Below are 57,671 nucleotides of genomic sequence, written 5' to 3'. Positions count from 1 at the left end.
GCGGCACCAGGTCTGCCCCACACAGGACTTGACCGTCCGCAGCGCCTTCCCGTACGCGTGCCCCGACTCGAAGCCCGCGTCGACGAGACGCGTCCAGATCGCCGGGAGCTGGTCCACGCGGGCCCCGAACATGTCGATCCGTTGGCCGCCCGTGATCTTCGTGTAGAGGCCGAAGTCCCGTGCCACCTCGCCGATCACGATCAGCTTGTCGGGGGTGATCTCACCCCCGGGGATGCGCGGCACGATCGAGTACGAGCCGTTGCGCTGCAGGTTCGCGAGGAAGTGGTCGTTGGTGTCCTGCAGGGCGGCCTGCTCGCCCTCGAGGATGTAGCCGCCTCCGAGGGAGGCGAGGATCGAGGCGACGGTGGGCTTGCAGATCTCGCAGCCGTCGCCGCCGCGCGCCTCCTCGCGGCCGTGGGAGTCGAGCACGGCGGCGTACGAGGTCAGGCGCAGGGTGCGGACGATCTCGTACAGCTCGCTGCGGGTGTACGGGAAGCAGCCGCACAGGCCCTTGTCCGCGGACTGCGGCAGCAGCTGGCCGATGACCTTGAGACAACTGCCGCAGCCTGTGCCGGCCTTGGTGCACTTCTTCACCTCCGGGAGGGAGGTGTGCTCGCAGATCGCGCCCTTGGTGACGTTGTGGCAGGAGCAGATGACCGCCTCGTCGGGGAGCGCGGACGGGCCGAGCGCGACGGGCGCGCCGGCGCCGGCGGGCAGCACGAGCTGCTCGGGCGGGACCGGCGGCACGGAGCCGGTGAGCGGGCGGAGCATCCCGTAGGTGTCGGCGTCGCCGACCAGGACACCGCCGAGCAGGGTTCCCTCCGGGCTGACGACCAGCTTCTTGTAGATCCCGGAACGCGAGTCGGAGTAGACGACGTCCAGGCAGCCGTCGGCCGTGCCGTGCGCGTCGCCGAACGACGCCACGTCCACGCCGAGGAGCTTGAGCTTGGTGGACAGGTCGGCGCCCGTGAACCGGGACTCCTCGCCCACGATGGCGTCCGCGGCCGTCTTCGCCATCTCGTACCCGGGCGCGACCAGCCCGTACACCCGGCCGTCCGCCGCGAGCGCGCACTCGCCGATCGCGTACACGTCCGGGTCCGACGTGCGGCACCGCTCGTCGACGACGATGCCGCCGCGCTCGCCGACCGCGAGGCCCATGTCACGGGCGAGCTGGTCGCGGGGGCGTACACCGGCCGAGAAGACGACCAGGTCGGTGGCGAGGGACGAGCCGTCGGAGAGACTCATGCCGGTGACGACGGAGTCGGTGGTGACGATCTCCTGGGTGCCGACGCCAGTGTGCACGGTCAGGCCCATGCCCTCGATGGTGCGCAGCAGCGCGGCGCCGCCGCCGTCGTCGACCTGCACCGGCATCAGCCGGGGCGCGAACTCCACGATGTGCGTGTCCAGGCCGAGACCCTTGAGCGCGCCCGCCGCCTCCAGCCCGAGCAGCCCTCCGCCGACGACGGCACCGGTGCGGGAGGTCTTCGCGTACTCCTCGATCGCGAGGAGGTCCTCGATGGTCCGGTACACGAAGCAGCCCTCGGCGTCCCGGCCGGGCACGGGCGGCACGAACGGGTACGAGCCGGTGGCGAGCACGAGCGTGTCGTACGTGAACGTCCGCCCGGCGCGCGAGGTGACCGTGCGGGCGGCGCGGTCGATGTGCTCGGCCGGGTCGTCGAGACGGAGCTCGATGCCGTGCCGCGCCATGAAACCGTCCTCGACGAGGGACAGTTCGTCAGGGGTCCGGCCGGTGAAGTACGAGGTGAGCTGGACCCGGTCGTACGCCGGCCGCGGCTCCTCGCACAGCACGACGATCCGCGCGCGCTGCGTGACACCCCGCTCGGCGAGGGCCTCCAGGAAGTGCTGGCCGACCATCCCGTGGCCGACGAGCACGATCGTGGGGGTGGTCATCTCAGAGTCCTCCATCGGTGGTGAGCAGGTGGAGCAGCGGTGCGTCCGGAAGGGGGTCGTCGCCCTCCCAGGCCCGGGCGAGCTCGCCGACACTGGCGAGGTCCCCGAGCAGTACGCCGCCGACGAGGCGATCCCCGCGGACGACGACCTTGCGGTAAGCGCCCCGGGTGGCGTCGGCCAGTTGCACGACGTCGTCGCCGGGCCGCGGCGACGGGTCCCCGAACGCGGCGACGTCGAAGCTGCCGGCGCCGGAGAGGGTGAGGCGGGTGAGGGCGCGGGTGCCGGTGTAGCGGGGGGCCCGCGCGGTGCCGGACGCGAGTTCGGAGGCCAGGAGGCCCGCGAGCGCGTCCGCCTGTTCCATCGCAGCGGTGGCCAGGCCGTACACCGTGCCCGCGTGTTCGGCGCAGTCGCCGATGGCGTGGATGTGCGGGTCCGACGTGCGCAGCAGGTCGTCGACGACGATCCCCTGGCGGACCTCCAGGCCCGCGTCGGCGGCGAGCCCCGTGCGCGGGCGGACCCCGCACGCGAGGACCACGCACTCCGCATCGAGGACGAACCCGTCGGCCAGTTCCACGCCGCGGACGCGCGTCCCGTCGCTCTGCAGCCCTCGGGCGCGGCACTCCGTGTGGACCTCCACGCCCAGGTCCTCCAGATGGCGCCGCACCAGTGCGCCCGCCGCCGGGTCGAGGTGACGGTCCATCAGGGCAGTGCCCTGGTGGGCCAGCACCACGTCCGCGCCGCGCTCCGCCAGGGCCCGGGCCGCCGAGACCCCGAGCAGGCCGCCGCCGACGACCACGGCGCGGGTGCCGGGGCGGGCCTCTGCCGCGAGGGCCAGACAGTCGTCGAGGGTGCGGAACGGGTGGACGCCGTCCGGGAGCCGCCCGCCGACGCCGCGCAGAGGCGGCAGCACCGGGTTCGAACCGGTGGCCAGCACCAGCCGGTCGTATGCCGCCGACGTGCCGTCCGCACAGTGCACCACCCGCTGCACCCGGTCGATCGAGGCGGCCCGCACCCCGCGCCGCACCTCACCCCCGCCGCTCACGGGCGGCAGGGCGATCACCTCGGGCGCGTACCGCCCGGCGAGGACCTCGGCGAGCAGCACCCGGTTGTACGGGGCGTGCGGCTCGTCGCCGAGCAGCGTGACGTCGCACGCCGGGGTCTGGGCCAGTCGGCGTGCCAGCCGTGTGCCCGCCATCCCGGCGCCGATCACCACGATCCTCGAATCCATGTACGCAGCCTGTGGCGTGGGTGTTACCTGATGGCATCCCGGTTGTTTCCCGTGCGGAACACTGCCCTCAGCACGCGGCGGGCCCATGTGTGAGGGGTGCACCCGTCCGCCCGGCCCAACCCGTGATCAGGCCTTCCCCAAGGCCGCCCCAAGGATCGCTCGTACGCCGTTGACCAGCCCTTTTTCCTTCTCCGGCGGTTCTGCGTCGGCGCCACCGCCGGCACCGTGCTGCTCATCGCCGTCGGGGGCGCCTCGGCCCGGGCCGTACGCCGCCGGGTCCGGCACGAGACCTGGCGGGCCCTGCACCTGCTCACCCGTCTCGGCGCGGCCCTCGCCTACGCGCACCAGCCGGCCGGGCCCGACATCGCGGGCAGCGTTCTCGCGGTGTGGGTGTGGGCGATGCTGCACACCACCGTCGCCGTGCTGCTGCTCTGGTACCGGGCCGTCGTCCCCGTACGGCAGGCGTTGCGCCACGGCCTGCGCGTCGTGGAGGTGCGCCGGAGGGGCCGGACGTTCATGCGCCCGCGCCCGACCGGGTGTCCGTAGGCGGAACCTCAGACGTAGCTCAACTCTCCGGGGAACGATGGACGGCGCACGCATCTGATCCGTAGGGTCGCGGGCATGCCCGACATATCGCTGACCACCCTCGTCGTCCTGTGCATCGCCGCCGCGGCGGCCGGCTGGATCGATGCGGTGGTGGGCGGCGGAGGGCTGCTGCTCCTGCCCGCCCTGCTGCTCGGGATGCCGCAGGTGCCGGCCGCGCACATCCTCGGCACCAACAAGGCGGTCGCCATCGTCGGCACGACCGGCGCGGCGGTGACGTACGTCCGCAAGGCCCCGGTCCAGGTGAGCACGGCCGTACGGATCGGGCTCGCCGCCCTCGCCGGGTCCATGGGCGGCGCCTTCTTCGCGGCGGGCATCAGCAGCGAGGTGCTCCGCCCCGTGATCATGGTGGTGCTGCTGGGTGTCGCGGCGTTCGTGATGCTGCGCCCGTCCTTCGGCGCCGCCCAGGACCGGGGGCCGGTCACCCGCGCCCGGGTCGTCACGGCGATCGTCCTCGTCGGCGGCGGGATCGGCTTCTACGACGGGCTGTTCGGCCCCGGCACGGGCACGTTCCTGGTGCTCGCGCTCACGGCGGTGCTCCACCTGGACCTGGTCACGGCCTCGGCCACCGCCAAGATCGTCAACGTCTGCACGAATGCCGGGGCGCTCGTGATGTTCGCCTACCAGGGCAGCGTGCTGTGGCAGCTGGCCGCGCTGATGGCGGTGTTCAACCTTGCCGGCGGCATGGTCGGCGCGCGGATGGCCCTGAAGCAGGGATCGGAGTTCGTCCGCCGGGTGCTGCTCGTGGTCGTCTTCTCCCTGGTCGCGAAGCTCGCGTTCGACCAGTGGTCCGGGTAGGGGTCACTCCACGAACCGCATTCCGTCGGTTCCCCCTTGGCGGCCGGAGGCCGGGCGGGTCGTGGGGGAACCGCCGGTGCGGGCTATCCCGCCGCCCCCGCTGCCGATGCCTCCACGCGGACTGGACGTGGAGAACGGTGCCTCGTCCTGGAAGCAGGTCGCTCCCGGCGGCGGCAGGACCCCGTCGACGAAGTAGCGGCTCTCGTGCTCGTCCACACAGATGCTGAAATTGCTGAACGCGGCGTGCCCGTAGCCGTTGAGCGTGAGCAGACGGGCACCGGCCAGGCGGCGGGTCATCGCCTCGGCCTGCTGGTAGGGCGTGATCGGGTCGTACGTGGTGTTCACCACGAGGACGGGGTTGGCCGTGGCGCGGTTCCACGGGCCGGTGTAGGGCTGGGCCGCTCTGGCCGGCCATGTCGCGCAGGCCTCGGTGGCCCAGGTCAAGAGGCGTCCGACGTCCCCGGCACGGTCGTAGCTGAACTGCTCCAGCGACGGATAGCGCGGCACATCGGGCGGGTTGGGGCTCTCCGAGCACAGGATCGCGTCGGTCTGTCCGGGGCCGAGATACTCCGAAGGTCCTTCCGTCGACGTGGGCACCTCCGGCGTCCGGCGCTGCCACAGGTCCTGCAGGACGGTGGCCAGGTCGGTCCACTGCGGGATGACGGTGTAGAGCATGGTGTGCACGGCCGAGACGGTGGCGCCGTAGGTCCACTCGTCCTGCGGGGCCTGCTGCAGACGCTGCATGAGCCGGGTGAACTTGGTGCGGGTCGCCTCCGGGTCGCCGGCGGAGAAGGCGCAGCGGTCGGTGGTGGCCTGCCCGCACAGGGCGAGGAACTGCTGCAGGGTCGCCGCGGCGTCCACGTCGGAACCGATGCGAAGCCACGTACTCAGGAGCGCTTCGCTCTTCGAGCCGCCGTTCACCCAGGCATCGGGATCGATGTTGCCGTCCAGGACCATGGCGCGAACCTTGTCCGGAAACAGGTTGGCGTACGTGGCCCCCAGCACCGAGCCGTAGGAGATCCCGAGGAAGTTCATCTGCTCATCGCCGACCGCCTCGCGCAGCCGGTCCAGGTCGCGGGCGGTGTCGGCGGTGGAGATGTGCCGCAGCAGCTCGGGGTCGCGCTTCTCGCAGCGCCTGCCGAGGTCGGCGTACGCATCGACGTAGGTGGTTCTCTCCTCCTCGCCGACCGGGAAACCGGCGGGGACGGGCGTCGCCCACTCGATGGCCTCCTCCGTGCTGTCGAAGCACCGCACCGCTGTGCTCCGCCCCACTCCGCGCGGGTCCCAGCTGACGATGTCGAAACGCTTGCGCAGCTCGGCGGGGATCAGCTCGTACGCCTGCTGCACAGTGTCCGTTCCACCGACGCCGGGGCCGCCGGGGTTGATGAAGAGAGAGCCGATCCGCGACCCCGGTACGGTCGCTCTCTTCCTGGTGAGCGCCAGCTCGATGGAGCGCCCCCCGGGATTGCGGTGATCCAGCGGGACCTTCGCGACGGCGCAGTCGAACGTGCCGGCTTCGGGACACGGGCTCCACTCCAACGGCGCGGCGGGAACGGAGGGAGGCGCTCCGTCGGCCGGCGCCCGTCCCGGACCGGGGGGCAGCGTTGTGCAGATCACCGCAGCAAGAGCGGCCGCGGCGAAACCGCCGCGGCCGGCCATGGATCCGGGTATGTGCATGCTCATCCTTCCGCCGGGCCGGCAGGGTGTGGATTCGTCTGCCGCGTCACGGCATCCACTCCCGATACGACGTGAGCCCGATCGGACCCGCAACCGGCCACGGCCAAATGGCTGGCACACCAGCCGGGATCGCAGACTTCCGCCCGCGGAAGGCCAGGTCCGTGGCCATCACCCCTCCTTACTGACCAGCGCCGTCACGCGGGTCCGGCAGTTCGGGGGCAACTGTCGCCGAGGCCGCCGGCGAACGCGGGCGTGCCTGCGGATCCTGTGGCCGCGCGGCCGAGGGCCGACGCGACGGCCTGCTGCGGGGCGGTCCCGAGCGGCTCGTGCTCGGCCTACGCGTTGGGGAATCCCTGAGTTCCGCACCGCCCGGGCCGGCCGCGACGGTGACCGTCATCTGCTCCCACCCGTCCGCGGCCCTGGGCGACTTGGAGAACTTGGTGGAGGCGTACACAGGATCGAGATCCGCTCCCGGCAGCCCGAGGCCCGGGACGGGCGCCGCTGGAACGGGCCGTCGAGGCGATGACCAGGCGCGGGCCCGCCGCAGCCGCCCGGGAGCCGCACTAGTCCCGGGGCCGGGACTGCTCGCGTACGCCGATGAGGTGCGCGTACACCACCACGTTCCCCCGGTACCCGGACCGGCTGTCGAAGCCGCCGCCGCACGTGATCACGCGGAGTTCGGCGCGGTCCGCGGGGCCGTAGACCCTGGCGTCGGGGAAGTCCTCGTTCTCGTACACCTCGACGGCGTCGACCGTGAACACCGCCGTGCGGCCGTCCTTGCGGAGGACCTCGATCCGGTGGCCCTTCTGCAGAGTGCCCAGGCCGTAGAAGACCGCCGGGCCGCGCGCGTTGTCGACGTGCCCGGCCACGATCGCGGTGCCGCGCGAACCCGGGGGCGTGCCCTCCTCGTACCAGCCGGCCACATGGGATCTCCCCGCCGGCGGTACCTCGAGGCTGCTGTCGGGGGCGAGGCCGAGCCCCATGACCGGGGCGTCGACCCGTATGCGCGGGATGCGGAAGCGGACCGGGTCGGACGGCGGCAGCGGGTCGGCCGCCGCGTCCGTGTGCTGTCCGGCGGCGAAGGCCTGGGCGGCGGACGGCACGGGCGGGGTGATGATCGTCCTGGAGCCGTTCTGGACCAGCCACAGGCCGATGCACACGGCGATGACGATCAGCCAGCCGGTGCCCCGGCCCCTGGCCCGACCCGCGCTCCTGCCCTGCATCAGAAGCCCTTCGGACGTCGCATGCCGGATTCCCGAGTCCGACCCGGTGCGGATACCGATCCCGGTCCCGACCCCGGATCGGGATCAGGACCGGGAGATGGTTCCCCGCCCCCGTCAGCCGGACGCATGACGGGGGCGGGGACGGCGGTACGGAACGAGGACGGTGGAGGCCGAGCCCCGTCAGCTGCCCTGCGCGCCGCTCGCCCGACGGCGCAGGCGCCAGGTCCCGCCGGCGGCGGCTGCGGCCAGAACGGCCACCCCCGCCGCGATCTGGGTGGTGTCGGGCCCGACGCTGCCGCCGGTACCCGTCTTCACATGGCCGATCGGCCGCGCCCCGTGGGACCGGACGACCAGGTCCCCGGTGGCCTCGGTGCCGTTGTCGCACAGCACACCGATGCCGTAGTTGCCCGGCTTCGTGTCCTTCGGCACCTTGAACCGGCCGACCACGACATCTTTGTGCGTCCCCGGCGCCGCCTTGAATTCGCCCGCGCCGAGTGACTGTGCGTCACCCGTGCCGTGACCCTCCTTGCCGCAAGCGGCGCTGTTCACGGTCACGGTCCCGCCGGGGGCCACGGTCGACGGTGTGATCTCCAACGGTTCGAAGTCTCCCGCCGCGTATGCCGACGGGGCGGCGGCGAGCGCGCCGAACCAGACGGCGGCTGCCAGCACGGGGCCGGACAGGCCGGCCGGCGGGCGGGCAGTGGTGCGCATGTCGTCCTCCGGGGGGCGATGGCGTCCTCTTCATCTCCGAGGTAACGGCCAGTCCGCCGCCCACGCCTGCTGATGGGCGATCAGATTCGCCCCTGCCCGACCGCGTGTCGCCCTTGCCGCGGGGCGTCGTTGCAGGTCACGCGGGGCGCGCTGGGCCATTGGCTGCGCCGTACGGACGGGCGCGCCGAAAGGGTGACGGCCGCCGCACCGGGGCTGGCCGCACCCGGCCCCGGCAGGCCTGCCCGGCGTGTCGCCCGCGCGGCGTGCGGCGTGCCGTCACATCTCGTCCCGCAGGAATCCGCGGCTGACCGGACCGGCGTCACAGAGTTCCGGGAACCGGGTCAGTCCTCGATCAGGCGGCGCGGCCCCGGGCCGTGCGACGCCAGCTCGTCGCCCGGGTTGGACAGGACGCACCGGTCCAGGGAGAGGCAGCCGCAGCCGATGCAGTCGGTGAGGTTGTCCCTCAGCCGCTGGAGCGTACGGATCCGCAGATCCAGGTCGTCGCGCCAGCACTCCGAGATCCGCGCCCAGTCCTCCCGCGTCGGCGTGCGGTCCTGCGGCAGCAACGCGAGCACCTCGCGGATCGTGGCCAGCGGGATGCCGAGCCGCTGCGAGGTGCGGATGAACGCGACGCGGCGCAGGGTGTCCCGGCCGTAGCGACGCTGGTTGCCGGTCGTGCGGCGGCTCTTGACCAGCCCCTCGCGTTCGTAGAAACGCAGCGCGGAGGGGGCGACGCCGCTGCGCTCCGCCAGCTCACCGATGGTGGCTTCCTTGGCGTCCCAGGCGAGATGGGTCATGGACCCAGCGTAGCGCTTGACCTCAACCATGCTTTAAGTACGAACCTCGGGGCATGGACCTCACCACATCCGTGCAGACCGCGTCCCAGCCCACGCAGACGTCGCTGCCCACGAAGGCGACACCCCTCCGGCTGGCCGCCGTCATCGCCAGCAACCGCGAAGGCCGTTTCGGATCCGTCGTCGCCGACTGGTTCCTGTCCCGGGCCGCCGGCCGCGAGGACTTCACCGTCGAGGTGGTCGACCTCGCCGACGTCGATCTGCCCACGTCCCTGTCGTACAGCCCCGGCGAGCGCGTCAGGGCCGAGCTCGCGAAGGTCACGCCCCGGCTCGCCGACGCCGACGCCTTCATCGTCGTCACACCCGAGTACAACCACTCCTTCCCCGCAGCCCTCAAGAGTCTCGTCGACTGGCACTACACCGAGTGGCAGGCCAAGCCGATCGGCTTCGTCTCGTACGGCGGCATGTCCGGCGGACTGCGCGCCGTCGAACAACTGCGGCAGGTCTTCGCCGAGATGCACGCCGTCACCGTCCGCGACACCGTCTCCTTCCACCACGCCCACACCCACTTCGACGCCGACGGACGCCACAAGGACCCGACCGCCCCGGACGCCGCCGCGAAGACGATGCTCGACCAGCTCGCCTGGTGGGGCACCGCGCTCCGGGACGCCAAGGCCCGGCACCCGTACACGGGCTGACGGACGGAGCGGGGCGCGCTCCAGGCCCGGCGGACCGCCCGGAAACCTGTCCCGGCGGAGCCGGGAATGCCCTCATGACGGCCTTCGGAGGGTGTGCCGAAGGCCGTGCACCCCCATGCGCGGGGGCCGTGTCCACCGGCTCCCGCCCAGGCCCTCAGGTGCCTTCCGGTGCCCGCAGGTGCCGGCCCGGACACCCCCTCCGAGCTGGGCTTCCGTGTCCTGTCGACCTACGATCTCCCCATCTGGAGAGGGGACTTGTGTGGACCGGAACATACGCACGGTGGACGACGTACTGCGGCTCCTGGACGGCCTGTTCGCGCCGGAGGCCGACCGCTGGACCGCCGGCGCGGCGTCCTGGTGGGACGGCTTCTACGCGGACCGCGCCAAGCCGGTGCCGTTCTTCGTGGCGAAGCCGGACGAGAACCTGGCCTCGTACGCCGACCGCGGCCTGATCACCCCGGGCCGCGCCCTCGACCTGGGCTGCGGCCCGGGCCGCAACGCCCTCCACCTCGCCTCGCTCGGCTTCGACGTGGACGCCGTCGACCTCTCGCCGGCGGCCATCGCCTGGGCCGAGGACCGTGCGCGCGAGGCGGGGGCCGGCGGCGTCCGCTTCCACTGCGGCGACGCCTTCGCGACCGAACTCGGCGGCCCGTACGACCTGATCTACGACTCCGGCTGCTTCCACCATCTGCCGCCGCACCGCCGCGTCAGCTATCTCGCCCTCATCGACCAGGTCCTCGCGCCCGGCGGCCATTTCGCCCTCACGTGCTTCGCGTCCGGCGGTATGGGATCCGAGCTCCCCGACTCCGACTTCTACCGCGAGTCCCGCCTCCACGGCGGACTCGCCTACACGTCGGAGTCCCTGCGCTGGATCTTCTCCGACCTGACGGAGATCGAACTGCGCCGCATGCACGACGAACCGGCCCAGTCCCCGCACTTCGGCGAGGCCTTCCTCTGGACGGCCCTGTTCCGGCGGGCCGCGGCCGAGCCGGGGGCGGTCGCCTAGGTTGGGACCATGTGGATCCCCCGGACCGGTGGTTCCTGCGAGATCTGCAGTGAGATCCGCTGTGAAGTCCCTGTGCAAAGTCCCTGTGAGGAGTGCTCGTGACCCTGGTGACCCGGGCCCTGACGGTTTTGACCACCACCGACAGCGCCGCGAAGGCAGAGGAGCTGGCACGGGGCGCGGTGGAGGCGCGGCTGGCCGCCTGCGCGCAGATCTCCGCGCCCGTCACGTCTGTCTACCACTGGCGGAACGCCATCGAGACGAGCGAGGAGTGGCAGGTCCTCTTCAAGACGACGGAGGCCCGCTACGACGCGCTGGAGGCGTATCTGCACGCCCACCACGACTACGACACCCCGGAGATCATCGCCACGCCGGTCGTGCGGGGCAGTGCCGCGTACCTGGAGTGGGTCGAGGCCGGGACGACCGCACCGGAGAAGCCGTGACCGACCCCGCAGGGCGGGAGCTGCCGTTCTTCGTGTACGGCACGCTGCGCGCGGGCGAGCACAACCACGACCTCTTCCTGCGTGGCCGCACCTCCGCCGAGGAGCCCGCCACGCTGCGGGGCGCGCAGCTGTACGACGGTCCCGGCTATCCGTACGCCGTCGAAGTCGAAGTCGAAGTCGGAGACGGAGTCGGAGTCGACGTCGAAGGGGAGAGCACGGCGGGGAGCGAGGGCGAAGACGATGGCGAGGGCGAGGGCACGGTCACGGGTGAGCTCGTCACCGCGGCGCCGGGACACCACCGCGAGCTGACAGCGGTCCTGGACCACCTCGAGGAGTACTTCGGTCCCGGCGACCCGCGCAACCTGTACGTCCGGGTCGCCCGGGACGTGCACACGGCACGGGGGACCGTCGCGGCCTGGGTCTACGTGGCCGCGGAAGCCATGGCAGCGGAGCTGCGGGCCCGCGGGACGGTGATCCCGGGCGGCGACTGGTCGGCGGCCCGGTCACCGTGAGCCGCCCGGTGATCGAGGACGGGCACGCCGTCAGCCGCCATCCACGTGCTCCAGGTGCTCCACCCGCTCCAGGCGCACCGCGCACACCTTGAACTCCGGCATCCGCGACACCGGGTCGAGCGCCGGATTGGTCAGGGTGTTCGCCCGCCCGTCGCCCGCCCAGTGGAACGGCATGAACACCGTGTCCGGCCGGATCCCGTCCGTCACCCGCGCGGGCGCCACCGCCCGCCCCCGCCGCGACACCACCGCGACCGGCTCGCCGTCCGCCACCCCCACCCGCGCCGCGAGCTGCGGATGGAGTTCGACGAACGGCCCCGGCGCGGCGGCGTTCAGCTCGGCGACCCGGCGGGTCTGCGCCCCGGACTGGTACTGGGCCACGACCCGCCCGGTCGTCAGCACGACGGGGAACTCGGCGTCGGTCTCCTCCCCGGCCTCCCGGTGGACGACGGCCACGAACCGCGCCCGCCCGTCCGGCGTCGCGAACCGGTCCTGGAACAGCCGCGGGGTCCCCGGATGCGGCTCCCCGGCGGAACCGCCCGCCTCCGGGCACGGCCAGAAGACGCCGTTCTCCTCCTCCAACCGCCGGTAGCTGATGCCCGCGTAGTCGGCAGCACCGCCCGCCGAGGCCCGCCGCAGTTCCCCGAAGACCTCCTCCGGGTCCGTCGGGAACCCCTTCTCGTGCCCCAGCAGCCCGGCCAGCCCGTGCAGGACCTCCAGATCGCTCCGTACCTCCTCCGGGGGCGTGATCGCGCGCCGCCGCAGCAGCACACGGCCCTCCAGATTCGTCATGGTCCCCGTCTCCTCCGCCCACTGGGTCACGGGGAACACCACGTCCGCCAGCGCCGCCGTCTCCGACAGCACCACGTCCGCGACGGCGAGGAAGTCGAGCGCGCGGATCCGCTCCTCCACGTGCGCGGCGCGCGGCGCGGACACCACCGGGTTGGACCCCATCAGCAGCAGGGCCTTCACGTCCCGGCCCAGCGCGTCGAGGAGTTCGTAGGCGCTGCGCCCCGGTCCTGGCAGTGCGTCGGGGTCGACGCCCCACACCCCCGCCACATGCGCGCGCGCCGCGGGATCGTCGAGTCTGCGGTAGCCGGGCAGCTGGTCGGCCTTCTGGCCGTGCTCGCGCCCGCCCTGCCCGTTGCCCTGCCCGGTGAGACATCCGTAACCGGAGAGCGGCCTGCCCGCGTTCCCCGTCGCGAGGGCGAGGTTGATCCAGGCGCCGACCGTGTCCGTCCCCTTCGACTGCTGCTCGGGCCCGCGCGCCGTGAGCACCATCGCGGCCGGCACGTCGCAGAACATGCCCACCGCGGCGCGCAGTTGGGGCACCCCGACGCCGGTGATCCGCTCGACGAGCTCCGGCCAGTGGGCCATCGCGGCCGCCCTGGCCTCCTCCCAGCCCGTCGTGCGCGCCCGGATGAACTCCTCGTCCGTACGCCCCTGCGCCACCACCAGGTGCAGCAGCCCCAGCGCGAGCGCGAGATCGGTGCCGGGGCGCGGCGCGAGATGGAGATCGGCCTGCTCGGCCGTCTTCGTACGGCGCGGGTCGACGACGATCAGCCGGCCGCCGTTCTCCTTCAGCTCCGTGAGATAGCGCAGCGCCGGTGGCATCGTCTCGGCGAGATTGGAGCCGACGAGGATGACGCACCCCGTGCGTGGAATGTCCTCCAGCGGGAACGGCAGACCCCGGTCGAGACCGAAGGCCTTGTTGTGCGCGGCTGCCGCCGACGACATGCAGAACCGGCCGTTGTAGTCGATCTGCGAGGTGCCGAGCACGACGCGGGCGAACTTCCCGAGCGCGTAGGCCTTCTCGTTCGTCAGTCCGCCGCCGCCGAACACCCCGACGGCGTCCGCGCCGTGCGCCGCACGGGTTCCCCGGAGCCCGTCGGCGGTCGCGCGGAGGGCCTCCTCCCAGGTGGCCGGTTCGAGCCTGCCTGTGGCGGGGCGTCGGACCAGGGGCCCGGTCAGCCGTGCCTGGGAGGAGAGCACCGCGGGTGCCGTACGTCCCTTGCCGCACAGGGCGCCCCGGTTCACGGGGAAGTCGTCGCGCTCGACGACCTCGACCGTGGCCCCGGATCCACGCAGGTTCATGCCGCACTGCAGCGAGCAGTAGGGGCAGTGCGTGGGCACGAGCGCGGGGGTGGGGGCGGAGGCCGTTGCGTGGGACATGGCACTCAGCGTGCGTCGCCCGTGTTACGTCGGGGGGAGCGTCGCATTACGGCTCCGGTACGCGGCGCTCCGCCCGGCCCGGGCCCTACGGTGAGCTGTTTGCGGCGCTGCTCGCGGAGCCGGCCAGGACGCGGCGGCGGTCTGCACCGGCGTGGCGGCGGTCAGGGTGTGGAGGGGGCCAGGGTGTGGAGGGGGTTACGTCGCGGCCGAGGCCAGTGCCTCCGTGACGCCCTGCTCCTGCTGCCCCAGGAACCGCGGGTCCGGCTCGAACGCGACGTCCAGCGCCGCCTTGCCCGCCGCGAACATCTCCCGCGCCCCGCCGTAGTACCAGGTCGCGTCGTGCGGCTCGGCGACCCCGACACCGTACGACTCGACGCCTGCCTCGTCGCACAGCGCGATCGCCCGCTTGATGTGGAAGCCCTGCGTCACCAGCACCGCCCGGTCGACCCCGAAGATCTTCTTGGCGCGGACGCACGAGTCCCAGGTGTCGAAGCCCGCGTAGTCGCTGACGATCCGGCCGTCCGGGACGCCCCGCTCGGTGAGGTACGCGCGCATGGCGTCCGGCTCGTCGTACTCGACCCGGCTGTTGTCCCCGCTCACGAGCACGACCTTGACCTTGCCGGTCCGGTACAGCTCCGCGGCCGCGTCGAGCCGGTGCGCGAGGTACGGAGTCGGGCGGCCCTTCCACAGCCCGGCGCCGAAGACGACGGCGACGTCGCGCGCGGGCACGTCGGCGACCGTGCGGATACGGCTGTCGGCGACCGCGTGCATCCATGTCGCCGGTGCCAGGGCGAGCACGCACCCGAGCATCGCGGCCTGCACGGCGCGCCGCTGCCCGCGCCGGCTGCGCGGCAGGAGCGAAAACGTCCGCGGCTTCCGCACCGTCCGCGGCTTCCGCACCGTACGCAGCTTCCGCACGGTCGGCGGTATCCGCAGCTCCGGCCGCTTCGGCCGCTTGGGCTTGCGCAGCTTCCGCATCGATGAGACCCCCTGGTCCGCTGGTTGTGCCCCGACTCACCTGATCCGACGCTGCGGTGGGCGGAACGGTTCAGCACATCACGCGGATGTGATCAAGGGAACTGCTCCCGTCGATCCGGACGCGCTGCGTCCCTCTTCGAGGGGCAATGCCGTGGTGCGGGCACCTGCCGCGGACAGCCGGAATCCTCACTTGTCCGGACGGGACCGGTCTGTCGATGTGGTCCAACTCCGGCCGGGGGGTGGGGCATCATTGGCCCATGATCGCTGCGTCTGCACGGAACAATGCCGAATGGTGCGACGCCATGTGCCGCGCGCACGGGATCCCGGGGGTGTTCGGCGAACGGGCCTGGACCAGCGAGCAGCGCACCCCGCCGCTGTACCCGGACGCCGTGACCCTGTCACCGTACGCCACCGCCCGCGAGGTACTGGACGGGATCGATCGCACGGCGCCCGGCTGCTCCGTCAAGGACAGCTTCGGGCGCCTCGATCTGTCGGCCGACGGCTTCGATGTGCTCTTCGAGGCCCGCTGGATCCATCGCCCGGCCACCCTCGCGGCCCCCGTCACCCCGGACGACGTCACCTGGCGACCGGTCCGCACGGCAGGCAGCCTGGCCGCGTGGGAGGAGGCGTGGTCCGGCGGCGACGAGAGCCTGGCCGGCCTCTTCCGCGCCGAACTGCTCGCCGACCGTGCGACCACGGTCCTCGTCGGCACGGCGGACGGCGGAACGCGTACGGTCGCCGGGGCGGTCGTGAGCCGTAGCGACTCCGTCATCGGCGTCTCCAACGTCTTCAGCGTCGACGACGCCGACCTGGAGCGGGCCTGGTCCGGCTGCCTCGGGACCGTCGCCAGGTTCTGGCCGGGCATTCCCGTCGTCGGCTACGAGCACGGGGACTCGCTCGAAGCGGCGAGCAGACAGGGCTGTGTTCCGGGCCCGGCGCTGCGCGTCTGGCTGGCGAGCTGACACCGGGCCTGGACCCATCACGGTGCTCGAGGCCGGGGCCCGGCCCAGGGCCTGCCGTCCGCGGGCTGTCGGGAGGGGACCCGGCCGACGCGCGAGCCTGCGCTGCGCGGGCTTCTCCCCCTCCCGGCCCTCCCCTTCCCGGACCGGGGGCTCGCCCCGGACGCCGTTCGCGAGGGTGCCGCCCCTGAAGCCCCGCTCCTGCCCACTGCTCGACCGGGCCCACCGCTCGACCGGCCCACCGCTCGGTACCGGCACGGCCGGGGCCGGGGACGTGCCCCCCGTCCGGGAAGTGGGGACGGAAGGGCCGGCCGCAGGCGCCGCCCTCTCGCCGCCGGTCGCCCTCACGGGCTATGCCGGCCGCGAGGGCGACCACGCCGACAGGAGCAGGGACTTCGTCGCCGCCGAGACGTAGAGCGACGCCGAGAGCCACGCCTCGGCAAAGGCCTCCGGGTCCGCCGGAAGGAGGCGGCCCAGCGCATCGTGGCGGCGGGCCGCCGCCGAGGCCAGGAGGGCGTCCGCGCAGGCCGCGCCCGTGGCCAGGCCCACCGCGCGGAGCCGGCGCGGGAGTTCGGCGTCGGCCGAGGCCGCGGTGACGGGGCGGCCGCCCGCGACCGTACGGTCCACCGCGCGGCGCAGGAGGTCCAGCTCGACCGGGAGCTCGGGCGGGGCCGCGAGCGGCGCCCTGTCCGGGACCGCCTCGGGTATGTGGGAGCGGTTCAGCCGGCGCAGGCCCAGGTCCGCGCGGACCGCCTCGCCGTCGTGCCCGGTCCAGGCGGCCGCCAGTGCCCGCACCGCGCCGGGCCGGTCGGGCGCGAGCCGCGCGATCAGCCGGAGCGGCGTGCCGGGCCGTGCGGCGAGCAGCCGCAGATTCTCCGCGTACGGCAGCTCCGCCCGCTCGTCGGGGGCGAGCAGCAGGACCGTCGGCCCGCCCGTCACCGCGAACCCCGCTCTGGTGACGGTCCCGTCGAGGAACAGCAGGTCACCGCCCGCCGACCGGGATTCCACCGGTGCCGTGGACCAGTCCAGCGCGGCGGCCAGCTGCTCCACGGGCGGCCGCGCCCACAGCGCGGCGAGCGGTGCGTCGTGCCACCCCGCGCCCGCCGCCCGTACCGAGCGGACCCGGCCGCCCCCTCCGATCCTGCCGTCCGCCGAGACCGTCGGCGAGGTCAGGATCACTCCGGCGCCGTCCCCCAACTCCCGCAGGGGCAGGGCGCATCCGCCGGGTACGGGTGACCCGGACGCCTGGGCGGCACGTTCCGGTCCGCCGGGCGCGACGTCCGAGAGGGTGCGGAGGCTGCCGTCGGCGGCGAGGGCGTAGGTGGTCGCCCCGGCGTAACCCGACGCCGTGACCACGGGCTCAGTGAACAGTCCGTAGAGCCGCAGCGGCCCCGACGGCCGGTACGCCCGCCGCGCCGGGGTGCGGGCGAGCCCCGGCTGTCGTACGAGGCCGAGCAACTCGGCCAGATCGGCGGAGAGTTCGGTCAGCCGGAACGCGGGATCGCCGGAACGTGCCTCCCCGAGCCGGCGCGCGATCCGTACGGCGCCGCCGGCGGGCAGCGTCAGCCCTGCCAGCCGCGCCGAGTGCGCGGCGCGCAGCAACTCGCCCCGCACGACGGCCCCCGCGCCCGCGACGCCGTCGAGCAGGACGCGCGTACCGGCGCGGGCGAGGGCGTCCAGGGCGGACGGCTCCCCGTCGGGCTGCCGGCCGCCGGGAGCGGGCGCTGCACCGGCGGCTGCGGCACCGTGCGCACCGCCCCGACCGTCCGCCGGCCCCGCCGCGGCGGGTACCTCTTCGCGCACGCCGGACCCGGACCCGGACTCGGACGCGGTATCGGACTCGGACGCGGTATCGGACCCGGACCCGGTATCGGACCCGGACCCGGACCCGGTGTCAGCCCCGGCCTCGGTGTCAGCCCCGGCCTCGGTGTCGGCACCGGGCACAGGATCATCCGCCAGTGGGCAGAGCGTCAGCACCGCCGCCCGGTGCACGCACGCCGGAGCCAGCAGGCAGTTGCACACCGCGTCGTCCGCCCTGGCCACGATCCCTGCCGTGATCCGCAGGGTCACCGCCGTGTCGTCGGCCACCCGCACGACGACAGCCTGGCCGTCCCCGACGTCCCCGCCGTTCGGTGACGCCGGCTCCACCGGCCAGTGCGCGGCCTTCGCCACCGCCCCGTCCACGCGTTTGCGCAGCCGGGCAGGGAGCGGATCGAGCGCCGTGGCCGCGACCGCCGCGGCCACCGGCGGGAGCGGCGGGACCACCGGACCGGATGCAGCCGTCACCGGTGTGCACCTCCCACACGTTCGCCGACCCAGCGGGCCAGCTCCATCGGACTCAACGCGGCGACCGGCATACCCGCCGCCGCCAACTGCCCCGCCACGCCCGTCGAATACCTCGGCCGGCCCTCGTCGTCGAGCGAGGCGCAGCCCAGCACATGGCAGCCCGCGTCGACGAGCGCCCGCACTTCCGTGAGCAGCGGACCGAGGGGGCCGCCCTCCTCGAAGTCGCTGACCAGCACCGTGAGCGTGCGCGACGGGACCGTCACGAGCCCGCGGGCGTGGCGCAGGCCGCGCGCGATGCTCGTACCGCCGCCGACCCGGACCTCCAGCAGCAGGCCGAGCGGATCGTCGACATGGTCGGTGAGGTCGACGACCTCCGTGGAGAACGCCACGAAGTGCGTGCTGAGCGTGGGCACTCCGGCCAGCACGGACGCGGTGAGCGCCGACCAGATCGTGGAGGCCTCCATGGACCCCGAGACGTCGACGACGAGGATCAGCCGCCAGTCCGCCGCCTTGCGGGCGCGAGTGCGGAAGACGGGCCGCTCGGGGAGGACGGTCACCGCTCCCGTGTCCGGGTCGCGGCGGGCGGTCGCCAGGTTGGCCCGCAGCGTGCGCTGCAGGTCGAGCGGGCCGCCGGGGCGCCGCGTGGGCCTCGGATGCGCGAGGCCGGTCAGCGCGGGGCGCATCCGGTTCGCCAGCGCGTCGGTCAACTCCCGCACGAGCCGGGCCACCAGGGGCCGGAGGCGGGCGAGCTGCTGCTCGGGCAGGCCGCCCGCGTACGACAGGACTGTGCGCAGCAGCTCCACGGACGGGCGGGCCGCGGCGGGGTCCAGCTCCAGCGCGGCGTCCAGCCGCCCGGCCCCTGCCGCCGCGGCCAGCACTTCGTCGCGCACGCCGGGCCCGAACAGTGCTGCCAGCTCCTCGGACCACTCCCGCACCCCGGGATACGCCGCCTCGCTCCCGCCACCGGGCCCGCTGCGCGCCCCTTCACCGCGCCCGTGCCCGTACAGCTCGTCGAGCGCGGCGCCGATGCGTGCGGCCGCCGCACCCAGCTCCCGTCCCTGCCGGGGCCCCTGGCCCAGCACCAGCCGCCATCGCTCCCCGGCGCCGAGCCCTGCCGTCATGGCCACCGCCCGTGCGGGCGGTCTCCCGGCAGCCGCGTCGGTGTGCCGCCCGCCCGGTCGGACGGGGGCGGCGCCCGCCGGGCGGACGGTGGGGAGCAGCCCACGCGCCATCAGTGCCTCGCGCGCCGACAGGTCCGCCTCCGCCAGGCGGGCCAGGGCCGCGGGGTCGGACACCGTCCCCGGCAAGGAGCCGGCGGAGCCGCCCACACGGTCCTCCACCGCCGCCAGCACACGGGAGCGGGCCGCGGGCGAGAGGGCGTCGAAGCCTGCGCGGAGGGCCGGCAGGCGGTCCAGGAAGGCCCGGTCGGTCAGGGCCTCCACCCGCTCCAGCAACGGGTCCAGCGCGCGGCCCGTCTCCAGGAGAGGACCCGCGGCGAGGAGGGTGCCGCGGAGGAATTCGCCGAGGTCCAGGCGCAGCTCCGCCGTGGACGCGGCGTCGGCGCGGGAGGCCAGCCGCGTCCCGAACTCCACGGCGTCCCGCTGCCCCAGCAGCACCCTCGCCGCGCCTGCCGCGCCGCGGATCAGTGGAGTGGCGCCCGCGTCGAGCCGGGCGAGCGCGTCGGCCAGTCGCAGCCCGCCGCCCACCGACGCGGCCTGGCCCGCGAGGAAGACCACGGCGCGGGCGTCCTCCGGGTCGGTGGACCCGGCGAGGCCGTCGAGGGCGCGCACGCCTGCCGCGGCGAGCTCCTCGTACGCCGCGCCGACCGCCTCCTTCTCCCAGCCCGCCGGCAGACCGACCACGTGCCCGGAGCGGATCCGGTCCAACAGGCCGAGCCCGGCGAGCAGTTCGGGAAGCGTCCCGGCCGCCGGCAGCAGCTCGGCCGCCTCCGCCAGCCGCTCGGCGGCGAGCTCGGGCAGCGCGCAGCGCGCAGCTCCCTCCAGGCCGGCGAGGGCCTCGGCCGCGGTCGGTCCGCCCGCGCGCCGCTCGGCGGCACGCCGTTGCCGCAGCATGCCGGCGGCGGCCTGGGCGGGTGTCACCCCGTGCACCCCGGCCACGTCCAGCATCGCCGCGGTCGAGGGGCTCCATGCCGCCGACCACCGTGTGCTCAGCGCGGCCGCCTCGCCGACTGCGGCGACCTCGGTGTCCTCCCCGTACGGCACCCGGCACACGGCAAGCCTGCGCAGCAGGATCTCGCGCCGCCGGTCGAGATCGCCCCGGTGCGGATCGAGGCGGAGCTCACGCCGCTCGGGCGCCGTCGGCCCGGGCAGCGACAGCTCGGCGAGCAGCGCCTCCACGGCAGGCCCGAGCCCCGAACGCGGCGTCCCCGGGGCCAACCGCCCCTGCCGCCGCCCGATCAGCACCTCTTCCATCGCCCCGGCCACCACCCGGCCGCGCCCGAACAGCTGCCCCTGCGTCAGCACGGTCTGCGCCGCCTCGGCGAGCTCTCCGCGCCCCGCCACCGGCAGCCCCCGCAGGGCGGCCAGATCCCGTGCGACCCGCACCACCTCGCGTGCGTCGGCGGGCCCGCTGGGGTGCCCGGCGCTTCGTACTGCGGCGCAGATCCGCACGGCCGTCGAGACCAGCAGCTCGTCCGTCCGCGCCGTGTCGCCGCCCGTCAGGAACACCCCGCGCTGCCACTCGGGGTCGCGGATGCCCGCGGGATAGCCGGAACGCTCGTCGAGCAGCGCATACGAATACGGCACGAGCGATGTCACGACCCCGCCCGATGTCCCCGCACGGCCGTCCGGCGCGCCGTGCTCGCCGGGCCGGGGACCGCCGGCCGGGGCGACCGCGCCCGGCAGCAGCGCGGGTGCGTGGAAGGCGCCCACGACCGCCGCCGCGCGCCGGCCCCGGTGCGCGGTCAGTCTGCGCCGCATATGGGCCTCGCGCCGCAGGTCGTACGGATCGACCCGGCCGCTGTCGGCCCGCAGTGCCCAGCCCACCAGCAGCGCTGCCCGTCGCAGTGCCCCGGGCGCGGCGCCGGGCGCGGCGGATTCGACGAGCCGCTCCCACAGGTCGTCCCCGTCCCGCCCGCCGGCCCGCGCCCGCAACGCGGCTGCCAGGCCGCGGGGCGGCGGCTGCGGTCCGTCACGCTCGTCACCCCGGTCCCGGTCCCGCTCCGCCAGCGGCAGATCGAACGGGATGACCTCCACGCCCGCCTCGCGCGCCCAGCGGACCGCCGCCAGCTCCGGCGAGAACTCCGCGAAGGGAAGGAACACCAGCCCGCCCCCGTCCGGGGCGCTCCCGGCCAGGGCCACCGGCGGCACCGTCCCCGGGTCGGCCAGATGCTCCAGCCACGGCGCGAACTCCTCCGGCAGCTCGACGAACAGCACCTCGGGCGCCGCCTCCGCCAGCATCGCCGGGACCGCCGCCGCGAGCGCGGGGGAGTGGTGCCGCACCCCGATCAGGTACGGCGCCGCGCACCCCGCGAGCTCCGCCAGCGCCTCGTCGGGCTCTTCAGGCGAGCTCATCGCGCAGCTCCCACAAGGTCCGCCACAGCGGCGCCCCGCCCTCCGCGCGGCGTCGCACCGGACCGTCCCAGTAACCGAGCAGCCGTGCGTGGTCGGCCGGATCGTCCTTGCGGACGGTGCCGAGGAGATGACCGGGCAGCGTCCGGACGACATCGCGGCCGTCGCCCAGATAAGCCGCGCCGAGCCCCATCGACGTGGCCACCTGCACGGCTTCCGCGGTGGACATGACCGTCGACGGCCGCTCCACCTCCCAGCCCTCGGCACTCCGCCCGGTGCGCAGGTCGCGGAACGCCGTCACCAGCGCCTCCAGCACCGCGTCGTCGACCCCGAACTCCGCCCCGGAGCGCGCCAGGGCCGCCGTGGCCTGGCCGCGCACCAGCTCCGTCTCCGCGTCGAGGTCGTCGATCGGGCCGACCGTCTCGAAGTTGAAGCGCCGCTTCAGCGCCGCGGACATCTCGGAGACGCCCCTGTCGCGCAGGTTGGCCGTGGCGATGAGGGTGAAGCCGGGCACGGCGTGCACGACGCCGTCGTCGCCGTCCGCCAGTTCGGGCACGGACATGCGCCGTTCGGACAGCAGCGACACCAGCGAGTCCTGCACCTCCGGGAGGCAGCGGGTGACCTCCTCGACCCGGGCGACCGCGCCGCGCACCATCGCCGTCAGTACGGGTGAGGGCACCAGGGCCTCGCGCCTGGGCCCCTTGGCCAGGAGCATCGCGTAGTTCCAGCCGTACCGGAGCTGGTCCTCCGTGGTGCCCGCGGTGCCCTGCACCGTGAGCGTGCTGGTGCCGCTCACGGCGGCGGCCAGCAGCTCCGACAGCATCGACTTGGCCGTGCCGGGCTCGCCGACCAGCAGCAGGCCCCGTTCACCGGCCAGGGTCACGACACACCGCTCGACCAGGGCCCGCTCGCCGACGAACTTCCGTGACACCACCAGCCGTTCGCCGCCCGGCGCCGCCAGCTCCTCGCCGCCGGAACCGCACACGAACAGCACCACGGCGCGCGGCGTCAGCCGCCACCCCGGCGGCCGCGGTCCCTCGTCGTAGGCCGCGAGGAACGCCAGCTCCACCGCGTACCGGTCCTCCGGCAGCTCCACCTGCCGCGTCCCGCCCGTCACCATCGTCATCGCCTGCCTCCCCGGCCGCCCCGGCCCCGGAACTCCTCGAACCCGGGCGCATCGCCCGACACCACCCGCTGCCACGCCGTCGCGTAGAGCTCCGCGACCGGACGGTCCGGCACGACGAAGCCCCCCAGATCCCATGGCAGCAGCGCCGTCTTCCAGCTCTCGGCGGGCAGCCGCGGCGTCTTCTGCTCCACCCAGCCGCCCGGCAGGTAGAGCGACCGGCCCGCGCGGGCGCGCTTGGCCTCCACCACCAGGTCGGTGGCGGCCAGTTCGACGCGGGCCTTCTTCAGCCGGGCCGGTTTCCAGCCAGTCCACTCCGCCACATTGCGGTCGGTCGGATCGGGCAGGGCGAGCAGCATCAGATAGAGCGCTGCCGCGTCCTCGGTGAGCCCGAACCGGCCGGCCGCCTCCGCGACCAGTTCCGGAACGGACAGCAGCGGGTCCTGCTGTGCTCCGGCCGGCCCGTCGGCGCACACCAGCGCGGCGAACTCCTCACTGAGCAGGGTTCGCAGCGCCCTCAGCGGAAGGGTCTCGCCCGAGATCGCCGCCAGCAGGTCGAGCGCCTGGCGGCCGGGGCCGCCGCCCGTCCCCGCGGCCTCGGCGAGCAGCGTCGCCGGACGCACCCACACCGACTCCCACTCCGACCGGTACGGCATCGGCGCCAGCACCAGCGTCTCCGAGACCTCGACCAGCCCGTCCTTGCCGCCGCCGACTCCGGCCGGCAGCCCGAAGGCCTCCCGCAAGCGCACCGACGTGGCATTGCCCTCGGTGTCGGAGCCCACGCCGAGGTCGAGCAGCAGCGCGGGGTCGGCGAGCCGCTCCTTCAGCGTCCGCAGCGTCACCGGCAGGATCCGACGGAGCGGATCGCCGAACGGCAGCCGGTACGCCAGCCAGCGCAGCATCGACACATACGCCTGGAGCGTGGGCCCGGTGAGCAGGTCCAGCGGTTCCACCGCGTACAGCCCCTGGCGGTCGTCGCCAGGACGCTGCTCGGTGCGGCCGGTGAGCTCGCGCTGCTGCTCCGGATTCAGTACGGCGTCGAGTATCCGGCCGGGACCGATCTCCGTCACCGCGTGCTTGATCAGCGCGGCGGGCGCGACCCGCCGCTTGCCGCGCGCGGCGATCCAGGCGTCCGTCAGCGGGGCCAGGTCGAAGCCCTTGGTCCACAGCTCCGCCACCCGCTCGGGATCCTGGGGCACCAGCAGCCCGCAGAACGCCTGTCGTTCGGCCGGCCTGAATTCCTGGAAGGTGCCGCGGGCGGCCTGTGCCTCGGTGCTGCTCGCGCCCAGCGGCGCCAGCCGCTCGGAGGAGGGCAGGCCCTCGCGTCCGTATCCGTCGATCCCGGTCAGGCCGAGCATCAGCCAGGCCGCGGTGACCGGCGTGATCCCGACGGACTCGGCGAACTGCTGTGCCTGCTCGGGCCGGTACGGCAGCGGCCCGCGCTCCCGCACCAGCTCCACGAGCCGGGCGATCGACGCGGCGCGCGCGGGATCCTGCGGCGCGCCCAGGACCTCGGCGCCGGTGAGCGTGAACTCGTCCCAGGCGCCGAAAGCTCCTGCCGGGTCGTACTCGATGCCGTTCCAGAACGCGAACTGGTCGTCCACGCGCCGGCAGGACACGATCACCAGCCTGCGGGCCCCCGAGTGACGCACTTCTCCCATGAGCTGGAGGTTGTGATGGGGCGGAGCGCTGCTCCTCCTCGCCGTTCGCAGCTCCACCGTGCGCAGGCGGCCGCGCGGGTCGGCGAGCACCACATCACCGCCCTCCGTGCGCACCGCCAGGACCTCGTCGAGGAAGTCCAGAAGAGCCGTCCGCTGCTCCTCGACGGTGTCCGGCGCCGCGGCCCGCAGCGCCAGCGCGGCCATTCCGGCGCCGGGGAACGTCAGCCATGCCACGCTCGTCCCGGACAGCTCGGCCTTCTCGGCGGCCGCGCCGGGCGCCAGCACCCGCGCCAGTGCCCAGAGCTGGTCGACGGCCGTCGACTCGTCGCGCTGCGCGGGGTAGTAGCCGTAGTAGTGCCGCGAACCGGCCAGGCCGCCCAGGGCGGCCCGCAGCAACCCGTCCGGGACCTTCCGCTCGCGGAGCTCCGAGGCCGCCGGCCCGCGGCCCTTCGCGGCACGCTCCGCCAGCACACGGATGCGCTTGACGTGCCGCGCCGACTCCTCGACGAGTCCGGCGACACCCGCCACGAGACCGGGGTGGCCGATGCCCGGCAGCAGGCGTCGCACCGCCTCCTCGGGCTTCGCGCCCTCCGCGACCGCCGCGAGCAGCGCCTCGGCGTCCGCGTCGGTGACCGCGCGCAGCACGGCGGAGCCCTGCTCGTCGCGCGCCCGCAGGGCGTGCCAATACGCCACGTTCGTCACGAACGGGGTGCCCGCGGCGTACGGAACGCCCCGGTTGCCGTCCTCCAGCCTGGCCAGGCAGACGCCTTCCGCGTCGTACAGGGCGACCCCCGCGGTGTGGCTGCGCAGCTCGCGTGGATGCAGCGCCGCGCCCCCGGGGAGCCGCAGCGGCGGCAGGGGGATCTCGTCGGGGAAGTCGATCCTGGCGTTCCGGGGCAGGGGCACCGCCGGGCTGCGGCCGCCGTCCACCGAACACGCCGTGAGGGTGCGCTCCTTCTCGTCGTACCGCACCCACCAGCCGAGCAGCCCGTCCTTGGTGCCGAACGGCGAGGACTCGAGGCCGGGCTGCACCGGAAGGAGCCGGCAGGCGGACGCCAGCAGCCGGCCGCCGCCGCCCTCCGCGAGCGCCGAGTCGAAGAACGCGGGCAGCGACACCCGGCCGCGGCGGGCCGACTCCGGGTCGTACTCCCACCACTCGCCGTCGTGGAGCACCCACAGCGAGATGCCGTCGGAGGCGACGGACCGCCGCTCCTCGGCGAAGGAGGTGTCGCCCGCGTGGACCGGCCGGCCGCCGAAGCAGCGGCTGCCGTCGGGCAGCTCCAGCGAGGTCGCGCGGTACGCGGTCCAGTAGTCGCGGAGGTCGCCCGAGGGCTTGAACGGCTCATTGGGGCGGCCCGACCAGACCGCGCGCCGGTCGTCCCCGTGACCGTTGGCGATGAGCCACTGGCCGCCGACATAGCGGATCGTGGGCTGGTCCCAGTAGCGCGTCGAGGACGAAGGAAGAGTCAGCGTGCGCTGGTCCAGGATGCTGTCCGGGCCGACCGCGGCGACCCGCAGCCTGAGCCGGACCAGCAGGGCCGGCCAGGCGCCCGCCTGCTGGTACCACTCGTCGGACAGATAGCCGTACCGCTGGGTGGACGCCTGCGGATTGGGCTTGCCGAGCCCGGGGAGTGCCTCCTCGAGCGCGGGCCAGCCCAGCTCGTCGAAGATGCCGGCGCGCAGCGTGCGCGCGAGGGCGGGTGCGGGGGACACGGAGACGATACGGTCGACCGCCTCGGGCGCGGCTGCCAGCACGGACGGTGAGGAGAACCTGGAGAGCCGCTTCAACTGGCTGTCCAGCTCCGGCAGTCCGAAAGGCCGCTCCAGCTCGTCGGCCCGGTCGGCGATCCAGCCCGCCAGTACCGTGCGCAACGCGGGAAGCTCCACCACCCGGCGCAGCTTCTCCGTGGCGTCTCCCTCGCCCGCGAGGCGTTCCACAGCGGCCCGCAGCAGCGACGAGAACCGCGGGTCGGCGCAGACCGCCGCCAGGTCCCGGCGGCCCTCACTCTCGTCGGAGAGCCAGGCGCCGAGCTCGAAGGTCTCCATCTCGTCCGTCGGGTCCTCGACCGGAACCCCGAGCGCCAGGCAGGTGTCCAGCAGGTCGAAGTCCACGACGGTCGCCCAGCCGCGTCCGCCCAGCAGCCGCACCGGAGTGCCGTCCGCGATCAGCCGGTCCGCCAGCCTCTCCAGCAGGGCCAGTTCGGCGACGATCCGCGTCCAGCCGCGCCAACTGCGCCGGCGGTGCCCGGCCCACGCCGACAGCCACTCGGCCGCCGGGACCGTGCCGTCGAGCAGCAGTTCGAACGCGCCGCACCGGTCCAGCAGGGCAAGCCACTCGGCCTCGAACTCCCCCGGACGCTCCGCCCCGGTGACCGGCAGCAGCGCCAGCAGCCGCTTCCGTACGGCCTCGTCCTCGGCCGCGAGCGTGGCAAGTGACGACAGCGCCGACTTCCAGAAGCTGCCCGCCGCGCGGGATATCGCGCCCGTGTGGATGATGTCCGCGAGCAGGGCCCGCTCCTCGGCGGGGGCGTCGAACTTCGCGGCCTTCGCGAGCCGCCGCAGGTCCTCCAGCATCCCCGCGTACGGCGCGAGTCCGGCCGCGCAACGCTCCCGCGACACGGCGCCGAACTGGGCGTACGCCTCGGCCGGCGAGAGGCGCGCGGCCAGCGCCTTGGCGTATTCGCGCAGTGCCTTGCCGCTGAGTGCGCCCGCGCCGGCGAACTCCAGGAACACCTCTCGCAACCGCACCTCGTCGACCGCCAGCGCATGCCGCTGCTCGGCGGCCCGTGCCTTGCCGAAGAACACCGAGGCGTGCTGCCGCGACTCGACGGCCAGGAAGAGCCGTGCCACCTGCTCGTAGAACGTGGGCAGGAAGTGCGGAACGGAACGGTCGAGCCGCTCCCCGATCTCGTCGAAGCCCTCCTTGGCGAGCCCGGGCTTGGTGCCGACGAGCCGCGCGAGGCGCTCCATCTCCTTGACGACGGCGAGCGCGTGATGCCCGTTCTCCGGGTCGTGGACCAGCGCCCAAGCGGGGAAACCGAGCGACTGCCGCTTCACATGCCCCACCGGCTCCGGCTCCGCCGCGGCGCCGAACCCCAGATACTCCAGCGAGAGATCCTCGGCGGGTCCGATCGCCTCCGGCACCAGCCGTACGACCGTGCGGTCCTCGAGCACGGGATGCCCGTACGCCCGGGCGGTCAGCACATCCCCTGGGGACGCACCGCCGACGGGGGCGTCCGCGTCGGGGGTACCCGACGCGCCCGTGTCCAGCGGCTTCGCAGCGGCGTCCGTCGAGCTCGCCGCGCCGGTCAGCGGCAGCACGGCCCCCGCGTCCAGCAGCGCGTCCCTCATGCCCGAGGCCGACTCCGGCCTCGTCCCCGGCCCCAACTCCGACTCCGTACCTTCGTTGTTCACCGTGCCCCCCTCGGTCACAGAAGTGCCCCCTTGTCGCTCTCGTCGCCCTCGACGACCCGGCCCGCGTACACCAGCGCGGCCATCCGCTCGCCCTCCGACCAGGCGACCGGGCCCACTTCGGACAGCCGCAGCCGCCGGCCCGTACGGTCCCGCCACTCCAGCGGGCCCGTCAGGGCCTCCGCCTCGGGATAGTCGTCGCCCACCCAGAACGCCGCCTCGATCTGGCGGCCGTCCTCGACCAGGGGGCATATGGCCTCCCCGCCCCGCACCCGGTAGCCCAGCGACACCGCACGGGCGGTGGCATGCCGCAGCTCCGCGAACTTGCCGTGCTCATAGGTCCGCACGAACTCGCCGGCCGGCGCCTCCGGTCGGCGCCACACCTCACGGAACAGCTGCTCCAGCCCCTGCTCGACGCCGAGCTCGGCCGCGAACTCCCGCAGGTCCTCCAACTCGTCCAGAAGCAGCACCGGATGCGGCACCAGCACCGTCCGCACCCCCTGCGCCGCGCCCAGCCGCACCGAGTCACCGTCCAGGTCGACGACGCCGAGCCCCCGCTGCGGATCGGCGTCCCGCAGAAACCCGGCCCGCGCCACATCGGCCGAACCGTCCGCCGCGACCGGAGCGACCACCAGGTCGCGCAGCGCGCCCTGCCACGCCGCGTCCGGCCACACCCGGGCCAGCAGGTCCACCGGCACCGGCAGCGACCGCACCAGCCAGGTGTCCACCTGCTCCCGGCACTCCCGCTCGTGCCGCTCCAGCCACTCGGCGAGCTGCCGCAGCCGGACGACTTCCGCGTCCTCCCGCAGCTTCGCCGGCACCTGCTTCAGCGTGCGCCCCGCGGCATTCCGGCACAGCACCCGCGTGCCGTCCAGCGTGACGGCATAACCGCCGCTCTCCGTCTCGATCCAGCCCATGGCGAGACCCCCTCCCCGGCCTTCCGGTTCCGGCTTCGACTCCGACGCGAACCCGGTGACGATCACAGTAGGTGAGGGCTCTGACAGCGCCGCGGGCGAGCCGGTGAGGCTGTGGAAAACACCCGTCACCCCGGCGCAACGACGTGGCAACCTCCGCCCGCCAGGATCGGTTCATGACGGAGTCGGCACACCCTCGCGAGTCCCTGGCCCCGAACACGCTGCCCCTCGACAGCACGACACAGCTGCTCACCCGCATCACCGCGCAGCTCGGGGCGCAGCTCAGTCATGTCCAGCTCAACGGAGGGCGCAGGCCCATGAACTCCTCCCGCACGAACGCCGAAGTCCCGTCCATACCGGGCCCCGGGCCCCATGCCGAACATGCCGGGACCCGGGAACCCGCCGCCCGCACCACCGCCCGGACCCTCGCCGCCGCCACCCTCACTCCCACCGCCCCGGCCCTCGTCGCCGTGGCCCACGGCAGCCGCGACCCGCGTGCCCTGCGCACCGTGACCCGGCTGCTCGACCGGGTACGAGAGCTGCGCCCCGGCCTCGACGTACGCGTCGGGCACATCGAGCTCGACGAACCGCTGCTCCCCGACACCCTCGCCGCCCTGACGGCCCACGGCGACCGCGAGGCCGTCCTCGTACCGCTGCTGCTCGGCCGCGGCCACCACGTGAAGCGGGACATCCCCGCAGCCGTCGCCGGCGCACCAGGGCTGTGCGCCAGGATCGCGCAGCCGCTCGGACCGCATCCGCTGCTCGTCGAGGCGCTGTACGCCCGGCTCGCCGAGGCCGGATGGCGCAGCGCGGACAACGGCAGCCGGAGTGCCGGCGTGGTGCTCGCCGCGGCAGGGTCGCGTGATCCCGAGTCGGCCGCCGGCGCCCGCCGGACCGCCGGAATGCTGAGCGAGCGCCTCGGCGGGGTACCCGTCGTCCCGGCGTACGCCTCCGCCCTCTCGCCCACCGTCTCCGACGCCGTGCGCGCGCTGGCGGCCAGGGGCCGGCATCGTATCGCCGTCGCCTCGTACTTCACCGCGCCCGGACGGTTCGCTTCGGCGGCGGCGGCCGCCGCCCCCTGGACCTCGGCCGACCCGCTCGGCGCGCACCCCGCGATGGCGCGGCTCGTGCTGCAGCGTTACGACGAGACGGCGGCCGGCCTCTCCCTCGCGAACCGGCGCCAACTGGTCACCGCCTGAGCGACGCCGTCGGTGTCTGCGGTTACCGTCAGGTGCATGGAAGGCACCACGACGGGCAGCACCCACCCCCACGACGACGGCGACGATCAGCGCTACGACGCCGGGGCCACCGCGCGCTGGGCCGCCGAGCCCGACAAACGCCCGGGCCGCACCGCCTTCCAGCGCGACCGCGCGCGCGTGCTGCACTCCGCGGCGCTCCGCCGTCTCGCCGGCAAGACCCAGGTGGTGACCCCCGGCTCGCGCAGCGCGGCCTGGGACCCGAGCCCGCGCACCCGCCTGACCCACTCTCTGGAGTGCGCCCAGGTCGGCCGTGAGCTGGGCGCCGCGCTCGGCTGCGACCCCGACCTGGTGGAGGCCGCGTGCCTCGCCCACGACATGGGCCATCCCCCCTTCGGACACAACGGCGAGCAGGCGCTCAACGACGTGGCCAAGGACTGCGGCGGCTTCGAGGGCAACGCCCAGTCCCTGCGGCTGCTCACCCGCATCGAGCCCAAGCGCTTCGTCCACTCCTCCGACACGGGCGAGCTGGTCAGCGTCGGCCTCAACCTCACCCGCGCGGTGCTCGACGCCGCGACCAAGTACCCCTGGGCGCGCGGCGGCCACCCCACCGATCCCGGCTCGCCGAAGTTCGGGGTCTACGAGGACGACCTCCCCGTGTTCGACTGGGTGAGGGAAGGCGCCCCCGCCCATCGGAAGTGCTTCGAGGCGCAGGTCATGGACTGGTCGGACGACGTGGCCTATTCGGTCCACGACTTCGAGGACGGCCTCCACGCCGGGCACATCGACCCGAATGCGCTGCTGTCCGAGCACGAGCGCCAGGAGATCTGGGCGGTGGCCATCGGCCGTTACGTGTCCGAGGACACCGATCCGCAGATGCTCGCCGACGCACTCGACCGGCTCGTCGACGAGGAGTGGTGGCCGCACGGCTACGACGGCTCGGCCGTCGCCCAGGCCCGCCTCAAGGACGCGACGAGCCAGCTGATCGGCCGGTTCTGCCTGGCTGCCGAGGGCGCGACCCGGCAGGCGTACGGCACCGGCCGGCTCACGCGGTACGCCGCCGAGCTGGTCGTCCCGGACGAGACCCACCTCGAGTGCGCGGTTCTCAAGGCGGTCGCCGACCGCTATGTCATGCAGCGCGCCGAGCAGGAGGCGCTCCGGGCCGAACAGCGCATCGTCGTCGCCGAGCTCGCCGACGCCCTGGTCAGCCGCGCACCGGAGGGCCTGGACCCGCAGTTCCGCGCACTGTACGAGGCAGCGGACGACGACCGTTCGCGCAAGCGGGTGATCGTCGACCAGATCGCCTCGCTCACGGACGCCTCGGCCCGCACGCTCCACGCCGGCCTGACATCGCCCCGGGGCTGAGCGCCGCGGGGCTGAGCGCGCCGGCGGCCGAGCGCGTCCGCCGAGTGCGTCCGCCGAGCGCCCGCGGCCGACCGCGCGGGCCGGGCCTGCCCGGTCAGACGGTGTGCGTCGCGAGATGGCCTGAACCGACACGCCCGCCGGGACACCCCCTCTTCCCCCATCACGCTCCGTGCGGGAGGCTCGCAGAAGGCGGCGTAGCGTGCAGTGGAAGCGGAAGCCAAGAGGAGGCATCAAGTGGTCGACGCGCATCGGACATTCGTCATCGTGGGCGGGGGACTCGCCGGGGCCAAGGCTGCGGAAACCCTCCGCGCCGAGGGATTCACCGGCAGGGTCATCCTGATCGGTGACGAACTCGACCACCCGTACGAACGCCCGCCGCTCTCGAAGGGCTATCTGACCGGCAAGGAGGAGCGGGAGAGCGCCTTCGTCCACGAGCCGGCCTGGTACGCCCAGCACGACGTCGAACTGCACCTCGGCCAGCCCGTCACCTCCGTCGACCGCGAGGGCCGGTCCGTACGCCTCGGCGACGGCACCACCGTCCGCTACGACAAGCTGCTGCTCGCCACCGGCTCCGAGCCCCGGCGCCTCGACATCCCGGGCACCGGCCTCGCGGGCGTCCACCACCTGCGCCGCCTGGCGCACGCCGACAGGCTGCGGCAGGTGCTCGCCGGTCTCGGCCGTGACAACGGCCATCTGGTGATCGCCGGAGCCGGCTGGATCGGTCTGGAGGTCGCGGCCGCCGCCCGTGGCTACGGCGCCGAGGTCACCGTCGTCGAGCCCGAGCCCACCCCGCTCCACCAGGTGATCGGCCCCGAGCTGGGCCAGATCTTCACCGACCTCCACCAGGAGCACGGCGTCCGCTTCCACTTCGGCGTCCGCCTCACCGAGATCATCGGCCAGGACGGCATGGTCCTCGCCGCCCGCACCGACGACGGCGAGGAGCACCCGGCCCACAGTGTCCTCGCCGCCATCGGCGCCGCCCCGCGCACCGGCCTCGCCGAAGCCGCCGGGCTCGCCCTCGTCGACCGTGCCCACGGCGGAGGCGTCGCCGTCGACGCCTCCCTGCGCACCTCCGACCCCGAGATCTACGCGGCCGGCGACGTCGCGGCCGTGCACCACCCGCTCCTCGACATCCGGCTCCGCGTCGAGCACTGGGCGAACGCGCTGAACGGCGGTCCCGCCGCCGCCCGCGCGATGCTCGGCCAGGAGGTCTCGTACGACCGGATCCCGTACTTCTTCTCCGACCAGTACGACCTCGGCATGGAGTACTCCGGCTGGGCGCCCCCCGGCTCGTACGACCAGGTCGTGCTCCGCGGAGACGTCGGCAAGCGGCAGTTCGTCGCCTTCTGGCTGAAGGACCGCATGGTTCTCGCCGGAATGAACGTCAATGTGTGGGACGTCACCGAGCCCATCCAGAAACTCATCCGTTCCGGCGCGCCCGTGGACGCCGAGGCCCTCGCCAACCCGGCCACTCCGCTCAGTGCTGTCACACCGGCCCCGTAGAATCGGTGCGTGGCAGGCAGGATCAACGATGACGACGTGAAGGCGGTACGGGACGCGGTCCCGATCGACTCCGTCGTGTCCGAATACCTCCAGCTGCGCAATGCGGGCGGTGGCAACCTCAAGGGCCTGTGCCCCTTCCACGACGAGAAGTCCCCCTCCTTCCAGGTGAGTCCGAGCAAGGGTCTCTTCCACTGCTTCGGCTGCCAGGAAGGCGGGGACACCCTCACCTTCGTGATGAAGGTCGACCACCTCTCCTTCTCCGAAGCGGTCGAGCGGCTCGCCGCGAAGGCCGGCATCACGCTGCGGTACGAGGAGGGCGGGTACAACCCGAGCCACCAGCGGGGCGAACGCATCCGCCTGGTCGAGGCCCACCAGATCGCGGCCCGGTTCTACGTCGAGCAGCTGGAGACCTCCGCGGAGGCCGAGATCGGCCGGAAGTTCCTCGCCGAGCGCGGCTTCGACCAGGCGGCGGCGCAGCACTTCGGCGTCGGCTACAGCCCTGCGGGCTGGGACCACCTCACCCGCTTTCTGCGCGGGAAGGGCTTCTCCGACAAGGAGCTCCTCCTGTCCGGGCTCTCCCAGGACGGCCGCCGCGGCCCCATCGACCGCTTCCGAGGCCGGTTGATGTGGCCCATTCGGGACATTTCCGGCGATGTCGTCGGCTTCGGTGCGCGAAGGCTCCGTGACGACGACAACGGCCCGAAGTATCTGAACACCCCCGATACGGCGATCTACAGGAAGTCCCAGGTGCTGTACGGCATCGACCTGGCGAAGAAGGAGATCGCCAAGTCCAGCCGGGCCGTGGTCGTCGAGGGCTACACGGACGTCATGGCCTGCCATCTCGCCGGCATCACGACGGCGATCGCGACCTGTGGCACCGCCTTCGGCACCGATCACATCAAGATCCTCCGCAGGCTGCTGATGGACAACGGCAGCGCGAAGGTGATCTTCACCTTCGACGGTGACGCGGCCGGCCAGAAGGCCGCACTGCGCGCTTTCGAGGACGACCAGAAGTTCGCCGCCGAGACCTTCATCGCCGTCGCGCCCGACGGCATGGACCCGTGCGAGCTGCGCCTGGCCAAGGGCGACGAGGCCGTGCGGGAGCTGGCCGAGCCGCGCAACCAGCTCTTCGAGTTCGCGATCCGGCACATCGTGAAGAACTACGACCTGGAGACCCCGGTCGGACGGGCCGCCGCGCTCGACGAGGCCGCGCCGATCGTCGCCCGGATCAAGAACAGCGCGTCCCAGCACGAGGTCGCCGTCCAGCTCGCGGGGCTCCTCGGCATCCTCGACACCCAGTTCGTGGTGAAGCGGGTCGCGCAGCTCGCGCGGTGGGCCAGGGAGCGCGGCGGCGGCCAGGGCCCGGCGCCCGCGCGCCAGGCGCCGGCGCACGACACCGCACGCCCCGCCGCGGGTCCGAGCGGCCCCGCGCTCAACCTCCGCAGCCCCGCCCACCGCACCGAGCGCGAGCTGCTGAAGCTCGCCCTCCAGTACCCGGAGCTGGTCTCCCCGGCCTTCGACGCGTACGGGGTCGACGAGTTCACCGCCCCGCCCTACGCCGCCGTGCGCCAGGCGATCGCCGACGCGGGCGGAGCGGAGCCGGGCGTGCCCGACGCGCCGTCCTACCTCGCCCGGGTCCGTGACGCGGCACCCGACGACACGGTCCGCGCGATGATCACCGAGCTCGCCGTGGAAGCGGTCCACGGCCGCACGATCGACGAGACCTACGCCGGCGACCAGCTCGTCCAGGTCCGCCTCCGCGCGGTCGACCGCCGCATCCGCGACGTCCAGGGAACCCTCGCCCGAGTCGGCGCCCACGGGGACCCGGAGCACCACGCGGCCGTGCAGAACGAGCTGTGGGTGCTGCAGCAGTACGGACAGTCGTTGCGGAGCAGGGGCGCGGAGGCGCTCTGACTCAGCGGCCGGCGAAGGTGGGCGCGAGAGCCGCGCGCAGCCGCTCGCGGTAGTCCCCGTACTCGTCGGCGAGGTGCGGACACTCGGCGCGGAAGCCCGCCCGTTCCCGCTCGCCGTCGGGATCCTCGAAGACGCTCAGCAGCACGGGGTTCGTGGCGTACCAGGCCGAGTCGTGGGCCTTGAAGATCTCCTCCAGGAGCTCGGCGCAGCGGGTACCGAATCTCGCGCCGCTCCCATGCGGTGCGCATGGCTCCACCCCCTGGAGCCGAGCGTCCCGGATGCCCGCGCCACCCCGCACCCGGATGAGGCAGCCCCGTAACCGCCCGGTCACGGACCGGACTCAAAAAGTCACCGCACGCCCCTCGTGGCAGAGATGTGTCGTACCCCACACTGGGGTGCGGTGCCTGAGTCCTCGGAGCGCGGCCGGTCCACCGGAGGTGGGCCACACACCCCCGCGGATCCGCTCATCGTGTACGGGACGGACAGCGGCCCGGCCGCCGCCCCCGTCCCGCTGCCGCCTGCCCCCGAACCGGCAGCGCCCACCCTGGAGGTCGCCACCGTGCAGACCCAGACCCTGACAGAAGCCGATACGGTCACGGCGGTTCCACCGCAGAGCCGGGCCGCGCACCACCCCGAGAACGAACCACCACCGCCGCCGGACGCCGAGGCGGTGCCGGAACTGTCCGAGGCGCCCGAACCGCCCGAGCCGCCGCGGGGCGGGCGCGCGGAGACCGGCAGCGGGCCCTCGTCCGACCTCTTCCGGCAGTACCTGCGTGAGATCGGCCGGATTCCGCTCCTCACCGCCGTCGAGGAAGTGGAGCTCGCCCGACGCGTCGAGGCCGGCCTGTTCGCCGAGGAGAAGCTCAAGCGCACCCCGGACCTCGATTCGCAGCTCGCCGTCGACCTCGACAAACTCGTCGTCATGGGCCGGATGGCCAAGCGCCGGCTCATCGAGGCCAACCTCCGCCTCGTCGTCTCCGTCGCCAAGCGGTACGTCGGCCGCGGGCTGACCATGCTCGACCTCGTCCAGGAGGGCAACCTCGGGCTGATCCGGGCCGTGGAGAAGTTCGACTACGCACGCGGCTACAAGTTCTCGACGTACGCGACCTGGTGGATCCGCCAGGCCATGTCGCGGGCCCTCGCCGACCAGGCCCGGACCATCCGGGTCCCGGTCCATGTCGTCGAGCTCATCAACCGCGTCGTGCGCGTCCAGCGCCGCATGCTGCAGGAGCGCGGCTACGAGCCGACCGCCGAAGAGGTCGCCGCCCAGCTCGACCTGGCGCCCGAGCGGGTAGGCGAAGTCCTGCGCCTCGCCCAGGAGCCGGTGTCGCTGCACGCGCCCGTCGGCGAGGAGGACGATGTCGCGCTCGGCGACCTCATAGAGGACGGCGACGCCGCATCGCCCGTCGAGTCCGCGGCGTTCCTGCTGCTCCGTGAGCACCTGGAAGCGGTGCTCTCCACGCTCGGCGAGCGCGAGCGCAAGGTGGTCCAGCTCCGGTACGGACTGGCCGACGGGCGGCCCCGCACCCTGGAGGAGATCGGACGGATCTTCGGCGTGACACGCGAACGCATCCGCCAGATCGAGTCCAAGACCCTCAACAAGCTGCGGGACCACGCCTTCGCCGACCAGCTGCGCGGCTATCTGGACTGACCGCTCATCCGGGCCGACCGGCTGTCTGGACTGACTGCCCATCCGGACCCACCGATCGGCGGGACCGGCCGCTCATCCGGGCCGACCGGCTGTCTGGACTGACTGCCCATCCGGACCCACCGGCCCGCGGGACCGGCCGCTCATCCGGGCCGACCGGCTGTCTGGACTGACTGCCCATCCGGACCCACCGGCCCGCGGGACCGGCCGTCCAGCGGTTCCGGCCGTCGTCGGGGGAGTCCGTGGGCGGGGCGGTCCGCCCCTCCCGTTCCGTCCGTGCGTCGATGCTCGCACCCACGGCGACGCCGAGGGCCGTCCCGATCGTGATGCCCGCCGCCAGGTTGTCCGTCGACAGCCCGAAGGCGACTCCGAAGGACATGCCCAGCGAGATCCCCAGCCCCGTCGCCTGGCGGCCGCCCGTCCGACCGCCCTCCTCGTGCCCCGCGCCCTTCCCCATGGTCCCGGCCCTCCCCGTTGTCCCCGCCGTTGCCTCACCGTGGCCCGTCGACCGGGCCCGGCGTTCCCGCCGGACCCGATCTCCCGTACGCATCAGTCGACTTCGACGACCGCCTGCGCGAACTGCGCCGCGTACAGCCGTGCGTACGCGCCCTCCGCCGCCAGCAGTTCCTCGTGCGTGCCCTGTTCGACGATGGAACCGTTCTCCATCACCAGGATCACGTCGGCGTCCCGGATCGTCGAGAGCCGGTGCGCGATCACAAAGCTCGTCCGCCCGTGGGCGAGGCGTGCCATCGCCTTCTGTATCAGCACCTCGGTACGGGTGTCGACCGAGCTCGTCGCCTCGTCGAGCACCAGGATCACCGGGTCGGACAGGAACGCCCGCGCGATGGTGATGAGCTGCTTCTCGCCGGCACTGACGCCCGAGCCCTCGTCGTCGATGACGGTGTCGTAGCCGTCGGGCAGCGTGCGGATGAAACGGTCGGCGTGCGCCGCACGCGCCGCTTCCTCGATCTGCTCCCGCGTGACCTTGCCGGACGTCCCGTACGCGATGTTCTCGGCGATCGTCCCGCCGAACAGCCAGGTGTCCTGCAGCACCATGCCGATCCCGGCCCGCAGGTCGTCCCGCGACATGGCCGCGACGTCGACCCCGTCGAGGGTGATCCGGCCGCCCGTCACCTCGTAGAACCGCATCAGCAGATTCACCAGCGTGGTCTTGCCCGCGCCGGTCGGGCCGACGATCGCGACCGTGTGACCCGGCTCGACCTCCAGGGACAGATCCTCGATGAGCGACTTCTCCGGGTCGTAGCGGAACGCCACCTTCTCCAGCGCGACCGCGCCACGCAGCTTCTCGGGACTGACCGCGCCCGCCGGGTCGGGCTCCTGCTCGTCGGCGTCCAGCAGCTCGAAGATCCGCTCGGCCGATGCGACGCCCGACTGCACCAGGTTCGCCATCGACGCGACCTGCGTCAGCGGCATCGAGAACTGCCGCGAGTACTGGATGAAGGCCTGCACATCACCGATCGACAGCGTGCCCGAGGCGACCCGGAGCCCGCCGACCACGGCCACGAGCACATAGTTGATGTTCGAGACGAAGAACATCAGCGGTTGCATGATCCCGCTGTTGAACTGCGCCCGGAACCCAGCCTCGTAGAGCGCGTCGTTCTGCTCGGCGAAGTCGGCCGCGGACTCCTGCTGCCGTCCGAAGACCTTCACCAGCGCATGGCCGGTGTACATCTCCTCGATGTGCGCGTTGAGCCGGCCCGTCGACTTCCACTGCTGCACGAACTGCGGCTGCGAGCGCTTGCCGACCTTCGCCGCGATGACCACCGAGAGCGGCACCGTCACCAGCGCGACCAGCGCCAGCAGCGGTGAGATCCAGAACATCATCGCCAGCACACCCACGATGGTGAGCAGGGAGTTGATCAGCTGGCCCATCGACTGCTGCATGGTCTGCGAGATGTTGTCGATGTCGTTGGTCGCGCGGCTCAGCACCTCGCCGCGCTTGGCCTGGTCGAAGTACGACAGCGGCAGCCTCGACAGCTTCGTCTGGACGTCCTCACGCATCCGGTACACGGTCCGGTTGATCACCCGGATCGAGGCCCGCGTCGCGACCAGCATCAGCAGCCCCGCGGCCACGTACACCACGAGCGCCGTCAGCAGGACGTTCCCGACCGCGGTGAAGTCGATGCCGTGGCCCGGGGTGAAGTCGACTCCGGACAGCAAGTCCGCGAGCCCGCCGTCGCCCCGCTCGCGCAGACCTTCGACGGCCTGATCCTTGGTCGTGCCGTCCGGCAGGTCGCGCCCGACGACACCCGCGAAGACGAGGTCGGTCGCCTTTCCGAGGATCAGCGGTCCGACCACCGAGAGGGCCACGCTGAGCACCGCGGCCGCCAGCATCAGCCACAGGGTGCGGCGCTCCGGGGCGAGCTGCCGCAGCAGCCGCTTGACCGAACCCTTGAAGTCCATGGACCGCTCGCCGGACTGGCCCATCATCATGCGTCCGCCAGGACCCGCCATCAGGCAGCCTCCGCCTCGGTCAGCTGGGAGAGCACGATCTCCCGGTACGTCTCGTTGCTCTCCATCAGCTCGTGATGGCGACCGGTGCCCACGACCCGGCCCTCGTCGAGGACCACGATCCGGTCGGCGTCACGGATGGTCGACACCCGCTGGGCGACGATCACGACGGTCGACTCGGCCGTCTCCAGCGCCAGCGCGCCGCGCAGCGCGGCGTCCGTCGCATAGTCCAGGGCGGAGAAGGAGTCGTCGAAGAGATAGATCTCCGGCCGCTGCACCAGCGTCCGCGCGATCGCGAGCCGCTGCCGCTGCCCGCCGGAGACATTGGTGCCGCCCTGTGCGATCGGCGCGTTCAGCCCGCCGTCGAGTGCGTGGACGAAGTCGGCGGCCTGGGCGACCTCGAGCGCGTGCCACAGCTCCTCGTCGGTCGCGTCGGGATTCCCGTACCGCAGATTCGTGGCGACCGTGCCGGAGAAGAGGTACGGCTTCTGCGGCACGAGCCCCACGGTCCGCGCCATGAGCGCCGGGTCCAGCTGCCGTACGTCCACGCCGTCCACGAGCACCTCGCCGCCGGTCACGTCGAACAGCCGCGGGACGAGTCCGAGCAGCGTCGACTTGCCGCTGCCCGTCGACCCGATGATCGCGGTCGTCTCGCCCGGCCGGGCCACAAGCTCCACGTCCTGCAGGACGGGCTCCTCGGCACCCGGGTAGCGGAAGTGCGCTCCCCGTACCGCCAGATGGCCGTGGCGTGCCAGTTCCCGCACGGGCCGGGCCGGCGGGACGACGCTCGACTCGGTCTCCAGGACCTCCTGGATCCGCTCGGCGCACACCTCGGCGCGCGGGACCATCATGAACATGAAGGTGGCCATCATCACGGCCATGACTATCTGCATCAGATAGGCGAGGAAGGCCGTGAGCGCGCCGATCTGCATCCCGCCGCTGTCGATGCGGTGCGCACCGAACCAGACGACCGCGATGCTCGACACGTTCACGACCGTCATGACGATCGGGAACATCAGTGCCATGAGCCGTCCGGTCGACATGGAGACATCCGTCAGCTCGGCGTTCGCGCCGCGGAACCGCTCCTCCTCGTACGGGTCCTTCACGAACGCCCTGATCACGCGGTTGCCGGTGATCTGCTCCCGCAGCACCCGGTTCACCGTGTCGAGCCTCTCCTGCATGGTCCGGAACAGCGGCCGCATCTTCTTCACGATCAGCGCCACCGAGATGCCGAGTACCGGCACGACCGCGAGCAGCACCATCGACAGCGGTACGTCCAGGGCCAGAGCCAGGACGATGCCGCCGACGCACATGATCGGCGCGGAGACCATCAGTGTGAACGCCATGAGCGCCAGCATCTGGACCTGCTGGACGTCGTTGGTCGTGCGCGTGATGAGCGAGGGCGCCCCGAAATGCCCGACCTCGCGGGCCGAGAACGACTGCACGCGGTCGAAGACGGCGGCCCGCACGTCCCGGCCGAGCGCGGCCGCGGTCCTGGCTCCGTAGTGGACGGCCCCGATGTTGCAGACGACCTGGACGATGCTCACGGCGACCATCAGCGCGCCGAAGGCCAGGATGTAGCCGGTGTCGCCCCGGACGACACCGTTGTCAATGATGTCGGCGTTCAGGGTGGGCAGATAGAGGGTGGCGCTGGTCTGCAGCAGTTGCAGAGCCACCAGCAGGGCGAGGGGTTTGCGGTACGGACGCAGGAACGTTTGGAGCAGTCTTATGAGCACGCCAAGGTCTCTCGGGTCGGCACAATCGTGGAGTCGCCCCAATCTTGCGTCACTCCACGACCCGCTGCCCAAAGGATTTCGCCAAACCCAGGTCAAGAACGCGCACCCACGAGAAGACGCGCACTCCCGACGGCCGAAGGCCGGGGGCGCGGGCGCGCACTCACGGCGTCCCGGAGTCCTGACGTCCCGACCGGCGTCCCGGCGTCCCGGAGTCCTGGCGACCGGCGTCCCGGGGTCCGTCAGGAGCCGAACGCCCCCGGGTGCACCTGCTCCCGCGTCGCGACGTACTGCTGCCGCACGGCCTGGCCCACCGGCAGGTCGTCGCCCGGTTCGAAGATCTGCGCCGCAGCCCCCTGCCAGGCCGGCGGGGTGTGCGGGGCGAGCGTGCCCTGCGCGACGCCGAGCGCCCAGGCCGCCTGCCGGGCCGCGCCGAGCGCCGCGTAGTCCGCGGGCTGCGGTACGACGACCTGCGCGGCGAAGATCGCCGGCGCCGCCGCCTGCACCGCGTGCAGTTCCGCGGCCTGCCCCAGCAGGAACACCCGCCGCACGTCCACGCCGCGTCGGCGCAGCACGTCCAGCGCGTCGGCGAGCCCGCACAGCATGCCCTCGAAGGCCGCGCGCGCCAGATGCTCGCGCTTCATCGACTCGCGCCGCAGCCCGGTGAGGGTGCCCGCGGTGTGCGGCAGATGCGGGGTGCGCTCGCCCTCCAGATAGGGGAGCAGTACGAGACCGGAGGCGCCCGGGGTCGACTTCATCGCGAGCGCGGACAGTTCGTCCAGGTCCTCGATGCCCAGGAGCTCGGCGGTGCCCCGCAGGGCCCGTACGGCATTGAGGGTGTGGACGACCGGGAGGTGCATACCGGTGGCGTCCGCGTAGGAGGTGATCATTCCGGACGGGTCGGTGAGTGCCTCGTGGTGCACCGCCATCACGGAACCCGAGGCCCCGAGCGACACCACCGCGTCACCGGGACCGAGCCCGAGCCCGAACGCGGCGGCCATGGTCTCGCCGGTGCCCGCGGAGATCAGCAGCCCTTCGGGAGTGGTCCCGGCGGCATCGGAAGGCCCCAGTACCTCGGGCAGCGCGGCCTGATGGCCGAGCGCCATCTCCACGAGGTCCGGGCGGTACGAGCCCGTACCCGCCGACCAGTACCCGGTCGCCGATGCCCCGCCCCGGTCCGTGGTCCGGCGCACGGGCCTGCCCAGCAGCTGCCACACCAGCCAGTCGTGGGGCTGCATCACCAGCGCGGTGCGCTGGGCCGCCTCGGGCTCGGTCCGCGCCAGCCAGCGCAGCTTCGCGACGGGCAGCCCCGACTGCGGTACGCATCCGACGGCCTCGGCCCAGGCCTGTCGACCGCCGAGCGCCTCGATCAGATCCGCCGCCGCGACCTGCGCCCGCTTGTCGTTCCCGACGACCGCGGCCCGCACCGGGGCCCCGGACGCGTCGAGCGGGATCAGTCCGTGCTGCTGCGCCGACACACCGATGGCCTGCACGCCCTCCAGCAGCCCGCCGGCGGCTGCCTCGCCCAACGACAGCAGCCACGCCTGTGGATCGACGTCGCTCGCCTTGGCCTCGACCGGGTGCGGTGCGTAGCCCTGGCGCAGCACGGCGCCCGTGTCCGTGTCGCAGACGACGATGCGAGTGAAGGTGGACGAACTGTCCAGCCCGGCGACTATCCCCATGCCGTTAGATTCTGCCGCACTCGGGCGCCGGCGGCGGACCGGGGACGGTCGGAGCGACGCCGGCCCGCCCTGCGGTCCCGGGCCCGGCCCGCCGCCCGGGCCTCCCGGTTCCGCTCACGTATTGGTCGTACCCCAGTCGTCCTCGGCGCCGCCCTGACTCCGTTCCCGCAGGGACCGCACCCGCTCGGCCACCGAGTCGGGCACATGGTCCCCGACCTTCTCGCTCACCACGTGGTACGCCTTCTCCGCCACCTCGCGGCTCGTCTGCGCGGCGGACTCCGCGGCGTTGCGCACGGCCGGGTTCTGCGTGAACTCCCGGGCGGACTTCTTCAGCTGCTCGTAACGCTCGCGCCCGGCCCGGGTCCCGAGCACGTAACCGACGGCCACTCCGGCGATGAACGTGATCCGGTATCGCATCGCTGCCACCCTTCGCCTGCGTCGTCCCCGACGCCGGGATCTGAGGTCACGAGGTCACGGGGGGAACCGATTGGCGGAGCACCCCCCTGCTTGCGCTAATGTATGTGTCGCAGCGAGCGAGCGCCGCCCGGGAAGCCCGGGGTAGGTACGTTCGGTGCACACGCAGCAATCCCCTGTAGCTCAATTGGCAGAGCAGCCGGCTGTTAACCGGCAGGTTACTGGTTCGAGTCCAGTCGGGGGAGCGCGATCCCCTGTAGCTCAATTGGCAGAGCATTCGGCTGTTAACCGGAGGGTTACTGGTTCGAGTCCAGTCGGGGGAGCGGCCGAGGAAGAGGACCCTGCGGGGTCCTCTTTCCATGTGTTCCCCGGCTTCCGGAACCGAGCAGGCGGCAGTGCAGTCCTCATGGTCGGAGCGACGCCGACCATCCGAGGCAGGAGATCGTATGAGCGGCTATGCTGCGGCAGACGGCGCGCACAAATGTGCGCGACGCGCCGTTAGGGGCGGTAGCTCAGCCGGTTAGAGCAGCGGACTCATAATCCGTCGGCCGTGGGTTCGAGTCCCACCCGCCCCACCACAGCCCAGTGGTGCAGAAACGTTCTGACCAGCAACTTTGCTGGCCGGAGGCGAGTGCAGCAGGGTCTTGGCGGCCCGTCCTGGTCATGGTGTCATGATCGTGAGGACAAATTGAGGACGCGGGTCACGCGGCGGGGTGCATTCCCTCGTCCGGACCATCGTCGTCGGCCTCCGGGCCTTTTTCCTGGGCCTTCGACTGGGGCTCGTCCCGTCCTGGGCGTGCCTTTCGGGGGCGCGGCACGACTGCGCTCGTCGACTCCGCCTCGGCCGTCATGAGTTGAGGCAGACACTTGTGTACATGTCCGAGCTGATCTGGCGGGAGCTGTGCCCCATCGCTCTTGGACGACCTTGATGTCTGCTTTCCCCAGCAGCGCCAGCGTTGCCGACAGGTGCCGCGTGTCGTGCAGGCGGATCGGGGGAAGCCCGGACAGCTCAACGAGCCGCTTGAGTCTCCGGCTCATCCAGTCGGGGTGAAGGGGCTCGCCGTACTCGTGGGTCCACACCCGGTTGGTCTCGACCCACGCTTTCTCACCGGACCACTGCTGTCGCTCCCTGTCCTGGCGCAACCGCCACTGCTGCCACAGCTCGCGCGTCTGGGAGTCGAGCGTGACGGTCCGCACGCTGTTCTGCTTCGGGGCCTCGTCGTACTGGCGGTAGGCGATCTCAACGATCTGCGCGGAGATGCGGAACCACGAGCCGGTCAGGCCGACCTGCGGCCAGGCCAGGCCAGGGCAGGGCGCACATCTCCCCGCGGCGCGGGCCGCGGAAGACGGCACCCTGGGATTTGCGGCGGCGGTATCGCTCCAGTCGGCTGTCCCGTGGCGGACGTTCCGCTGGTACAAGGGCCAGAAGGACTACTCCGGCGTCTACTGGGCGGCGATGGTCCGCGCGCGAGCGATCCATGCCGGGGACGCGGAGGAGGACTGGACCGACCTCCTGCCGGACGTCCGCGCGCTCGCCGATCGGCTCGTCGCCGCGATCGAGGAGTCGGCCGCGCGCCGCAGCCGGTAAGTCCCTGACGCACCGTCATCGAGGGCCCGGGATCCGCGCAGCGTCATCAAGGCCTTGATCACGATTACCTTGGGTTCTAACGAGCCTCCCATTCATTTTCCCTCCGTTCGGCCTTCACCTTTCTGTGCACACAGGCCCTTCACAACCCGCGAGCGTCAGGTGCGCTTGGGGAGATCTTCCGACCTGTGGCGATAGCGCCGGGGTGGAAGTGGAAGGGGGTGGTTTCGATGGTTCATGCACGTTTCTTGTATGTGGTGCGCGTATCGCCGCAGAGACCGGATGGCGGGGAGAAGCCCGTCGGATGGCGGCTGGTCGGTGCGAACAACCGTGAACTGGGTCGCGGCGCCGAGGCGTTCGGCAGCCTCGCGGAGTGCCAGGCCGCGGTGGGCGAGCTGCGGGAGAAGGTCGCGGGGGCCCGGGTGCTCATGAGCATGTCGGACGCGGCGAGCAACTGGACATGGCGCGTGGAGATCGAGGGGCGGGTGTTCGCGGTCGCCGGACGGCCCTATCTGCGCCAGCGGGAATGCCAGTTCAACCTCAACCAGTTCCTCGCCGCGGTCCCGGTGGCACAGCTGGCCGAGGGGATGCCGAACCTGCCGCGGCAGCGCGGTGCATTGCAGCGGGGTCCCGCGCGGCCCAGGTCTACGCGGGCAGAGTCCGACGACGACGGTCACGCCGGCAGGCCGGTCGGCGTCCGGGCCGGGGCGGGTGCGTGATGACCGTGGTCGTGTCCGGAATCGGGCACCCGTCCGATCCCGGTCCAGAGCCCGAGCCCGTCGACGCGCCGCGTGCGGTGCGGGGCAGGGGCGCGCTCGCGGACCGCCTCTTCCGCGGCGGGGCGCGGGGCAGCGGGGCCGTGGTCCTGGCCGTCATGCTGCTGGTCGGGGTCTTCCTGACCTACCGTGCGTCCGAGGCGCTCGGTGTCGCCGAGTTCGGCTTCCTCACCACCTCCGCGTGGGAGCCGGACTCGCACAACTTCGGCATTGCCGCGGTCCTCACCGGCACGGTGCTCATCGGCCTCGTGGCGATCAGCATCGCGGTACCGCTGGCGCTGGGCACCGCGCTTTACATCTCGGAGTACGCGCCCCGTCGGCTGAAGTCGTCCCTCGTCAGCCTCGTCGACCTCATGGCCGCCGTGCCGAGCGTGGTGTACGGCCTCTGCGGCGCCTTCTTCCTGCAGGGGTACATCGTCGGGCTCTCCCGCTGGATCTCCACGTACTTCTCGTGGATCCCGATCTTCGCGGTCGACGGGGCCGACCCGACCGACCCGCTGCAGACGACGACGGTCTACACGTCCTCCAGCTTCATCGCCGGCATCGTCGTGGCGCTCATGGTCACCCCGATCGCCTGCTCGGTGATGCGGGAGACGTTCTCGCAGGCGCCTCCGGGTGAGCGCGAGGGAGCCTTCGCGCTCGGGGCGACGAAGTGGGGAATGATCCGCGCCGTCGTCCTGCCGTTCGGCTGGGGCGGCGTGATCGGCGGCACCATGCTGGGCCTCGGCCGGGCCCTCGGCGAGACCATCGCCGTCTACATGATCATCTCTCCGGTCTTCGTCGTGCAGTGGCACGTCCTGCAGAACGGAACCAACTCCGTGTCCGCGCTGATCGCACTGCGCTACGGCTCTGCGAGCGAGTTCGGCATGTCGGCCCTGATGGCCGCGGGACTCGCGCTGTTCCTGATGACGCTGGTCGTGAACTTCATCGCCTCCTCGGTCGCGGCACGCGGCCGCTCGGGCAGCGGGGCGGAGGCCTGAGATGACCGAACTCATGAAGGACGCGCCCGTGCAGCCGCCGACGACCGTGCGGCCGGCGGTCGGCGCACCCGAGGACGCGTCCCCCGAAGTCCGCAGGAACACCTCGACCCTGCATGCCTCGGACCTCCTCGCCCTGGCCGGCGCGGCCGTGGGCTCGCTGGCGCTGACGGTTCTCCTCTTCGTCTGGATCGCTCCGTTCGACTCGGCCCTGGGCTTCGTGGTCCTCGCGTACGTCCTCTTCCTCGGCCTGTACGCGGCGCTGGTCTCCTTCGACGAGAGCGGCGTGACCGTACGCGACAAGGTCGCGGCGGTGCTGTGGCTGAGCCTCGCTCTGGTCCTGCTGGCGGCGCTGGTCCTGGTGGTGGGCTACACCCTGTGGCGCGGCCGGCCCGCCCTGGTGCACCTCAACTTCTTCGTGGAGGACATGTCGAGCACCGGTCCGCTGCAGCCGCTCAGCCAGGGCGGTGTCGTCCACGCGATCGTGGGCACGCTGGAGCAGATCGCCATCGCGCTGGTGATCACCGTGCCGCTCGGACTGGCGTGCGCGGTGTTCCTCAACGAAGTGCCCGGCAGATACGCCCGGTTCGTACGGACCATCGTCGAGGCGATGACCGCGCTGCCGTCGATCGTGGCCGGACTCTTCATCTACGCCACGGTCATCCTCATCCTCGGCGTCGACAAGTCCGGGTTCGCCGCCGCGCTGGCGATCAGCGTGATGATGCTCCCCATCGTCATCCGGGCCGCCGACGTGGTGATCCGGCTGGTGCCCGGCTCGCTGCGCGAGGCGTCGTACGCCCTGGGCGCCTCCCAGTGGCGCACGGTGTGGACCGTGGTGCTGCCCACCGCGCGCTCCGGGCTCACCACCGCGGTGATCCTGGGCACCGCCCGGGGGATCGGCGAGACCTCACCGGTGCTGCTCACCTCCGGCCTCGCGACGGGCCTGAACGCCAATCCGTTCAGCGGCCCGCAGGTCTCTTTGCCGCTGGCCACGTTCGGACTCGTCGGGTCCCCCCAGCCCAGCCTGATCGCCCGCGGGTTCGGCTCCGCCGCCCTGCTGATGGTCATCGTGCTGATGCTGTTCGTGGTGGCCCGCGTGATCGGCGGTCGCGGTCCCGGCGAGCTGAGCCGCAACCAGCAGCACCGGCGGGTGGTGGCCTCGCGCCGCGACGCCGAGCGCATGGCCCGGCGCGCCCGGCTCAGGACCCAGGCAGCCGGGGCGCCCGGGGGCTTCCCGGCAACGGCCGCCCCACCGCCCGGCCCGTCCGACGCCTCCGTCCGGCCCCCGGAGTGACCGGACGCCGCGCAACGCGTCCCGCACCCGCACCGCCGTGCACCGCCCCGTACCGACCAGACCACACCGACCAGGAGTCACCAGCCATGCCCGGATCGCCTCCGGCAACGACAGCACGCCTCCTCCCGAGAGTCGTGACCGCCTTCGCTCTCGTGGCCGCCCTCCTGCTCGGCGTCGCGATGCCGGGCGCCGAGCCCGCCGTCGCCGCCACCTACGTCCCGATCTCGGGTGCCGGATCCACCTGGAGCCAGAACGCCCTCGATCAGTGGAAGGCCAACGTCAAGCAGTACGGCATGACGGTCAACTACAACCCCACCGGGTCGTCCGACGGCCGTAACCAGTTCCGGAACGGCACCGTGGACTACGGCGTCTCCGAGATCCCGTACGGCATCAAGGACTCGGGCGTCGTCGACTCGCCGCCGTCCCGCAAGTACGCCTACATGCCGATCGTGGCCGGCGGAACCTCGTTCATGTACAACCTCATGATCGGCAACCGGCGGGTGACCAACCTCCGGCTGTCCGGAGAGGTCGTCGCCAAGATCTTCACCGGGCAGATCAAGACCTGGAACGACCCGGAGATCAAGGCCGACAACCCGGCGCTCGCCTCGGCGCTGCCCGCCCGCCGGGTCGTGCCCGTGGTGCGCTCCGACGGCTCCGGCACCAGCGCGCAGTTCACCAAGTGGCTGAGCGTGAAGCACAGATCCCTGTGGGACGACTACTGCCGCAGGGCGGGCCGCCAGACTCCGTGCGGGGAGACGTCGAACTTCCCGATCGTTCCGGGCAGCGGCTTCGTCGGCCAGTCGGGCTCGAACGGAGTGTCCGGCTACGTCGCCCAGAGGGGCAACGTCGGCACCATCACCTACGTCGAGTACTCCTTCGCGGTGTACACCACCCACTTCCCGGTGGCCAAGGTGCTCAACGAGGCCGGGTACTACACCGAACCGACCGCCAAGAACGTGGCGGTGGCGCTCACGAAGGCGAGGATCGAGGAGAACCCCTCCTCGCCGGAGTATCTGACGCAGAAGCTCGAGGGCGTCTACAACGACACCGACAAGCGGTCCTATCCGCTGTCGAGCTACAGCTACATGATCATCCCGACCAAGTTGGAGTCCAACTTCAACGCCCAGAAGGGCAAGACCCTCGGGGCCTTCGCGTACTACTTCCTCTGCCAGGGGCAGCAGCGGGTCGACCGTCTCGGCTACTCACCGCTCCCCATCAACCTCGTGGAGGCCGGGCTCCAGCAGGTCCGCAAGATCCCCGGCGTGAACCCCGAGAACATCAACATCAAGAACTGCCACAACCCCACCTTCTCCAGCGACGGCACCAACACGCTGGCCAAGACCGCGCCCTACCCGCCCGCCTGTGACTTCAAGGGCCCGACGCAGTGCTCCACCGGCACGGGCGGCGCCAAGACCCCGACCACCGTCAACGGCTCGGGCTCGGGCTCGGGCTCCGGCGGCAGTTCGTCGGGCTCCGCCCAGGGCGGCACGAACGGCGGCAGCACCGGCTCGGGAGGTGCGACCGCCGGCGCGGGCGGCAAGGGCACGGGCGGTACGACGACCGGCACCGGCAGCGGCGGGGCCACGGGCGGCCCCGGTGGAGCCACGATCGACCCGGACACGGGCCAGGTCATCGGGGACAGCGGCGGGGCGGCCGGCGGCAGCGGCGACGCTTTCGCCGTACCGGTCACGACCTCCAGGGGCATCGGCGGCGGCACGCGGACCGTGCTCATGGCGGTGGCGGGCGTGCTGCTGGTGGCGATCACCGTCGGACCGCCGCTGATCGGCCGGCGGCTGAAGCGAGGCCGGTCGTGATCGCAGCGCTCCGCCGCTTCCTCGCGACGTCGGTCACCGTCGCCCTCGTCATGCTCTCCGTGATCGGCACCGCCGTGCTGGCGTCTGCGCCATGGCCGGCGGACGCCGCAGACCGGGCCGCAGCCGGGGAGGGATCCGCGGTGACCGTCTCCGGACAGGGCCCCCACGCGAATCTGAAGGTGACGGTCGGCCAGACCCGGAACCTGGTCAACCAGGCCGTGAAGATCAGCTGGCAGGGCGCCGCTCCCACGGTCCCGGACACCAACTACGCCGCCAACTACCTCCAGATCATGCAGTGCTGGGGGGACGACGCCGCGGGACCCAGCCCCGAGCAGTGCCAGTTCGGCGGCACGTCCGCACAGGAACTCGGCAACTCCGCCGGCGCGTTCACCAACACCCGGCAGCTGACGTACGGCGGGCTCAAGGACCCGGCCCAGCAGCTTCCCCCGGCGGGCGAGACCGGCATCTCGTACGTCCCCTTCAAGTCCGTCACCGGCGATGTGAGCACGAAGGGGAACTGGAACGACTTCTACGACGTGAACACCACGAACGAAGTCGCCCACGCCCGCAGCGGCCCCGACGGCAAGGGCGAGGTGTACTTCGAGGCCCAGACGGCGCTGGAGGCGCCGGGTCTCGGCTGCGGAGAGGTGCAGGCCGGCTCCTCGAACGGGTCGCCGGGACGATCCTGCTGGCTGGTGGTCGTGCCGCGCGGCGAGACGGAGGTCGACGGCAGCTCGTACCGCGCCCAGTCGAGCGGACAGCTGCAGTCGTCGCCGCTCAGCGCGAGCAACTGGCAGCACCGCCTCGTCGTGCCGTTGCGCTTCGAACCGATCGGCAGCTTCTGCCCGATCGGCGCCGACGAACGGAGCGCACTCGGGCACGAGATCATCGCCGAGGCCGTCATCCGCTGGCAGCCGGCCCTGTGCCAGACCGGCAGCCGGACCATCTACGGCTACGCGAAGGTGACCGACGAAACGGCCCGCGGCCAGTTGGTCTCCGACGCGCCCGGCATGGTGTTCCTGGGCCGCCCGGTCACCGGCGACCAGGTTCCGGAGGGACCGAAACCCGTCTACGCGCCCGTGGCGCTGTCCGGGCTGACCATCGGCTTCTTCGTCGAGAGCCAGGCCCGCTCCAGCGCGCCCGCCGAGGTCAAGGCACGCAACGGAGCACGGCTGACCAGCCTCAACCTCACCCCGCGGCTCGTCGCCAAGCTGCTCACCGAGTCCTACCAGGACGGCAACTCGCGTTTGGCGCCGAGCACCGCGGAGAACCCCTTCAACCTGGTGTACGACCAGGAGTTCCTCAAGCACAACCCCGCCTACAAGGACCTCGAGTACCGCTCCAGCCTCGGCGACGCGCTGGTGGCGGAGGAACTGTCCGACGCGACGGGGCAGCTGTGGAACTGGGTCGACCAGGACCCGGCCGCCCGGGAGTTCCTCGACGGCACCCCGGACAACGAGGGGCGTCACGGCGACCCCGCCTTCTCGGGGATGAAGGTCAACCCGCACTACCGGGGCATCGACCTGCCGATCAGCGACTTCCCCAAGAGCGACCCGTTCTGCCAGCCGTTCGCGGACCACCCGGACCATCCCCTGTGCATCCAGGACAAGCACCCGTACGCCTCCGACATGCACACGGCCGCCCGAGCGGCCTCCCGCGGCGACACCCTGGCCCGGGCCAACTGGGACGGCACCAGCACGCCCCCCGGCTACAAGAAGACCCCGCCGCAGACCGCGGGCCAGCGGGCGGTCCTCGCCGTGACCGACACGGCGACGGCCGGCCGCTACGGGCTGGTGACGGCCAAGCTCCAGAACGCCGCGGGCCGCTTCGTCGGCCCGGACGAGGCCGGACTGCTCGCCGGCCAGAAGGCGATGAAGCCCAGCGGCGTCGACGGAGTGCTGAGCCCCGACCCGATGACCAATGCCCGGGACGCCTACCCGCTCACCCTCCTCTCCTACGCCGCGACCGTGCCCGAGCGGCTCACCAAGGAGGAGGGCCGGGACTACGCGGCGCTCCTGAAGTACGCGGCGGGCGCCGGCCAGCAGCCGGGTGTGGCGGCCGGAACCCTCCCCGAGGGATATGCCCCGCTGCCGCAGAGCCTGCGCGCGCAGACCCGTGCCGCGGCCGATGCCATCGCGTCCCGGGCAGGCGCCTCGCCCGCCCCCGGCGATGATTCCGGCGGCTCAGCGGCGGGCCCGGACTCCTCCGGCGGCGGTGCGGCAGCCGGCGGGAACACGAGCGGCGGCACCGGGACGACGGGCGGGCAGCCGGGCGCGGCCGGAGGCGCCGTGGCGTCCCCGTCCGCGGCGGCCGCGCAGCCCTCGGGGAAGCCCTCGCCGGGCGCACCCGCCGCCGCCTCCGGGGAACCGCTCCTCCGCACTCCGGCCTGGGCGCTCGGAGCGGTGCGCTACGCCCTTCTGACCGCCCTCGTCGTCGGGCTCGCCGCCGCGGCCGGCGGCCACCTGCTTCCCCGGGTGGTGCCGCGGCTGTCGGCGGGAATCGCGGCCCGGCGTGCCGGGGCCACGCCCTCAGGAAAGCAAGGGGGGTGATGCCCGAACCCGAAAAACCGACAGGTCCGCGCCAACGAACTGTCCGAACACGCGCCGGGCATCACCCGGCGAAAGCCTATCCGAGAGGTAACGCACGTGAACAAGCGAAAGACAGCCATTGCCGCCGTCGGCATAGCCGGTCTGCTCACCGGCAGCGTCTGCGCGAGCCAGGCCGTCGCCGACCCCTCCGGGCCGCCGCCCCACCGCCAGCTCTCCGGTGTCGGCTCCGACACCACCCAGGACGTGATGAACGGCCTGGCCAACGCCATCACCATCGGCGGCCAGAAGGTCATCGGCTCGTACGACGCCACCGGCTCGGCCCAGATCACCACCAAGAACCCCGCCACCACCCCGGGCTGCACCATCAACCGCCCGAACGGCTCGGGCGCCGGTCGCACCGCCCTGCTGAACTCCCTGCAGGCGAACAACGGCTGCCTCGACTTCTCCCGGTCCTCCAGCCTCAGCCTGGGCGCCGCGAACCCCGGGCTGACGTACGTGCCGTTCGCCGTGGATGCCGTGAGCTACGCGATCACGCCCACCAGCGCCGTGCCGCGCAAGCTCACCCTGAACGACCTCAAGGCGATCTACCACTGCGACGCCAACTACGTGGGCCAGGGCCCCAACTACAGCCTGACGGTCTACCTGCCGCAGGCGGGCTCGGGCACCCGCAGCTTCTGGCAGTCCACGATGGGCATCACCGAGGCCGACGTGGTCGCCGGTGTCTACCCCTGCATCAAGGACGCCAAGGGCGGCGCTCCCGTCCAGGAGCACGACGGCCGTGTCCTCGACGACAAGTCGATCGTCCCGTTCTCCATCGCGCAGTACAACTCGCAGGCCTCGCAGACGATCGCGGACCTCCGCGGCCTCGCGATCCTCGGCACCGTCGACGGTCTCGCGCCGAACACCCTCAACAGCAATTTCGGTGTGAAGCGTGACGTCTACAACGTCATCCCGACCAGCAAGATCGGGACGGCGCCGTGGAGCACGGTCTTCGTCGGCTCGAACTCCCTCGTCTGCCAGCAGCAGGGCGTGATCAACACGTACGGCTTCGCGACCAACGCGAACTGCGGCGACACCAGCAAGCAGACCCCCTGACGCTCCGGCGGCGCGCCCTTCCCGGCCGCCTTCCGAAGCACCCCCAACCCCCCATGTCCGACGCAACGCTCATGCCACTTCCGAATCCTTCCCAGAAGGAGAGCACGACTGTGTGGAAGAACTCACTCTCGCGGAGCCTGGCGGGTGGCCTCGCGAGCCTGATGGCCGTGCTGGCGGGCGGCCTGCTCCTGGCCCCCGCGGCGCACGCCGCCGAAATCGGTACCGCCGAGGTCACCCCGGCGACCGGCTCCGACACCTCCAGCATGTCGCTGACCACGTCGGGCCCCTGCCCCGACAGCGCCACCAACGTCATCGTCACGGTGACCGGTTCGGGCTTCCCGGCCGCAGGCCAGAACGTGGTCGGCAACTCGCCGATCGCGACGTACGCATCGACCCCGGAGGGCGGGCTCGTCATCCCGCTCACCCAGACGATGCGTGACTACGCCAACACGGCCGGCTTCACCAACCTGACGGGCAAGTACACCTTCCTCGTCACCTGCCGTACGGCCTTCAACCCCACCAGCCTCGGGGACTTCCCGGGCCCGGTCTGGTTCACGTCCAACACGACGTACCAGAACACCGACCCCTCCGCGGTCACCGACACCACCACCTCCCTCGCCGTCTCCCCGGCCGCCCCGGTAACCGCGGGCACCCCGGTGACGCTGACCGCGAACGTCGGCCCGGCCGGCGCCGCGGGCACCGTGCAGTTCCGTGACAACGGCGCGGCACTGGGCGGCCCGGTGACCGTCTCCGGCGGCCAGGCCCAGCTCACCACGAGCAACCTGGGCGCAGGCACCCACTCGCTGACGGCCGCCTTCTCGCCGTCGAGCGCCGCCTACAACGGGTCCACGTCGAGCGCCGTCTCGTACCAGGTCAACGCCGCCCCGGCGACGCCGACCACCACCGCGCTGGCCGTCTCGCCCGCGGGCACCGCCCCGCAGTTCAGCCCGGTCACCATGACCGCGTCGGTGGCGCCCGCGGCGGCGGCCGGTTCGGTCAAGTTCCAGGACACCACGGGCGGTACGACCACCACGCTGGCCACGGTGCCGGTCGCCGCCGGCCAGGCGACCTTCACCACCAGCAGCCTGGCGCCCGGCGACCATTCCTTCTCGGCGGCCTTCGTGCCGGCGAACACTGCCGCCTACCTGGGCTCCGACTCCGCCGCGGTCGCGTACGTCGTCGGCGCCTTCGCCGGTGTCACCGCCTCGCAGGACATCACCACGACCGTAGAGGCCGGTGCGCTGGTCATCAGCGTCGACAACCCGCACGTCACCCTGCCCTCCCCGCAGCTCAACGCCAACGGCGACCTGCTGGCCACCACGGGCGCCATCAACGCGGTCACGCTGACCGACACCCGCGCCGGCAACCCCGGCTGGTCCGTCAGCGGTCAGGTGGCCGACTTCTCCGACGGCGGCACGCACAAGATCAACGGTCAGAACCTCGGCTGGACGCCGAAGCTGATCGACAAGGGTGCGTCCCAGACCGTCACGGCCGGCGCGGCGGTCGCCGCGGCGAACGGTGTCGACCCCGCGGACGCGGGCACGGCCGGACTCAAGTCCTCCCGTTCCCTCGCCACGGGCGCCGGTCTGGGCACGGCCCACCTCGGCGCGGACCTCGCCCTCAACGCGCCGACCTCGACCGTGGCCGGCACCTACACGGCCACGCTCACCCTGACGGCCATCTGACCCCGTCGGATGGTTCCGGGCGGCCCCACCCCCAGGTCATGCCGCCCCGACCGGGACGGGCAGCGATGCCCGTCCCGGTCACACCTCCGCCCCGCCGTTCCGCGCCCGATCGGACGACCCGACATGATCACCACCTCAGCCCGCCGAATCGCCGCCGCGCTCGCCGCCGGCCTCATCGCCGTCCTCCCGGCCACTGCCGCAGCCGCCTCGGCCGCATCCCCGGTCCCGGCCACCCGGCAGAGCGACGGCGGACAGGGGCGCACCACGTTCGGCGTCCAGCCCTCCGCAGCCAAGAAGCCCGACGCGCGGCCGAACTTCTCGTACGGGGCGACCCCGGGGGCCGTCGTCAAGGACCACATCGCCGTCTTCAACTACTCCGACAGGCCGCTCACGCTCCGCGTGTACGCGGGCGACGCCTTCACCACGGCCGACGGCGGCTTCGACCTGTTCGCGGCGGACCACAAGCCGACCGATGTCGGCGCCTGGGTCAAGCTCGGCAGGAACGTCCTGAGCGTGCCCCGCCGCTCCCACGTGATCGTCCCCTTCACGATGACCGTCCCCCGCAACGCCACCCCCGGGGACCACACCGGGGGCATCGTCGCGTCGCTGTCCGCGGTGCGTACGGACAAGAAGGGCAACGAGGTCTCGGTCGACCAGCGGGTCGGCGCCCGGATCTATCTGCGGCTCTCCGGCGAACTGAATTCCCAGCTCGCCGTCGAGGACCTGCACACCACCTACCACGGCACCACGAACCCCTTCGGGACCGGCAGCGCGACCGTCACGTACACCGTGCGCAACATCGGGAACGTCCGGCTGGCGGCCCGTCAGGCGGTGCACGTGCGCGACGCGCTCGGCGGCGAGGCCGACGTGGCGAAGGTCCGCGGCATCACCGAACTGCTCCCCGGCGCCTCTCTGAAGATCACCACCTCGGCCACCGGCGTCCGCCCCACCGTGCGCGACACCACCACGGTCACCGTCGACCCCGAGCCCGTACGGGGCGACGTGAAGCACCGCGTGCTGCCGCGCGTCACCCGCACCGCCGCGTTTCCGGCCGTGCCGTGGACGCTGCTGATCGTGCTGTGCGCCGTCGCCGTGCTCCTGACGCTGAACCTCGTCCGAAGGCGTCGGCGCCGCGGACCGATGCGGGGCCCCTCCGGGCAGCGCCGCACCGAAGCCGCCGCGACCCAGGGCCTCGCCTCGTCGGCCGCCGGCCTGGCGGCGGTCGTGCTGGCCGCCGCGGCGATCGTGGCCGGCACCCCGGCCGGCGCACGGGCGGCGGAGAACGGGCCACTGGCCGTCACCCCCGCGCGGGGAAGCGACGCCGAGCCGATCACCCTCACCGCCGCCGGACCCTGCCCCGCGAAGACCACCAACGTCATCGCCCGCGTCACCGGAGCGGGATTCCCGCGCGGCGGCCAGATCGTCGTCGGCAACGCGCCCCTCGCCACGTATCCGCAGGCGCCGGGCGGCGGTCTCGCGATCCCCCTGACCTTCACGATGCGGGACTACGCCAGCAGGGCCGGGTTCACGGCGCTGCGCGGCACCTACACCTTCACGGTCAGCTGTCTGAAGGGCCCCTTCGACCTGACGAGCCTGCGGGACTTCACCGGATCCCTGCGGTTCACCGCGAAGAACGCGTACCGGGACGGGACGTCCGTCGCGGCCGTGGAGGGCACCGCCCAGGGCGAGAAGGCGCCCGGGCGGTCCGGACAGCCCGTACCGCCGACCGCGTCGGGGGGCGGTACGGGCGCAGGAACGCAGGGAGCTGCACCGGGGAGCGCGGCGGGCGCGGGCGACGCGGCCTCGGTGATGCCCACCGCCCCCGCGAACGGTGCCGGCGCGCCCGCCGCCGCTGCCGGCGACGCGGATCCCCGGAACTCCGGCACCTCGTTCGCCGCCTGGTCGGTGGCCGGTTTCGCGGTCGCCCTCCTCTCGCTCGTCGCGGGTGCCGCCCACTGGGCGCGCGGCCGCCGGGCTCGCGCCGCCGCCGCGTCCGCCACGGACGACTGACCACGCCCCGCACCCCCACCACACCCACCCCACGCACTCATGTCGTGCATCCACTGCTGAGGAGAGACCCACCATGCCGAGCACATTGATCACCAGGCCGGCCGCCGTCGTCATCGGCTCGCTGGCGGCGGTGTCCTGCGCGGCCGCGCTGTTCGCCGCGGGCGCCGCGCATGCCGAGCCCGCCGGTTCGATGGACGTGGCCCCGCACACCGGAACGGACGTCAGCCTGATGGAGCTGACCACGTCGGCCGTCTGCCCGGAGACGGCGACCAACCTCATGGTCACGGTGAAGGGCTCGGGCTTCCCGGCCGAGGGCCAGAACGTGGTGAGCAACTCGCCGCTCACCACGTACGGGACCACGCCGGGCGGCGGCATCAAGGTGCCGCTGACCTTCACCATGCGGGACTACGCGAACCTCGCCGGGTTCACCACGCTGCAGGGCCGCTACGACTTCACGCTGATCTGCCGCACCGCCTTCAACGGCACCAGCCTCGGGGACTTCACCGCGCCGATCTGGTTCACCTCCGACACGGAGTACCGGGACACCGACCCGGCCGGCCCCTCCACGCCGCCTTCCTCCTCGTCGCCCTCCACCACCAACTCCCCGACCGGCACGGCGTCGCCGACGGACACCGCCTCGCCGACCGACACCGCGAGCCCCACGGACACCGCGTCGCCGACGGACACCGCCTCGCCGACCGACACCGCGAGCCCGACGGACACCGCGACCCCGGACGGCGGCTCCCAGGGCATCACGACCGAGGTCAGCGGCGGTTCGAGCGGCTCGGGCGGTACGGGCGGCGGCAACGGCTCCCTCGCGGCCACCGGCGCCGACGCGACCGTGCTGGGCGCGGTGTCGGCCGCCCTCGTCGCGGCGGGTGTCACCGTCGTCCGCCGGGCACGCCGGCGCGAGGAGTTCCCCGTCACCGACACCCCGAACGTCTGAGCCGGGGAGACACACCGACCATGAAGTTCCCCACCGCGCGTCGGCCCCTGTCGGTCGCACTCGCGCCCCTGCTCGCCGCCGGTGCGATCACGCTCGGCACCGGCGGCGCCCGAGCGGACACCCTCGGCACGATGGAGGTGACGCCCGGCGCCGGTACGGACAGCAGCGGCGCCCCGGGGCATCCGATCACCCTCACCGTGACGGCGAAGCGCGCCGGACACGCCGCCGTCCCCGCCACCTCCACGGCGCGGGGGATCGGATGACGGCACCGGGCGCCGTGGCCGACACCACGGCACAGGGAGAGCAGCCGCCTCCGGCGGGCGGCCGGCCCGCCGATGACCCGTGGCTCCCGCCGCCCGGCCGGGCGCGCCCGCCGCGCCC

At 72.9% G+C, this 57,671-nt stretch carries 42 protein-coding genes and 3 tRNA genes (1 of these 45 running past the window's edge); 26 read left to right on the top strand and 19 right to left on the bottom strand.

Annotated features, from left to right (window positions below; all coding sequences use genetic code 11):
• Both nirB and ABT078_RS26625 read right to left on the bottom strand, forming a co-directional pair.
• Positions 1-1,911, bottom strand: the 5' portion of a protein-coding gene (gene nirB / locus ABT078_RS26630) for a nitrite reductase large subunit NirB (RefSeq protein WP_351231919.1). Its footprint begins 594 nt before the window's first position; 1,911 of the gene's 2,505 nt are visible here — the first part of the coding sequence; the start codon lies at positions 1,909-1,911; its stop codon lies beyond the left edge, outside the window.
• Between the two features lies 1 nt (position 1,912).
• On the bottom strand, positions 1,913-3,139 hold the full coding sequence (locus tag ABT078_RS26625) for an NAD(P)/FAD-dependent oxidoreductase (RefSeq protein ID WP_351231917.1): 1,227 nt from the start codon (positions 3,137-3,139) through the stop codon (positions 1,913-1,915).
• 225 nt (positions 3,140-3,364) lie between these two features.
• Here ABT078_RS26625 and ABT078_RS26620 point away from each other — a divergent pair, with 225 nt between their 5' ends.
• Positions 3,365-3,685, top strand: a complete 321-nt coding sequence (locus ABT078_RS26620; protein WP_351231915.1) for a hypothetical protein — start codon at positions 3,365-3,367, stop codon at positions 3,683-3,685.
• 75 nt (positions 3,686-3,760) lie between these two features.
• Positions 3,761-4,540 (top strand): sulfite exporter TauE/SafE family protein, encoded by a 780-nt coding sequence (locus ABT078_RS26615; protein ID WP_351231913.1) that lies wholly within the window; start codon positions 3,761-3,763, stop codon positions 4,538-4,540.
• 3 nt (positions 4,541-4,543) lie between these two features.
• Here ABT078_RS26615 and ABT078_RS26610 read toward each other — a convergent pair whose 3' ends face one another.
• From ABT078_RS26610 to soxR, 4 genes are all read right to left on the bottom strand, one after another.
• Positions 4,544-6,217, bottom strand: a complete 1,674-nt coding sequence (locus ABT078_RS26610) for an alpha/beta hydrolase (protein ID WP_351231911.1) — start codon at positions 6,215-6,217, stop codon at positions 4,544-4,546.
• Between the two features lie 563 nt (positions 6,218-6,780).
• Positions 6,781-7,440, bottom strand: a complete 660-nt coding sequence (locus ABT078_RS26605) for a class F sortase (protein ID WP_351231909.1) — start codon at positions 7,438-7,440, stop codon at positions 6,781-6,783.
• A 180-nt stretch (positions 7,441-7,620) separates the two neighbouring features.
• Complete coding sequence (locus tag ABT078_RS26600; RefSeq protein WP_351231907.1) at positions 7,621-8,151, bottom strand: GVDTG sorting domain-containing protein; 531 nt, start codon at positions 8,149-8,151, stop codon at positions 7,621-7,623.
• A 341-nt stretch (positions 8,152-8,492) separates the two neighbouring features.
• Positions 8,493-8,948, bottom strand: a complete 456-nt coding sequence (gene soxR, locus ABT078_RS26595) for a redox-sensitive transcriptional activator SoxR (RefSeq protein WP_351231905.1) — start codon at positions 8,946-8,948, stop codon at positions 8,493-8,495.
• 53 nt (positions 8,949-9,001) lie between these two features.
• On the opposite strand from soxR, the gene ABT078_RS26590 reads away from it, so the two are divergent.
• The 4 genes from ABT078_RS26590 to ABT078_RS26575 all read left to right on the top strand — a co-directional run bounded on the left by ABT078_RS26590 (position 9,002) and on the right by ABT078_RS26575 (position 11,601).
• Entirely contained in the window at positions 9,002-9,643 is a 642-nt protein-coding gene (locus ABT078_RS26590; protein ID WP_351231903.1) for an NADPH-dependent FMN reductase, read from the top strand.
• A gap of 259 nt (positions 9,644-9,902) precedes the next feature.
• A complete protein-coding gene (locus ABT078_RS26585) occupies positions 9,903-10,649 on the top strand; it encodes a class I SAM-dependent methyltransferase (protein WP_351231901.1) in 747 nt (248 codons plus the stop codon).
• A 104-nt stretch (positions 10,650-10,753) separates the two neighbouring features.
• Positions 10,754-11,089, top strand: coding sequence for a divalent-cation tolerance protein CutA (gene cutA, locus ABT078_RS26580; protein ID WP_351231979.1), 336 nt, complete (start codon positions 10,754-10,756; stop codon positions 11,087-11,089).
• On the top strand, positions 11,086-11,601 hold the full coding sequence (locus ABT078_RS26575; RefSeq protein WP_351231899.1) for a gamma-glutamylcyclotransferase family protein: 516 nt from the start codon (positions 11,086-11,088) through the stop codon (positions 11,599-11,601). Before cutA ends, ABT078_RS26575 begins: the two co-directional genes overlap by 4 nt.
• Positions 11,602-11,631: 30 nt before the next feature.
• Here ABT078_RS26575 and ABT078_RS26570 read toward each other — a convergent pair whose 3' ends face one another.
• Both ABT078_RS26570 and ABT078_RS26565 read right to left on the bottom strand, forming a co-directional pair.
• Positions 11,632-13,770, bottom strand: a complete 2,139-nt coding sequence (locus tag ABT078_RS26570; protein ID WP_351231897.1) for a molybdopterin oxidoreductase family protein — start codon at positions 13,768-13,770, stop codon at positions 11,632-11,634.
• 195 nt (positions 13,771-13,965) lie between these two features.
• Positions 13,966-14,580 carry a SanA/YdcF family protein gene (locus tag ABT078_RS26565; protein ID WP_502981336.1) on the bottom strand — a complete coding sequence of 205 codons (615 nt, stop codon included), beginning with the start codon at positions 14,578-14,580 and terminating at the stop codon, positions 13,966-13,968.
• A 425-nt stretch (positions 14,581-15,005) separates the two neighbouring features.
• Between ABT078_RS26565 and ABT078_RS26560 the strand changes: the two genes are divergently transcribed.
• Positions 15,006-15,710, top strand: a complete 705-nt coding sequence (locus tag ABT078_RS26560) for a hypothetical protein (protein ID WP_351231893.1) — start codon at positions 15,006-15,008, stop codon at positions 15,708-15,710.
• 348 nt (positions 15,711-16,058) lie between these two features.
• Here the strand turns inward: ABT078_RS26560 and ABT078_RS26555 are convergent, their stop codons facing one another.
• From ABT078_RS26555 to ABT078_RS26535, 5 genes are read right to left on the bottom strand one after another with little or no spacing between them, the layout of a single operon-like run.
• Positions 16,059-17,993 (bottom strand): hypothetical protein, encoded by a 1,935-nt coding sequence (locus tag ABT078_RS26555; RefSeq protein ID WP_351231891.1) that lies wholly within the window; start codon positions 17,991-17,993, stop codon positions 16,059-16,061.
• Complete coding sequence (locus ABT078_RS26550) at positions 17,990-21,526, bottom strand: DUF5682 family protein (RefSeq protein ID WP_351231889.1); 3,537 nt, start codon at positions 21,524-21,526, stop codon at positions 17,990-17,992. Before ABT078_RS26550 ends, ABT078_RS26555 begins: the two co-directional genes overlap by 4 nt.
• Positions 21,513-22,649 (bottom strand): ATP-binding protein, encoded by a 1,137-nt coding sequence (locus ABT078_RS26545; protein WP_351231887.1) that lies wholly within the window; start codon positions 22,647-22,649, stop codon positions 21,513-21,515. Before ABT078_RS26545 ends, ABT078_RS26550 begins: the two co-directional genes overlap by 14 nt.
• On the bottom strand, positions 22,646-27,721 hold the full coding sequence (locus ABT078_RS26540) for a hypothetical protein (protein WP_351231885.1): 5,076 nt from the start codon (positions 27,719-27,721) through the stop codon (positions 22,646-22,648). Before ABT078_RS26540 ends, ABT078_RS26545 begins: the two co-directional genes overlap by 4 nt.
• Positions 27,722-27,735: 14 nt before the next feature.
• Complete coding sequence (locus ABT078_RS26535) at positions 27,736-28,635, bottom strand: DUF4132 domain-containing protein (protein ID WP_351231883.1); 900 nt, start codon at positions 28,633-28,635, stop codon at positions 27,736-27,738.
• 173 nt (positions 28,636-28,808) lie between these two features.
• On the opposite strand from ABT078_RS26535, the gene ABT078_RS26530 reads away from it, so the two are divergent.
• The 4 genes from ABT078_RS26530 (at position 28,809) to dnaG (ending at position 34,610) form a co-directional block, all read left to right on the top strand.
• Complete coding sequence (locus ABT078_RS26530; protein WP_351231881.1) at positions 28,809-29,831, top strand: sirohydrochlorin chelatase; 1,023 nt, start codon at positions 28,809-28,811, stop codon at positions 29,829-29,831.
• Between the two features lie 36 nt (positions 29,832-29,867).
• Positions 29,868-31,193 (top strand): deoxyguanosinetriphosphate triphosphohydrolase, encoded by a 1,326-nt coding sequence (locus ABT078_RS26525; protein ID WP_351231879.1) that lies wholly within the window; start codon positions 29,868-29,870, stop codon positions 31,191-31,193.
• Positions 31,194-31,427: 234 nt separating this feature from the next.
• The gene (locus tag ABT078_RS26520) at positions 31,428-32,696 is read left to right on the top strand and encodes an NAD(P)/FAD-dependent oxidoreductase (RefSeq protein ID WP_351231877.1); all 1,269 of its coding nucleotides are present in this window, start codon (positions 31,428-31,430) and stop codon (positions 32,694-32,696) included.
• 9 nt (positions 32,697-32,705) lie between these two features.
• Positions 32,706-34,610 (top strand): DNA primase, encoded by a 1,905-nt coding sequence (gene dnaG, locus ABT078_RS26515; RefSeq protein WP_351231875.1) that lies wholly within the window; start codon positions 32,706-32,708, stop codon positions 34,608-34,610.
• 1 nt (position 34,611) lies between these two features.
• On the opposite strand, the gene ABT078_RS26510 is transcribed toward dnaG, so the two are convergent.
• A complete protein-coding gene (locus ABT078_RS26510; RefSeq protein WP_351231873.1) occupies positions 34,612-34,941 on the bottom strand; it encodes a hypothetical protein in 330 nt (109 codons plus the stop codon).
• Positions 34,942-35,010: 69 nt separating this feature from the next.
• On the opposite strand from ABT078_RS26510, the gene ABT078_RS26505 reads away from it, so the two are divergent.
• Positions 35,011-36,261 carry an RNA polymerase sigma factor gene (locus tag ABT078_RS26505; RefSeq protein WP_351231871.1) on the top strand — a complete coding sequence of 417 codons (1,251 nt, stop codon included), beginning with the start codon at positions 35,011-35,013 and terminating at the stop codon, positions 36,259-36,261.
• 4 nt (positions 36,262-36,265) lie between these two features.
• Here the strand turns inward: ABT078_RS26505 and ABT078_RS42825 are convergent, their stop codons facing one another.
• The 5 genes from ABT078_RS42825 to ABT078_RS26485 all read right to left on the bottom strand — a co-directional run bounded on the left by ABT078_RS42825 (position 36,266) and on the right by ABT078_RS26485 (position 42,562).
• Entirely contained in the window at positions 36,266-36,715 is a 450-nt protein-coding gene (locus tag ABT078_RS42825) for a glycine zipper domain-containing protein (RefSeq protein WP_502981332.1), read from the bottom strand.
• Between the two features lie 92 nt (positions 36,716-36,807).
• A complete protein-coding gene (locus ABT078_RS26500; RefSeq protein ID WP_351231869.1) occupies positions 36,808-38,733 on the bottom strand; it encodes an ABC transporter ATP-binding protein in 1,926 nt (641 codons plus the stop codon).
• A complete protein-coding gene (locus tag ABT078_RS26495; protein WP_351231867.1) occupies positions 38,733-40,466 on the bottom strand; it encodes an ABC transporter ATP-binding protein in 1,734 nt (577 codons plus the stop codon). The genes ABT078_RS26500 and ABT078_RS26495 overlap by 1 nt, the downstream gene beginning before the upstream one ends.
• Positions 40,467-40,705: 239 nt before the next feature.
• Complete coding sequence (locus tag ABT078_RS26490) at positions 40,706-42,145, bottom strand: FGGY family carbohydrate kinase (RefSeq protein WP_351231865.1); 1,440 nt, start codon at positions 42,143-42,145, stop codon at positions 40,706-40,708.
• 114 nt (positions 42,146-42,259) lie between these two features.
• Positions 42,260-42,562 carry a YtxH domain-containing protein gene (locus ABT078_RS26485; RefSeq protein ID WP_351231862.1) on the bottom strand — a complete coding sequence of 101 codons (303 nt, stop codon included), beginning with the start codon at positions 42,560-42,562 and terminating at the stop codon, positions 42,260-42,262.
• A gap of 169 nt (positions 42,563-42,731) precedes the next feature.
• Between ABT078_RS26485 and ABT078_RS26480 the strand changes: the two genes are divergently transcribed.
• The 14 genes from ABT078_RS26480 to ABT078_RS26410 all read left to right on the top strand — a co-directional run bounded on the left by ABT078_RS26480 (position 42,732) and on the right by ABT078_RS26410 (position 57,553).
• A tRNA-Asn gene (locus tag ABT078_RS26480) sits at positions 42,732-42,804 on the top strand.
• Between the two features lie 5 nt (positions 42,805-42,809).
• Positions 42,810-42,882 (top strand) — tRNA-Asn (locus ABT078_RS26475).
• Between the two features lie 178 nt (positions 42,883-43,060).
• Positions 43,061-43,137: transfer RNA gene (locus tag ABT078_RS26470), tRNA-Ile, on the top strand.
• 680 nt (positions 43,138-43,817) lie between these two features.
• A complete protein-coding gene (locus ABT078_RS26460; protein WP_351231983.1) occupies positions 43,818-44,147 on the top strand; it encodes a hypothetical protein in 330 nt (109 codons plus the stop codon).
• Positions 44,148-44,374: 227 nt separating this feature from the next.
• On the top strand, positions 44,375-44,863 hold the full coding sequence (locus ABT078_RS26455; protein WP_351231860.1) for a hypothetical protein: 489 nt from the start codon (positions 44,375-44,377) through the stop codon (positions 44,861-44,863).
• The gene (pstC, locus tag ABT078_RS26450) at positions 44,863-45,900 is read left to right on the top strand and encodes a phosphate ABC transporter permease subunit PstC (RefSeq protein ID WP_351231858.1); all 1,038 of its coding nucleotides are present in this window, start codon (positions 44,863-44,865) and stop codon (positions 45,898-45,900) included. Before ABT078_RS26455 ends, pstC begins: the two co-directional genes overlap by 1 nt.
• A 1-nt stretch (position 45,901) precedes the next feature.
• A complete protein-coding gene (gene pstA, locus ABT078_RS26445; RefSeq protein ID WP_351231856.1) occupies positions 45,902-47,191 on the top strand; it encodes a phosphate ABC transporter permease PstA in 1,290 nt (429 codons plus the stop codon).
• A gap of 134 nt (positions 47,192-47,325) precedes the next feature.
• Positions 47,326-49,005, top strand: a complete 1,680-nt coding sequence (gene pstS, locus ABT078_RS26440) for a phosphate ABC transporter substrate-binding protein PstS (RefSeq protein WP_351231854.1) — start codon at positions 47,326-47,328, stop codon at positions 49,003-49,005.
• Positions 49,002-51,554 carry a hypothetical protein gene (locus tag ABT078_RS26435; RefSeq protein WP_351231852.1) on the top strand — a complete coding sequence of 851 codons (2,553 nt, stop codon included), beginning with the start codon at positions 49,002-49,004 and terminating at the stop codon, positions 51,552-51,554. Before pstS ends, ABT078_RS26435 begins: the two co-directional genes overlap by 4 nt.
• 96 nt (positions 51,555-51,650) lie before the next feature.
• Positions 51,651-52,649: a substrate-binding domain-containing protein gene (locus tag ABT078_RS26430; RefSeq protein WP_351231850.1), complete on the top strand. Its 999-nt coding sequence runs from the start codon at positions 51,651-51,653 to the stop codon at positions 52,647-52,649.
• Between the two features lie 110 nt (positions 52,650-52,759).
• Positions 52,760-54,334 carry an Ig-like domain repeat protein gene (locus ABT078_RS26425; protein WP_351231848.1) on the top strand — a complete coding sequence of 525 codons (1,575 nt, stop codon included), beginning with the start codon at positions 52,760-52,762 and terminating at the stop codon, positions 54,332-54,334.
• A 123-nt stretch (positions 54,335-54,457) separates the two neighbouring features.
• On the top strand, positions 54,458-56,344 hold the full coding sequence (locus ABT078_RS26420; protein ID WP_351231846.1) for a WxL protein peptidoglycan domain-containing protein: 1,887 nt from the start codon (positions 54,458-54,460) through the stop codon (positions 56,342-56,344).
• Between the two features lie 73 nt (positions 56,345-56,417).
• Positions 56,418-57,290 (top strand): hypothetical protein, encoded by an 873-nt coding sequence (locus ABT078_RS26415; protein WP_351231844.1) that lies wholly within the window; start codon positions 56,418-56,420, stop codon positions 57,288-57,290.
• Between the two features lie 20 nt (positions 57,291-57,310).
• Positions 57,311-57,553, top strand: coding sequence for a hypothetical protein (locus tag ABT078_RS26410; protein ID WP_351231842.1), 243 nt, complete (start codon positions 57,311-57,313; stop codon positions 57,551-57,553).
• Positions 57,554-57,671: the final 118 nt, after the last annotated feature.

It is taken from the genome of Streptomyces sp. NPDC002133, from assembly GCF_040296405.1.
In the GTDB taxonomy this organism is placed as follows: Bacteria; Actinomycetota; Actinomycetes; order Streptomycetales; family Streptomycetaceae; genus Streptomyces.
Note: the sequence above shows the minus strand (reverse complement) of the source record. Positions and strands in the feature narration are given on the sequence as shown.

What these genes read in the sequence shown, in the direction of transcription:
- ABT078_RS26625 (WP_351231917.1), bottom strand. Translation starts at nt 3,139, where the DNA reads ATGGATTCGAGGATCGTGGTGATCGGCGCCGGGATGGCGGGCACACGG.
- ABT078_RS26615 (WP_351231913.1), top strand. Translation starts at nt 3,761, where the DNA reads ATGCCCGACATATCGCTGACCACCCTCGTCGTCCTGTGCATCGCCGCC.
- ABT078_RS26610 (WP_351231911.1), bottom strand. Translation starts at nt 6,217, where the DNA reads ATGCACATACCCGGATCCATGGCCGGCCGCGGCGGTTTCGCCGCGGCC.
- ABT078_RS26605 (WP_351231909.1), bottom strand. Translation starts at nt 7,440, where the DNA reads ATGCAGGGCAGGAGCGCGGGTCGGGCCAGGGGCCGGGGCACCGGCTGG.
- ABT078_RS26600 (WP_351231907.1), bottom strand. Translation starts at nt 8,151, where the DNA reads ATGCGCACCACTGCCCGCCCGCCGGCCGGCCTGTCCGGCCCCGTGCTG.
- soxR (WP_351231905.1), bottom strand. Translation starts at nt 8,948, where the DNA reads ATGACCCATCTCGCCTGGGACGCCAAGGAAGCCACCATCGGTGAGCTG.
- ABT078_RS26590 (WP_351231903.1), top strand. Translation starts at nt 9,002, where the DNA reads ATGGACCTCACCACATCCGTGCAGACCGCGTCCCAGCCCACGCAGACG.
- ABT078_RS26570 (WP_351231897.1), bottom strand. Translation starts at nt 13,770, where the DNA reads ATGTCCCACGCAACGGCCTCCGCCCCCACCCCCGCGCTCGTGCCCACG.
- ABT078_RS26565 (WP_502981336.1), bottom strand. Translation starts at nt 14,580, where the DNA reads ATGCTCGGGTGCGTGCTCGCCCTGGCACCGGCGACATGGATGCACGCG.
- ABT078_RS26560 (WP_351231893.1), top strand. Translation starts at nt 15,006, where the DNA reads ATGATCGCTGCGTCTGCACGGAACAATGCCGAATGGTGCGACGCCATG.
- ABT078_RS26550 (WP_351231889.1), bottom strand. Translation starts at nt 21,526, where the DNA reads ATGAGCTCGCCTGAAGAGCCCGACGAGGCGCTGGCGGAGCTCGCGGGG.
- ABT078_RS26545 (WP_351231887.1), bottom strand. Translation starts at nt 22,649, where the DNA reads ATGACGATGGTGACGGGCGGGACGCGGCAGGTGGAGCTGCCGGAGGAC.
- ABT078_RS26535 (WP_351231883.1), bottom strand. Translation starts at nt 28,635, where the DNA reads ATGGGCTGGATCGAGACGGAGAGCGGCGGTTATGCCGTCACGCTGGAC.
- ABT078_RS26530 (WP_351231881.1), top strand. Translation starts at nt 28,809, where the DNA reads ATGACGGAGTCGGCACACCCTCGCGAGTCCCTGGCCCCGAACACGCTG.
- ABT078_RS26525 (WP_351231879.1), top strand. Translation starts at nt 29,868, where the DNA reads ATGGAAGGCACCACGACGGGCAGCACCCACCCCCACGACGACGGCGAC.
- ABT078_RS42825 (WP_502981332.1), bottom strand. Translation starts at nt 36,715, where the DNA reads ATGGGGAAGGGCGCGGGGCACGAGGAGGGCGGTCGGACGGGCGGCCGC.
- ABT078_RS26500 (WP_351231869.1), bottom strand. Translation starts at nt 38,733, where the DNA reads ATGGCGGGTCCTGGCGGACGCATGATGATGGGCCAGTCCGGCGAGCGG.
- ABT078_RS26490 (WP_351231865.1), bottom strand. Translation starts at nt 42,145, where the DNA reads ATGGGGATAGTCGCCGGGCTGGACAGTTCGTCCACCTTCACTCGCATC.
- ABT078_RS26485 (WP_351231862.1), bottom strand. Translation starts at nt 42,562, where the DNA reads ATGCGATACCGGATCACGTTCATCGCCGGAGTGGCCGTCGGTTACGTG.
- ABT078_RS26460 (WP_351231983.1), top strand. Translation starts at nt 43,818, where the DNA reads ATGCGGAACCACGAGCCGGTCAGGCCGACCTGCGGCCAGGCCAGGCCA.
- ABT078_RS26455 (WP_351231860.1), top strand. Translation starts at nt 44,375, where the DNA reads ATGGTTCATGCACGTTTCTTGTATGTGGTGCGCGTATCGCCGCAGAGA.
- pstC (WP_351231858.1), top strand. Translation starts at nt 44,863, where the DNA reads ATGACCGTGGTCGTGTCCGGAATCGGGCACCCGTCCGATCCCGGTCCA.
- pstA (WP_351231856.1), top strand. Translation starts at nt 45,902, where the DNA reads ATGACCGAACTCATGAAGGACGCGCCCGTGCAGCCGCCGACGACCGTG.
- ABT078_RS26420 (WP_351231846.1), top strand. Translation starts at nt 54,458, where the DNA reads ATGATCACCACCTCAGCCCGCCGAATCGCCGCCGCGCTCGCCGCCGGC.
- ABT078_RS26415 (WP_351231844.1), top strand. Translation starts at nt 56,418, where the DNA reads ATGCCGAGCACATTGATCACCAGGCCGGCCGCCGTCGTCATCGGCTCG.
- ABT078_RS26410 (WP_351231842.1), top strand. Translation starts at nt 57,311, where the DNA reads ATGAAGTTCCCCACCGCGCGTCGGCCCCTGTCGGTCGCACTCGCGCCC.